This is a genomic window from Streptomyces sp. NPDC052109, from assembly GCF_040680195.1.
Lineage (GTDB): Bacteria > Actinomycetota > Actinomycetes > Streptomycetales > Streptomycetaceae > Streptomyces.
Map to the genome: position 1 here is coordinate 1 of NZ_JBFAWF010000004.1, position 56,574 is coordinate 56,574.

At 72.3% G+C, this 56,574-nt stretch carries 50 protein-coding genes and 6 pseudogenes (1 of these 56 only partly in view); 22 read left to right on the plus strand and 34 right to left on the minus strand.

The genetic code is table 11. From position 1 onward, the window contains the following. Positions 1-95 (plus strand): annotated as a pseudogene (locus AB0L59_RS10940) (SAM-dependent methyltransferase); the annotation flags it as partial. A gap of 41 nt (positions 96-136) precedes the next feature. On the opposite strand, the gene AB0L59_RS10945 reads toward AB0L59_RS10940, so the two are convergent. The 8 genes from AB0L59_RS10945 to AB0L59_RS10980 all read right to left on the minus strand — a co-directional run bounded on the left by AB0L59_RS10945 (position 137) and on the right by AB0L59_RS10980 (position 11,186). Continuing rightward, positions 137-2,638 (minus strand): SWIM zinc finger family protein, encoded by a 2,502-nt coding sequence (locus AB0L59_RS10945; protein WP_365581642.1) that lies wholly within the window; start codon positions 2,636-2,638, stop codon positions 137-139. Beyond that, the gene (locus tag AB0L59_RS10950) at positions 2,635-5,484 is read right to left on the minus strand and encodes an SNF2-related protein (RefSeq protein WP_365581644.1); all 2,850 of its coding nucleotides are present in this window, start codon (positions 5,482-5,484) and stop codon (positions 2,635-2,637) included. Before AB0L59_RS10950 ends, AB0L59_RS10945 begins: the two co-directional genes overlap by 4 nt. A gap of 98 nt (positions 5,485-5,582) precedes the next feature. After that, on the minus strand, positions 5,583-6,164 hold the full coding sequence (locus AB0L59_RS10955; RefSeq protein ID WP_365581646.1) for a sugar kinase: 582 nt from the start codon (positions 6,162-6,164) through the stop codon (positions 5,583-5,585). Continuing rightward, entirely contained in the window at positions 6,161-7,306 is a 1,146-nt protein-coding gene (locus tag AB0L59_RS10960; RefSeq protein WP_365581647.1) for an ROK family glucokinase, read from the minus strand. Before AB0L59_RS10960 ends, AB0L59_RS10955 begins: the two co-directional genes overlap by 4 nt. 119 nt (positions 7,307-7,425) lie before the next feature. Then, positions 7,426-8,217 (minus strand): ATP-binding cassette domain-containing protein, encoded by a 792-nt coding sequence (locus tag AB0L59_RS10965; RefSeq protein ID WP_365581649.1) that lies wholly within the window; start codon positions 8,215-8,217, stop codon positions 7,426-7,428. Continuing rightward, positions 8,214-9,284, minus strand: coding sequence for an ABC transporter permease (locus tag AB0L59_RS10970; RefSeq protein ID WP_365581650.1), 1,071 nt, complete (start codon positions 9,282-9,284; stop codon positions 8,214-8,216). Before AB0L59_RS10970 ends, AB0L59_RS10965 begins: the two co-directional genes overlap by 4 nt. Then, complete coding sequence (locus tag AB0L59_RS10975) at positions 9,281-10,285, minus strand: sugar ABC transporter substrate-binding protein (protein ID WP_365581651.1); 1,005 nt, start codon at positions 10,283-10,285, stop codon at positions 9,281-9,283. The genes AB0L59_RS10970 and AB0L59_RS10975 overlap by 4 nt, the downstream gene beginning before the upstream one ends. 163 nt (positions 10,286-10,448) lie before the next feature. Further along, complete coding sequence (locus tag AB0L59_RS10980) at positions 10,449-11,186, minus strand: GntR family transcriptional regulator (RefSeq protein WP_365582183.1); 738 nt, start codon at positions 11,184-11,186, stop codon at positions 10,449-10,451. Between the two features lie 130 nt (positions 11,187-11,316). Between AB0L59_RS10980 and AB0L59_RS10985 the strand changes: the two genes are divergently transcribed. Continuing rightward, a complete protein-coding gene (locus AB0L59_RS10985) occupies positions 11,317-12,333 on the plus strand; it encodes a Gfo/Idh/MocA family oxidoreductase (protein ID WP_365581653.1) in 1,017 nt (338 codons plus the stop codon). Between the two features lie 92 nt (positions 12,334-12,425). On the opposite strand, the pseudogene AB0L59_RS10990 reads toward AB0L59_RS10985, so the two are convergent. Then, a pseudogene (locus AB0L59_RS10990) lies at positions 12,426-12,837 on the minus strand (transposase); the annotation flags it as partial. A 469-nt stretch (positions 12,838-13,306) separates the two neighbouring features. On the opposite strand from AB0L59_RS10990, the gene AB0L59_RS10995 reads away from it, so the two are divergent. Beyond that, positions 13,307-13,459, plus strand: coding sequence for a hypothetical protein (locus AB0L59_RS10995; protein WP_365581654.1), 153 nt, complete (start codon positions 13,307-13,309; stop codon positions 13,457-13,459). Between the two features lie 140 nt (positions 13,460-13,599). Here AB0L59_RS10995 and AB0L59_RS11000 read toward each other — a convergent pair whose 3' ends face one another. From AB0L59_RS11000 to allB, 6 genes and pseudogenes are all read right to left on the minus strand, one after another. Next, positions 13,600-13,995 carry a ribonuclease domain-containing protein gene (locus AB0L59_RS11000; RefSeq protein ID WP_365581656.1) on the minus strand — a complete coding sequence of 132 codons (396 nt, stop codon included), beginning with the start codon at positions 13,993-13,995 and terminating at the stop codon, positions 13,600-13,602. A gap of 85 nt (positions 13,996-14,080) precedes the next feature. Beyond that, positions 14,081-14,992 (minus strand): DMT family transporter, encoded by a 912-nt coding sequence (locus tag AB0L59_RS11005; RefSeq protein WP_365581657.1) that lies wholly within the window; start codon positions 14,990-14,992, stop codon positions 14,081-14,083. A 126-nt stretch (positions 14,993-15,118) separates the two neighbouring features. Then, positions 15,119-15,744, minus strand: a pseudogene (locus AB0L59_RS11010) (dihydrofolate reductase family protein). A gap of 102 nt (positions 15,745-15,846) precedes the next feature. After that, complete coding sequence (locus AB0L59_RS11015; protein ID WP_365581658.1) at positions 15,847-16,662, minus strand: AIM24 family protein; 816 nt, start codon at positions 16,660-16,662, stop codon at positions 15,847-15,849. 122 nt (positions 16,663-16,784) lie between these two features. Next, on the minus strand, positions 16,785-17,915 hold the full coding sequence (gene alc / locus AB0L59_RS11020) for an allantoicase (protein ID WP_365581660.1): 1,131 nt from the start codon (positions 17,913-17,915) through the stop codon (positions 16,785-16,787). A 52-nt stretch (positions 17,916-17,967) separates the two neighbouring features. Further along, positions 17,968-19,305, minus strand: coding sequence for an allantoinase AllB (gene allB, locus AB0L59_RS11025; protein WP_365581661.1), 1,338 nt, complete (start codon positions 19,303-19,305; stop codon positions 17,968-17,970). A 273-nt stretch (positions 19,306-19,578) separates the two neighbouring features. Here allB and AB0L59_RS11030 point away from each other — a divergent pair, with 273 nt between their 5' ends. Beyond that, entirely contained in the window at positions 19,579-20,373 is a 795-nt protein-coding gene (locus AB0L59_RS11030) for an IclR family transcriptional regulator (RefSeq protein ID WP_365581663.1), read from the plus strand. Between the two features lie 105 nt (positions 20,374-20,478). Here the strand turns inward: AB0L59_RS11030 and AB0L59_RS11035 are convergent, their stop codons facing one another. Further along, positions 20,479-20,796: a DUF5955 family protein gene (locus tag AB0L59_RS11035; RefSeq protein ID WP_365581665.1), complete on the minus strand. Its 318-nt coding sequence runs from the start codon at positions 20,794-20,796 to the stop codon at positions 20,479-20,481. A gap of 129 nt (positions 20,797-20,925) precedes the next feature. On the opposite strand from AB0L59_RS11035, the gene AB0L59_RS11040 reads away from it, so the two are divergent. Both AB0L59_RS11040 and aceB read left to right on the plus strand, forming a co-directional pair. Continuing rightward, entirely contained in the window at positions 20,926-21,528 is a 603-nt protein-coding gene (locus AB0L59_RS11040) for a nucleotidyltransferase family protein (protein ID WP_365581666.1), read from the plus strand. Positions 21,529-21,712: 184 nt separating this feature from the next. After that, entirely contained in the window at positions 21,713-23,338 is a 1,626-nt protein-coding gene (gene aceB, locus AB0L59_RS11045; RefSeq protein WP_365581667.1) for a malate synthase A, read from the plus strand. 6 nt (positions 23,339-23,344) lie between these two features. Here aceB and AB0L59_RS11050 read toward each other — a convergent pair whose 3' ends face one another. After that, positions 23,345-23,620: an Rdx family protein gene (locus AB0L59_RS11050; protein ID WP_365581669.1), complete on the minus strand. Its 276-nt coding sequence runs from the start codon at positions 23,618-23,620 to the stop codon at positions 23,345-23,347. Then, positions 23,617-24,531, minus strand: coding sequence for a HipA family kinase (locus AB0L59_RS11055; protein ID WP_365581671.1), 915 nt, complete (start codon positions 24,529-24,531; stop codon positions 23,617-23,619). Before AB0L59_RS11055 ends, AB0L59_RS11050 begins: the two co-directional genes overlap by 4 nt. Positions 24,532-24,912: 381 nt before the next feature. Here AB0L59_RS11055 and AB0L59_RS11060 point away from each other — a divergent pair, with 381 nt between their 5' ends. Further along, positions 24,913-25,653, plus strand: a complete 741-nt coding sequence (locus tag AB0L59_RS11060; RefSeq protein WP_365581672.1) for a CAP domain-containing protein — start codon at positions 24,913-24,915, stop codon at positions 25,651-25,653. A gap of 32 nt (positions 25,654-25,685) precedes the next feature. On the opposite strand, the gene AB0L59_RS11065 is transcribed toward AB0L59_RS11060, so the two are convergent. Beyond that, a complete protein-coding gene (locus AB0L59_RS11065) occupies positions 25,686-27,200 on the minus strand; it encodes an IucA/IucC family protein (protein WP_365581674.1) in 1,515 nt (504 codons plus the stop codon). A gap of 85 nt (positions 27,201-27,285) precedes the next feature. Between AB0L59_RS11065 and AB0L59_RS11070 the strand changes: the two genes are divergently transcribed. The 3 genes from AB0L59_RS11070 to AB0L59_RS11080 are packed head-to-tail and all read left to right on the plus strand — an operon-like array spanning position 27,286 to position 30,899. After that, the gene (locus AB0L59_RS11070) at positions 27,286-28,827 is read left to right on the plus strand and encodes an IucA/IucC family protein (RefSeq protein WP_365581675.1); all 1,542 of its coding nucleotides are present in this window, start codon (positions 27,286-27,288) and stop codon (positions 28,825-28,827) included. A gap of 9 nt (positions 28,828-28,836) precedes the next feature. Continuing rightward, the gene (locus AB0L59_RS11075) at positions 28,837-30,099 is read left to right on the plus strand and encodes a VWA domain-containing protein (RefSeq protein ID WP_365581677.1); all 1,263 of its coding nucleotides are present in this window, start codon (positions 28,837-28,839) and stop codon (positions 30,097-30,099) included. Beyond that, positions 30,099-30,899, plus strand: a complete 801-nt coding sequence (locus AB0L59_RS11080) for a hypothetical protein (RefSeq protein ID WP_365581678.1) — start codon at positions 30,099-30,101, stop codon at positions 30,897-30,899. Before AB0L59_RS11075 ends, AB0L59_RS11080 begins: the two co-directional genes overlap by 1 nt. 167 nt (positions 30,900-31,066) lie before the next feature. Here AB0L59_RS11080 and AB0L59_RS11085 read toward each other — a convergent pair whose 3' ends face one another. Beyond that, complete coding sequence (locus tag AB0L59_RS11085) at positions 31,067-31,693, minus strand: winged helix-turn-helix transcriptional regulator (RefSeq protein WP_365581679.1); 627 nt, start codon at positions 31,691-31,693, stop codon at positions 31,067-31,069. A gap of 81 nt (positions 31,694-31,774) precedes the next feature. On the opposite strand from AB0L59_RS11085, the gene AB0L59_RS11090 reads away from it, so the two are divergent. From AB0L59_RS11090 to AB0L59_RS11110, 5 genes are all read left to right on the plus strand, one after another. Next, positions 31,775-32,983: a pyridoxal phosphate-dependent aminotransferase gene (locus AB0L59_RS11090; RefSeq protein WP_365581681.1), complete on the plus strand. Its 1,209-nt coding sequence runs from the start codon at positions 31,775-31,777 to the stop codon at positions 32,981-32,983. Positions 32,984-33,181: 198 nt separating this feature from the next. Then, positions 33,182-34,957 carry a trypsin-like serine protease gene (locus AB0L59_RS11095; protein WP_365581682.1) on the plus strand — a complete coding sequence of 592 codons (1,776 nt, stop codon included), beginning with the start codon at positions 33,182-33,184 and terminating at the stop codon, positions 34,955-34,957. A 125-nt stretch (positions 34,958-35,082) separates the two neighbouring features. After that, the gene (locus AB0L59_RS11100) at positions 35,083-35,682 is read left to right on the plus strand and encodes a histidine phosphatase family protein (RefSeq protein WP_365581684.1); all 600 of its coding nucleotides are present in this window, start codon (positions 35,083-35,085) and stop codon (positions 35,680-35,682) included. Positions 35,683-35,815: 133 nt separating this feature from the next. Then, positions 35,816-36,451: a hypothetical protein gene (locus AB0L59_RS11105; protein ID WP_365581685.1), complete on the plus strand. Its 636-nt coding sequence runs from the start codon at positions 35,816-35,818 to the stop codon at positions 36,449-36,451. A 52-nt stretch (positions 36,452-36,503) separates the two neighbouring features. Then, positions 36,504-36,926 carry an acyl-CoA thioesterase gene (locus tag AB0L59_RS11110; RefSeq protein ID WP_365581687.1) on the plus strand — a complete coding sequence of 141 codons (423 nt, stop codon included), beginning with the start codon at positions 36,504-36,506 and terminating at the stop codon, positions 36,924-36,926. A gap of 12 nt (positions 36,927-36,938) precedes the next feature. On the opposite strand, the pseudogene AB0L59_RS11115 reads toward AB0L59_RS11110, so the two are convergent. Further along, positions 36,939-37,340: pseudogene (locus AB0L59_RS11115) on the minus strand (helix-turn-helix domain-containing protein). A gap of 101 nt (positions 37,341-37,441) precedes the next feature. Between AB0L59_RS11115 and AB0L59_RS11120 the strand changes: the two are divergent. Continuing rightward, positions 37,442-37,594 (plus strand): annotated as a pseudogene (locus AB0L59_RS11120) (MFS transporter); the annotation flags it as partial. Positions 37,595-37,673: 79 nt separating this feature from the next. On the opposite strand, the gene AB0L59_RS11125 reads toward AB0L59_RS11120, so the two are convergent. Next, positions 37,674-38,528, minus strand: a complete 855-nt coding sequence (locus tag AB0L59_RS11125; protein ID WP_365581689.1) for an NAD(P)H-binding protein — start codon at positions 38,526-38,528, stop codon at positions 37,674-37,676. Positions 38,529-38,624: 96 nt separating this feature from the next. On the opposite strand from AB0L59_RS11125, the gene AB0L59_RS11130 reads away from it, so the two are divergent. Beyond that, entirely contained in the window at positions 38,625-39,422 is a 798-nt protein-coding gene (locus tag AB0L59_RS11130) for a helix-turn-helix domain-containing protein (protein ID WP_365581691.1), read from the plus strand. Between the two features lie 190 nt (positions 39,423-39,612). Here AB0L59_RS11130 and AB0L59_RS11135 read toward each other — a convergent pair whose 3' ends face one another. The 9 genes and pseudogenes from AB0L59_RS11135 to AB0L59_RS11175 form a co-directional block, all read right to left on the minus strand. Continuing rightward, positions 39,613-40,239, minus strand: a complete 627-nt coding sequence (locus tag AB0L59_RS11135; protein ID WP_365581692.1) for a TMEM175 family protein — start codon at positions 40,237-40,239, stop codon at positions 39,613-39,615. A gap of 64 nt (positions 40,240-40,303) precedes the next feature. Then, positions 40,304-41,671 (minus strand): nucleobase:cation symporter-2 family protein, encoded by a 1,368-nt coding sequence (locus AB0L59_RS11140; protein WP_365581694.1) that lies wholly within the window; start codon positions 41,669-41,671, stop codon positions 40,304-40,306. A gap of 553 nt (positions 41,672-42,224) precedes the next feature. After that, the gene (locus tag AB0L59_RS11145; RefSeq protein WP_365581696.1) at positions 42,225-43,610 is read right to left on the minus strand and encodes an 8-oxoguanine deaminase; all 1,386 of its coding nucleotides are present in this window, start codon (positions 43,608-43,610) and stop codon (positions 42,225-42,227) included. Positions 43,611-43,679: 69 nt separating this feature from the next. After that, positions 43,680-44,102, minus strand: a pseudogene (locus tag AB0L59_RS11150) (solute carrier family 23 protein); the annotation flags it as partial. Between the two features lie 166 nt (positions 44,103-44,268). Then, entirely contained in the window at positions 44,269-45,192 is a 924-nt protein-coding gene (pucL, locus tag AB0L59_RS11155; RefSeq protein WP_365581697.1) for a factor-independent urate hydroxylase, read from the minus strand. A 3-nt stretch (positions 45,193-45,195) separates the two neighbouring features. Then, on the minus strand, positions 45,196-45,591 hold the full coding sequence (uraH, locus tag AB0L59_RS11160) for a hydroxyisourate hydrolase (protein ID WP_365581698.1): 396 nt from the start codon (positions 45,589-45,591) through the stop codon (positions 45,196-45,198). Positions 45,592-45,595: 4 nt separating this feature from the next. Beyond that, complete coding sequence (gene uraD, locus AB0L59_RS11165) at positions 45,596-46,108, minus strand: 2-oxo-4-hydroxy-4-carboxy-5-ureidoimidazoline decarboxylase (RefSeq protein ID WP_365581700.1); 513 nt, start codon at positions 46,106-46,108, stop codon at positions 45,596-45,598. A 238-nt stretch (positions 46,109-46,346) separates the two neighbouring features. After that, complete coding sequence (locus tag AB0L59_RS11170) at positions 46,347-46,709, minus strand: helix-turn-helix domain-containing protein (protein WP_365581702.1); 363 nt, start codon at positions 46,707-46,709, stop codon at positions 46,347-46,349. After that, complete coding sequence (locus tag AB0L59_RS11175; protein ID WP_365581703.1) at positions 46,706-46,969, minus strand: hypothetical protein; 264 nt, start codon at positions 46,967-46,969, stop codon at positions 46,706-46,708. The genes AB0L59_RS11170 and AB0L59_RS11175 overlap by 4 nt, the downstream gene beginning before the upstream one ends. A 171-nt stretch (positions 46,970-47,140) precedes the next feature. Between AB0L59_RS11175 and AB0L59_RS11180 the strand changes: the two genes are divergently transcribed. The 3 genes from AB0L59_RS11180 (at position 47,141) to AB0L59_RS11190 (ending at position 50,582) form a co-directional block, all read left to right on the plus strand. After that, entirely contained in the window at positions 47,141-47,980 is an 840-nt protein-coding gene (locus AB0L59_RS11180; protein ID WP_365581704.1) for a TIM barrel protein, read from the plus strand. A 44-nt stretch (positions 47,981-48,024) separates the two neighbouring features. Beyond that, the gene (locus AB0L59_RS11185) at positions 48,025-48,915 is read left to right on the plus strand and encodes a 2-hydroxy-3-oxopropionate reductase (protein ID WP_365581706.1); all 891 of its coding nucleotides are present in this window, start codon (positions 48,025-48,027) and stop codon (positions 48,913-48,915) included. 203 nt (positions 48,916-49,118) lie between these two features. After that, positions 49,119-50,582: a catalase gene (locus tag AB0L59_RS11190; RefSeq protein WP_365581707.1), complete on the plus strand. Its 1,464-nt coding sequence runs from the start codon at positions 49,119-49,121 to the stop codon at positions 50,580-50,582. A 322-nt stretch (positions 50,583-50,904) separates the two neighbouring features. Here the strand turns inward: AB0L59_RS11190 and AB0L59_RS11195 are convergent, their stop codons facing one another. After that, entirely contained in the window at positions 50,905-52,122 is a 1,218-nt protein-coding gene (locus AB0L59_RS11195; RefSeq protein WP_365581708.1) for a Shedu anti-phage system protein SduA domain-containing protein, read from the minus strand. A gap of 73 nt (positions 52,123-52,195) precedes the next feature. On the opposite strand from AB0L59_RS11195, the gene AB0L59_RS11200 reads away from it, so the two are divergent. Continuing rightward, complete coding sequence (locus AB0L59_RS11200; RefSeq protein WP_153543919.1) at positions 52,196-52,429, plus strand: hypothetical protein; 234 nt, start codon at positions 52,196-52,198, stop codon at positions 52,427-52,429. 229 nt (positions 52,430-52,658) lie between these two features. Here AB0L59_RS11200 and gcl read toward each other — a convergent pair whose 3' ends face one another. Beyond that, entirely contained in the window at positions 52,659-54,437 is a 1,779-nt protein-coding gene (gcl, locus tag AB0L59_RS11205; RefSeq protein WP_365582185.1) for a glyoxylate carboligase, read from the minus strand. 273 nt (positions 54,438-54,710) lie between these two features. Here gcl and AB0L59_RS11210 point away from each other — a divergent pair, with 273 nt between their 5' ends. Continuing rightward, on the plus strand, positions 54,711-55,469 hold the full coding sequence (locus tag AB0L59_RS11210) for a hypothetical protein (protein WP_365581709.1): 759 nt from the start codon (positions 54,711-54,713) through the stop codon (positions 55,467-55,469). A gap of 247 nt (positions 55,470-55,716) precedes the next feature. Here AB0L59_RS11210 and AB0L59_RS11215 read toward each other — a convergent pair whose 3' ends face one another. Continuing rightward, positions 55,717-56,574 carry the 3' portion of an AMP-binding protein gene (locus AB0L59_RS11215; protein ID WP_365581711.1) on the minus strand. It continues 756 nt past the right edge of the window, so the window shows 858 of its 1,614 coding nt (coding positions 757-1,614); the start codon falls outside the window, past its right edge; it ends in the stop codon at positions 55,717-55,719.

A 56,574-nucleotide genomic window follows, 5' to 3' on the forward strand; every position in this document is an offset into this window, starting at 1 on the left:
GGGTGGCCCGCGAGTACGCGGCGCGCAACATGCCGATGCGGCTGCGCACCGGCGACGAGGCCCACGAGTTCTTCGAGGACCTTCAGCTGGTGGAGGACAACCGCTGCCGGCACCGGCCTTCTCGCGTCGCGGACGGTCAGGCGTCGTCCAAGGTGCCCAGGCCGGTGAGCGCGCCCACCGGGTCCAGGTCGGGTGTGCCGCGGGGCCACCAGTCGTCCCGCTCCGGCTCCGACTCGTACGCGTACCACAGGCCGTCGCGGCCGAGGCGGAGCTGGACATGGCCGCGGGGGTGGGTCAGACGGTTGCGCCAGGGGCGGAACGCCGGGAGGTCGGCGGCGAGCAACGACGGACGGGCCCGGTCGAAGCGTCCGGCCGGCGGGTCCCACGCCTCCTCCAGAACGGCCAGCCCCGCGAGCCCGCCCTGGCGCCAGGCCGCGACGGCACGCGCGAGGTCTGCCGGGGTACGGCCGGTGGCCGCGGCGAGCGTGGCGTACAGGGTGCGGGTGGTGGCCGTGAGGCCGGAACCGGGGCGGGCGGCGGCGAGACGTACCGCGTCCTGCCACAGGGTCAACTCGCCCACCGGGTCGCGCGCGGTGCCGAGCAGCGCGTGGGCGCGAGCGGCGGCGTCGGTCGCCAGCTGGTCCAGTGCGAAGGGGTCCGGGCCGCCGGGCGCCGCCGGATACACCGGGGGCTGCTCGGGATGCGGCGGCACCGGCAACGGCGGGGGCAGCGGCGGGAGTCCGCGGGGGGCGAGGGCGTCGGCGGCGCGCACCCCGGGCAGCGACCCGGGCCCGCGGTCCTGGGCGGCGCGGGCCGCGCGGGCGGCGCTGCGCCGCGAGAGGGCGTCCAGCAGGTCCTTCTCGCCCCGGCCGCGCAGCAGGAGCAGCACGAACGGATCGGCGTCCAGCAGCCGTGCCGTCTGGTAGCAGAGCGCGGCCGCGTGCTTGCAGGGATGCCCGGAGTCGGGGCAGCTGCAGCGCGGCACCAGGTCGCCGGGGCCGGGCAGCAGGGGCACACCGCAGTCGGCGAGGGACTGGGGCAGTTCCTTGTCCAGCAGCGCGGCGATGTGTCCCGGCCGGTCGGCGGCGGCGTCCAGGAAGCGAGCCCAGTCCGCGTCCTCCAGCGTGCGGACCCGCACCTGCACGCGGTACGGGCGGGGGCGGCTCCCGCGCACGTACGCCAGCACGAGCCCCGGGGTCACCGTGATCGCGTCGACATGGCCCTGGTCGGCGTAGCCGCGGCCGCGCGCCAGCCGCTTGGGGTCCAGGGCACCCTGCTCCAGCGCACCGGTCCAGGCGTTGCCCCACCAGGTCGCCGCGAACGCCACGTCCCCGGCCTCCCGCGGCGGGAACGCCGGGAAGGTGCGGCGCAGTTCGGTGTCGCGGTGCGGGGTGGCCATGGTGGGCGGCACATGCGGGGACGCGGGGGCGGCGCTGCGCGGGCCGTCGCGGTGCGTGGTGCCGGGGCGCCGGGCGGGGGCGGGGGCGCCTGGATCAGGGGGCGTGTGCGGGGAAGCCGAACCTGCGGCGGGGATCGCTCCGCTCTCGGTGGGGGTGCCGGGGACGCAGGGGGCGGCGGGGCTGATGCGGGTGGCGGGCGGCCTGCGCGAGGACACCGGCTCCGCGGAGGTGCGGGCCGGGTCGACGGAGCCGGCGGTGTGCGGCCCTCGCGGGGACACCGGCTCGGTGGAGGCCTGATTCGGCCCGGCCGAAGTGGTGGCGGGCGGCCTGCGCAGGGACGCTGACCCCTCGGATGCGTGGTCCGGTCCGGCAGCGCTGGTGGCCTGCGGTGTGCGTGGGGACGCGACGGCAGGGCGTGGCCCGGCGCTGCCGTCGGTGTCGGCGCCGTCCGGGTTCGTCTCCTCCTCCGGGGCGTCCGACCATTCCGGCATCCGGAAGGCGGTGGCCAGGTAGCGCCGCATGTCCTGGGCCGCCTCGCTGCGGGCGGCCCGGGAGTCCGCGGGCGCGGTGCGCGGCGCTGTGGAGGCGGAGCCTCGGGGCCCGGACCGGGGGCGGGGCTGCGCGGCGCCGCGCGCCGCGGCCTCCTCCGCCTCGGCCTCGGCACGCAGCGCCTCGCGGCGGGCGGACCGGAGTGCCTCCCTGGCCACGTCGGCGGGGCGCCCCGCCGACCGTTCGGCACGGGAGGACTCGGAGGCTTCCGGGCCGTCCGCGCGGGCGGACCGCGGCACGCCCCGTCCACCCACACCGTCGGGCCGACGAGGCACGCCCCACTCATCCGCACGGGCGGGCCCGGGTACGTCCCGGCCGTCCGCCGCGCCGTCGGGCGGTGCCGTCGCGGCGGGCCCCGCTTCGGCGTCGGACGGCGACGAAGCGGCCGGAGTGTCGCCGGCGCCGGCACCGGCGGAGTCGCCGGTGCCGGCCGACGTGCCGTCGGCGTCCGGCCCGTCGGGCGCGGCCGACATGGCCGACCGGAGGGCGGCCCGCGCGGCGTCGGCAGGCCTCGGCCGGTCGGCGCCGGCCCGCTCGACCGCGTCCTCGGACGCCGCCGTCTCCCGCCAGGTCTCGTCCCACCCCGCTTCCGTCCGTTCGGCCCCGGCCCGTCCGGCCTCCGCCCGCTGCCGTGCCTCTCGCAGCGCCCGCCGGGCGGCGTCGCCGGGGCGCTGTTTCCCGCTCGTCACGACGGCCTCCGCAGCGAGACGAGGTCGGACAGCTCGCGGTCGGTCAGTTCGGTGAGCGCCGCCTCGCCGGAGCCGAGGATGGCGTCGGCCAGGGCGCGCTTGGCGGCGAGCATCTCGGCGATGCGGTCCTCGACCGTGCCCTCGGTGACCAGACGATGGACCTGGACGGGCTGGGTCTGGCCGATGCGGTACGCGCGGTCGGTGGCCTGTTCCTCCACCGCCGGGTTCCACCAGCGGTCGAAGTGGACGACATGGCCCGCGCGGGTGAGGTTCAGGCCGGTGCCGGCGGCCTTCAGGGAGAGCACCAGGACCGGGGTCTCGCCGTTCTGGAAGCGGTCGACCATGCGCTCGCGCTCCGGAACCGGGGTGCCGCCGTGCAGCAGGTCGACCGGGATCGCGCGGGCGGAGAGGTGGGCCGTGATCAGGCGGGCCATGCCGACGTACTGGGTGAAGACGAGCGCCGAGCCGTCCTCGGCGAGGAGAGTGTCCAACAGCTCGTCCAGCAGGGCGAGTTTGCCGGAGCGGGCGGCGAGCCGGTCGGCGTGTGCCTCCTCCTTGAGATACAGCGCCGGGTGGTCGCAGATCTGCTTCAGCGCACCCAGCAGCTTCAGGACCAGGCCGCGGCGGGCGATGCCCTCGGCCGTCTCGATGGCCAGCATCGACTCGCGCACCACCGCCTCGTACAGCGCGGCCTGCTCACGGGTGAGCGGCACCGGGTGGTCCGTCTCGGTCTTGGGCGGCAGCTCGGGGACGATGCCGGGGTCGGACTTCTTGCGACGCAGAAGGAACGGCCGAACCAGCCGGGCCAGGCGCGCCACCGCCTCCTCGTCCTCGCCGTTCTCCACCGCCCGCGCGTGCCGGGCCCGGAAGGACTTCAGGGGACCGAGGAGCCCGGGGGTGGTCCAGTCGAGCAGGGCCCACAGCTCGGAGAGGTTGTTCTCCACCGGGGTGCCGGTCAGCGCCACGCGCGCGGGGGCGGGGATGATGCGCAGCGCCTTGGCTGTGGCCGAGTAGGGGTTCTTCACATGCTGGGCCTCGTCGGCGACGACCATGCCCCAGGGTCGGTCGGCGAGCTGCGCGGCCGCCGAGCGCATCGTGCCGTACGTGGTGAGGACGAAGCCGTCCTGCAGGCCGTCCAGCGTGCGGTCCGGGCCGTGGAAGCGGCGAACGGGGACGCCGGGCGCGAAGCGGGTGATCTCCCGCTGCCAGTTGCCGAGCAGGGAGGCCGGGCAGACGACCAGGGTGGGCTCGGGGCGGGCGCGCCTGAGGTGCAGGGCGATGAGGGTGACGGTCTTGCCGAGGCCCATGTCGTCGGCGAGGCAGCCGCCGAGGCCGAGGGAGGTCATCAGGTCCAGCCAGGCGAGACCGCGCAGCTGGTAGTCGCGGAGGGTGGCGGCGAGACCCGGGGGCGGGTCCGCGGGGCGCGGGCCTGCGGTGAGGCGGTCACGGAGGGCGGCCAGCGCGCCGACAGGGACGGCCTCGACGGTCTCGCCGTCGACGTCGGCGGTGCCGGTGAGCGCCACGGACAGGGCGTCGACCGGGTCGAGCAGGCCCAGTTCGCGTTTGCGGGCCTTGCGCACCAGGGCCGGATCGACCAGCACCCAGCGGTCCCGGAGCCGTACGACCGGGCGGTGGGCCTCGGCGAGGGCGTCCATCTCGGCCTCGCTCAGCGCGTCCCCGCCGAGCGCCAACTGCCAGCGGAACTGGAGCAGTTCCTCGCTCTCGAAGAAGCCGGTGCCGTCGGTGGCCGAGCCGGGCGCCGGGCGGACCACCGCGGCGGCCGTGAGGTCGCGGGCGAGGTCCCGCGGCCAGTGCACGGCGACCCCGGCGGCGGCCAGCCGTGTGGCGCCGACGCCGAGCAGTTCCCCCAGCTCCTCCTCGGACAGGGCGAGCACATCGGGCACGTCCTGTTCGGCGAGCCGGTCCAGCGGCGGCCACACGCGGGCCGCGCGGCGCACGGCCAGGGCGGCGTCCACCCGCGCGCGGGGCCCGAACGCCGTGTCGGCCTCCCCCGCCCACAGGGCCGCCGCGTCGGCCACCAGGGTGGGGTCGGCGAGGCTGTGCACCTGCACGACGGCCGCTCCGGCCGCGCGGGCGCCGTCGCGCTCGCCGGCGTCGAAGACGTCGTAGGCGGACAGGTCCAGGCGCAGCGAGATCCGTACGCCCGCGTCCATCCCGGCGGCGACCTCGGCCGCCCACTCATGGGCCTGCCGCGGCAGCGCCACGGGCTCCCGGGCGGCGAAGGGCCGGCCGGAGGTGTACGGGGCGGCCGGGGTACGCGGCAGCGTGTCGGCGACCGCGTCCAGGAAGGAGCGGACCAGGGCCTCCGGCTCGGGCAGCCGGAGCGGGCCGGGGCCCGGCAGCGGCACGGCGTGGCCCTCCGGGGGAAGAGCGGCTGCCACCGCGCGCAGGTGGGCGATGTCGTCGGGCTCCAGCGGGCCGGCCCGCCAGGCGTCGTGACCGGCCGGGGTCAGTCCCGGCAGCAGACGGCCGCGGGCCACCAGCCGCAGCGCGTGCAGCGCGGCGGCGCCCCAGCAGGCCGTGGCGGGGTGGGCGGCCGGGTCGCGGCGGGCCCGGACGAGCAGCGGCAGCGCCTCGGCGAGCGGCAGGGTCAGCGCGGGCACCTGCCGTCGGCGCACACTCGCGCCATGCCGCCGTACGACGGTCAGCTCGCCGGTGTCGCCGGCGGCCGGCAGCGGGCCGCCGTCGGGGTCCCAGAAGGCGATGCGGCCCTCGCGCGGGAGGGGCGCCGGCAGGTACACGGACGCGAGGCGCACCGGGACCGGGGTCCCGTCCGGACCCGCATCCCCCGTGCGCTCGGCCACCGCAGCCGTGCCACCGCTCATCCGTCCTGTCACCTCCCGCCCGTGTGCCCGATCAGACGTCTTCGACTCTACGGACGGGGTCTGACAATCGGCCCCGACGGACCGGCCGGGGCCCGTGGTCACGGCACCGTGCGGGAGACGACGTAGACCATCGGGTAGTTCGGGTCGGACATGTTCACGATCACGTCCTGGGTGGGCGCCGGGTTCTTCTGCGCGTGGGTCAGTCCCCACCAGGGGCCGGGTCCGGTGAAACGCCAGCCGCTGACCTTCTGGTCGCGGGCGCTGATGGCGATGTCGTTCTTCTTCAGCTCGTCACTGCGTGCGCCCATGGTCTGCAGGAAGCTGTCCAGGCCGGCGGCGTTGGTGCGGAACTGCACGTAGAGGCGGCTCGTCTTCCAGTTGTTCGTCTCGTAGTAGGCGATGTGGTCGGCCGGGTGCGGGACGCTCACCTGGTAGAGGCGGCGCTGCACCTTCGACGGCCAGCCCGCGGTCAGGCCGGTCGCGGAGTACTTCGCCTCCTTGTCCTTGCCGCTGTTGCGGCTCTGGTTGGCGGAGATCACCAGGTAGCCGGCCGGGACGCCGATCAGCAGGACGATGATCAGCAGGGTGAGCGCGCGTCGCCTGGCCTTGTGCCGGGGGTTCTCGGCGGGGCGGGGCGGCTCGCCCGGCGAGGCGGTCTGGCGGGGCAGCGAGGCGGTCATGCGGTGTCCCGGTCGCGGCGGGCCTGGGTGTACCGCTCGTAGCGCTCGTACCGCTCCACCCGGCGGCGCTTGGCGCGGCGGAACCGGCGGGCGACCAGCCGGGCCAGGTCGGCGGCGCCGACCATGCCGGCCTCGGGGCCGAGCTGAGCGCGGGTGATGCGGGCCTCGGGGCGGTAGCCGCGGCCGGTGAGATGGCGTTTGAAGGCGTCCCGGGCGGGCCCGATGAGCAGGTCGTCGGCGGCCGAGACGCCCCCGCCGATGACGAAGCAGGACGGGTCGAGGGCGGCGGCGAGGTTGGCGATGCCGACGCCGAGCCACTGACCGATGTCCTGGAGCAGCTCCACGCACATCGCGTCGCCCTCGCGGGCCAGCTCGGTGATCATCGGGCCGGTGATCTCGTTGATGTTGCCCTTGACGTGCTCGATGATGCCGTAGGCGACCGGCGAGTCGGCGGCGGCCAGCTCCTTGGCCTCGCGGACGAGCGCGTTGCCGGAGCTGTACTGCTCCCAGCAGCCGCGGTTGCCGCACGGGCAGCGGTGGCCGCCGGGGACGACCTGCATATGGCCGAACTCGCCGGCGACGCCGTACTTGCCCCGCTTGACCTGGCCGTCCTCCAGGATGGCACCGCCGATGCCGGTGCCGAGGGTGATCATGACGAGGTGGTCCTCGCCGCGGCCGGCGCCGAAGCGCCACTCCGCCCAGGCGGCGGTGTTGGCGTCGTTGTCCACGAGGACCGGCACGGAGAGGCGGCCGCTGAGGCGGTCGCGCAGCGGTTCGTTGCGCCAGGACAGGTGGGGGGCGAACAGGACGCGGTTGCGGTCGGCGTCGACCCAGCCGGCCGCGCCGATGCCGACCGCGTGCACGTCGTGCCGGTCGGAGAGGTCCAGGACCAGTTCGACGATGGTGTCCTCGACGACCTTGGGGCTCTTGGACTTGTCCGGGGTCTCCGTGCGGAGCTTCTCCAGGATGTTGCCGTCGGCGTCCACGACGCCCGCCATGACCTTGGTGCCGCCGATGTCGATGCCGACGGTGGGGACACGGGGGGCCGTCAGATGTGACCGGCGTTCCCGGGTGCCCACGGTGCGCAGGACGGGTGCTCGGCGGGAGCCGATGGGGGCGGTGAGGTCGCGGTAGGTGCTCATCGTTCGTCGATTCTGCCTCACCACGGGTAGGGGTCGCGTACGGGACAGAGGAGGGAAGTGCGCGCGCCTTGCCGGGTGCTGTCGGCGCCGTGGCCTGTCGCGCGCTTCCCCGCGTCCCCTCAGGTGCGCCGCAGTTCGTGGACCAGAGCGTCCAGGTCGGAGCCGCCGGCCATCTGCTTGGTCAGCTCCTCCAGCGAGATCCCGGCCCGTGTGTGATTGCCCACCATCGTGCCGCGCCTCAACAGTACGAACCTGTCCCCCACCAGGTACGCGTGATGCGGGTTGTGGGTGATCAAGACAACGCCCAGGCCCGCGTCGCGTGCCGCAGCCACATATTTCAGGACGACACCGGACTGCTTCACGCCCAGTGCCGCCGTCGGCTCGTCCAGGACCAGGACCTTCGCGCCGAAGTGGACCGCGCGGGCGATCGCCACGCACTGGCGTTCGCCGCCGGAGAGGGTGCCGATGGGCTGGTCGACGTCCCGTAGGTCGATGCCCATGCGGAGCAGAGCCTCGCGGGTGGTGCGGCGCATCAGGTCGGTGTCCAGCCGCTTGAAGGGGCCGGCGCCCCTGCGGGGCTCGGAGCCCAGGAAGAAGTTGCGCCAGACCGGCATCAGCGGGACGACGGCCAGATCCTGGTAGACCGTGGCGATGCCCCGGTCCAGGGCCTCGCGCGGGGAGGCGAGGCGGGTCTCCTCGCCCTCGATGCGCAGGGTGCCGGCGTCGTGGCGGTGCAGGCCGGAGATCATCTTGATCAGGGTCGACTTGCCCGCGCCGTTGTCGCCGAGGACGCAGGTGATCTCGCCCGGGTGGACCTCCAGTGAGACGCCTTCCAGGGCGCGGACGTTGCCGTAGTGCTTGGCCACCTCGGTCAGTTCGACCAGCGGGGTGCGCTCGGTGCTGTCGGTCATGTCGTCGCCTCCGCGCGCTTCTTGACCCAGGTGTTGAGCAGGGTCGCGAGGAGCAGCATCGCTCCGAGGAAGAACTTGAACCAGTCGGGGTTCCACTCGGCGAAGACGATGCCCTTGCTGGTCATGCCGAAGAGGAGGGCGCCCACGGCGGAGCCGATCGCGCTGCCGTAGCCGCCGGTGATCAGGCAGCCGCCGATGACGGCCGCGATGATGTAGATCAGCTCGTTGCCGACGCCCTCGCCGGACTGGACGGCGTCGAAGGAGAAGAGCAGGTGCTGGCCGGAGATCCAGGCGCCGAAGGCCACGCCCATGTAGAGGCCGATCTTGGTCCTGGTGACCGGGACCCCGACCGCGCGGGCCGCTTCCTGGTTGCCGCCGACGGCGAAGATCCAGTTGCCGGCTCGGGTGCGCAGCAGGATCCAGGAGGCCAGGGCCACGAGGCCGAGCCACCACAGGATCGTGACCTTGAAACCGACCCCGCCGATCGTGAGCGTCGACGCGAACAGGGCGTGGGCGGAGGGAAAGCCCTCCATGTCCCCGACGGTCTTCGTCGACACCGTGCCGTCGATCAGCTTGGTGAAGCCCAGGTTCATGCCGGTCAGCATCAGGAAGGTGCCCAGTGTGACGATGAAGCTGGGCAGCCCGGTGCGGGTGAGCATGAAGCCGTTGAAGGCGCCGACGGCCAGGGTGACCAGGAGCGAGACCCCCACGCCGACCCAGGTGTTCGCGGTCATCTGGTAGCTGAACATCGAGGAGATCAGCGCGGAGGAGGTCACGAGGACGCCCGCCGAGAGGTCGAACTCGCCGCCGATCATCAGCAGGGCCACGGGTACGGCCATGATCCCGATGGTGGAGGAGGCGTACAGGACCGTGCTGAGGCTGGATGCGCGCAGGAACCCGTCGGCGGTGACGGCGAAGAAGACGAGGACGGCGAGCGCGCCGACCAGCGAGCCCAGCTCCGGCCGGGAGAGGAGCCTCTTCAGCGGAGAGGTCTGCAGAATCCTTTCATCAGCCACTGCGCCCGTCTCCCCCGCGGCTGTGCTCGTCCCGTCGGTGGCCGCGCTCATCGGGGGCCCCGCTCGGTGTACTCGGCCAGCGCGGAGGCCTGGTCCCTGGTGATGATCTGCGGGCCGGTCAGGACCGGCTTGCCGCCGCCGAGGACGTCGCCGTTGTACTTGTAGGCCCACAGCAGGTCGACCGCCTCGTAGCCCTGGAGGTACGGCTGCTGGTCCACGGCGAAGCCGAGGGTGCCGTTCTTCAGCTCGGCGGCGACCTGGGCGTTGAGGTCGAAGGTGTCGATCTCGGCCTTGCTGCCGGCGTCCGCCCTGGCCTTCACGGCGGTGTCGGCGTAGGGCGCGCCGAGGGTGACGACGGAATCGATGGAGCCGTCGGCCTGCAGCTTGGCCTCGATGGCGGACTGGACGTCCGGCATGTCGGTGCCGTTGACGTAGAGCTTCTGCAGGGTGCCGTGGAAGGTCTTGGCGACGCCGTCGCAGCGCTGCTCGTGGCCGACGTTGCCCTGCTCGTGCAGCACGCACAGGGCCTTCTTCCTCCCGCGCTTGTTCAGCGCGTCGCCCACGGCCTCGCCGGCGATGGTCTCGTCCTGGCCGATGTGGGTGAGGGCGCCGAAGGCCTTGGACTCCTCGGAGCCGGAGTTCACCGTGATCACCGGGATGCCGGCCTTCTCGGCCCGGGCCACGGCGGCCTTCATGGCGTCCGGCTTGGCGAGGGTGACGATGATGCCGTCGACCTTCTTGTCGACCGCCGCGTCCACCAGCTGCGCCTGCTGCTGGGCCTCGTCGTCGTGCGAGTACAGGAAGTTGATGTTGTCCTTGACGGCGGCCTGCTTGGCGCCGCTCTGCACGATGTCCCAGAAGGTGTCGCCGTCCCCCGAGTGGGTGATCATCGCAAAGGTCCAGCGGGGGGTGTTCACCGCCGCCCTCCCCTGAGCCGCGGCGGCCTTGCGGGCGTCCTCGGCCCGCTTGCCTCCGGTGCTGCTGCACGCCCCCAGGGACAGCGAAAGTGCCCCTGTCAGCGCGACGACTGCCCAGGTCCGAAACCGTGCCACGAGGCGGTGCCCCTTCTTGCTGTGTCCGTACGTACCGAAGGGGCCGGTGATCAGCTCAGCGGCCCCAAATGCTCCAGTATCGAACACGGGTCACACTCATGACACAGCCGGGGGCGCCCACGCGTCCGATTGTCCGGACATTGTGACGAACCCGGGTCGCCGGTCAGGGCCGGACGAGCAGCTGGAACTCGAAGGAGTAGCGCGTCGGACGGTAGGTGTGGTCGCCGAACTCGACCGCGCGGCCCGTGTCGTCGAAGGTGGTGCGCTGCATGGTGAGCAGCGGGGCACCCTCGGCCTCGGTGAGCCGCTCGGCCTCCGCGGCCGTTGCGCCGCGGGCGCCGATGGACTGGCGGGCGCTGTGCAGGGTGATCCCGGCGGAGCGCATCAGCCGGTACAGGCCGGTGGCCTCCAGCTGGTCGGTGTCCAGGTCGAGCAGGCCCGTCGGGAGATGGTTGATCAGGTACGCCATCGGCTCGCCGTGGGCGAGGCGCAGCCGCTCGATGCGGTGCACGTCGCCGCCCTCGGGGACGCCGAGCGCGGCGGCGACGGCGGCGGAGGCCGGGAGGACGGTGTTGACCAGGACCTTGGTCGCGGGGCGCTGGCCGGCCGCCTCCAGGTCGTCGTAGAGGCTGCTCAACTCCAGGGGGCGCTTGACCTGGCTGTGCACCACCTGCGTGCCGACACCGCGACGGCGCACGAGAAGCCCTTTGTCGACGAGCGACTGGATGGCCTGCCGGACCGTCGGGCGGGACAGCCCGAGGCGCGCGGCCAGCTCGATCTCGTTGCCCAGCAGACTGCCCGGGGTGAGGGTGCCGTGCTCGATGGCGGCCTCCAGCTGCTGGGAGAGCTGGAAGTACAACGGGACCGGGGAACTACGGTCCACGCGCAGGTCGAGCGACACGGTCGGGTCCACATCTGGTTTCGGCACGGGCTCGAGAGTAGCCCTGTGATCGGTTGACGGGAAGTTGTGTAGTCCGGTTGTCCGGACATGCGCATTGACAGCACACGGGCTTCGCCCTCACTTTGTTTCCATGCGCATCGGGGTCATCGGTACGGGCCGCATCGGCACCCTTCACGCGAGAACACTCAGCCGCCACCGCGAGGTCGGATCGCTGATCCTGACGGACGCGGATCCGGCGCGGGCGCAGGGCCTGGCACAGCGGCTGGGCGAGACGGCGGCGCCGGGGGTGGACGAGATCTTCAAGTGGGGCGTGGACGCGGTGGTGATCACCACGGCGACGCCGGCCCACGCCGAACTGATCGGGCGGGCGGCCCGCTCGGGACTGCCCGTCTTCTGCGAGAAGCCGATCGCCCTGGACCTGCCGGGCACCCTGCAGGCGCTCGCCGAGGTGGAGACGGCCGGAACGATCCTGCAGATGGGGTTCCAGCGGCGCTTCGACGCGGGGTACGCCGGCGCCCGGGAGGCCGTCCGCTCGGGGCGGCTCGGCCGGCTGCACACCGTCCGCGCGTTGACCTGCGACCAGTCCCCTCCCCCGGCCGAGTGGCTGCCGCTGTCCGGCGGGCTGTTCCGGGACGCGCTGATCCACGACTTCGACGTGCTGCGGTGGGTGACGGACCGTCAGGTCGCCGTCGTCTACGCCACCGGCTCCGACGCCGGGCCCGCGATGTTCCGCGAGGCCGGCGACGTCGGCACCGGCGCGGCGCTGCTCACGCTGGACGACGGCACGCTCGCCACGGCCACGGCCACCCGGCTGAACGGCGCCGGGTACGACGTGCGCATGGAACTGGCCGGCGAGCGGGACACGGTCGTGGTGGGGCTGGACGACCGTACGCCGCTCGCGTCCACCGAGCCGACCGGGCCACCGCCCGCGGACAAGCCGTGGCCCGGCTTCCTGGAGCGGTTCGGGCCCGCGTACGAGGCCGAGCTGAACGCCTTCGTGGACGTGGTCCGCGGTGAGCGGCCCAATCCGTGCGACGGCCACGAGGCCCTGCAGGCCCTGCGGGTGGCCGAGGCCTGCGAGGTCTCCCGGCGCGAGCGGCGCCCGGTGGCCCTCGCCGAGATCCCCGACCACACACGGACGCCGTGACCCGGACCGGAAGGGCTGCCGTACGGCGGGCCGGCACGGCCGGGGCGCGGCGGGTGGCCCGGCGCCGCCGGGGCGGGGCAGGCGGCGTGGCGGTCGACGATCAGGTGGTACGCGGAGCCGGGACGGGACCGGTCGACGGGCGGAGGGCCGACGTGGTCCCCGTTCGAGGGCCCGGACGTGCGAACCGCCCACGGCGCAGTCGTCCAGGTCCAGCAGGCCGTGCGCGGCGCAACTCGGTCAGCAGGGCGGCGTGCAGGCGGGACCGGAGGCCGGCCTCGGCCCAGTCCCGCAGCCGGCGCCCGGCCGTCCCCGCGGAGCGGCCCACGACCTCACTCGGCACGTCGCGCCAGGCCACGCCCTCGCGCAGGACGCAGACGACGCCGGCCAGGGCGACCCGGTCCGGTACCGGGAGCCGTCCGGGACGGCGGTGTCGCCCGCGCGGGCCGCCAGCAACAGCGGGGCTATCCGATCCCACAGCTCGTCGGGGACGAGGTTCGCGATCAGGAGGCTGAAGCTTGCCGGAGAACCCGGTTGAGCACTCCGAGCCGCCTCGACATACTCCGCCGATGACCAACACCAAGGCCGAAGCGGCTGAGCAGAGTTGGGACGGACCCTGGTACCGCGTCCCGGCCGGGCCCCCGTGCGCGTGACGTGTTCGCCGCGCTCACCTGAGCCGCACTCGCCGCCGGCGCACCGCACCGACGCGACCGGGCCGAACGCCCCCTCGAACTCCTCCCGGCCGGCTGCGATCCGCTGTGCGGGCGGTGAGCCGCCCGACCCCCGGATGGCTTCTCCGGTGAGCGCCGTGGTGGATGTCGATCTAGCCTCCGAATGAGCGCCGAGTGGCTCTTTCGGTGGTGCGCTCTACTCAGTCCGAGGAGGACAAATGCGCAAGATACCCAGTGCCGCCGCGGCGGTCGCCCTCATCGCCGACGCCAGTTCCACGGGCACCGGCCCCGCCACCGCCTAGGTCATGGGCGGGCACGGCGGATACGAGTCACACGACCTCGACTCCGACATTCTCGGCGAGGTCGGCCTCATCAACGGACTGGCCGCAGCCCTGGCGAACGGCGAGGGCAGTCCAGGTGGGCAGCACACCGACACCGGTTCCGACTGCGGCCGCTAGCCGCGTCACGCAGCCCACCGAACGGGATCCAGGCGCCGGGCCGTAGGCCCTGCGTCCGCCGGCTCCCGGTCACCGCATGTGTGTGTCTCTGAGTGGATGTCAAAGGCCCCGGGCCGTACACCGGTCCGGGGCCTTTGACGTCAGCAGCCGAAGTCGATCAGGTCGAACGTGGCGTAGTGGTCGGAGGTGTAGTAGTCCTCCTGGTCCGCCTCACCGGTGACGATGCGCCGGGCACCACGCGTGGAGGAGCCCGGGGTGATCACCGTGTACTCGTGGTAGTAGCCGGAGGACTCGCGGGGCAGGACGCCTTCGCGGTTGGAGAAGACGGTGCCGTCCTGCGAGTACGGGTAAGGACCGCCCTGGGCGATCAGGTCCAGGGTGTCGTAGGCCTGCGACGGCAGGTCGCCGTAGCAGATGCTGCCGACCGACGAGGCCGCGGCGTCCGCCGTGGTGGCGGAGACGGTGCCACCCACGAGGAGGGCGGACAGGAGCGCCGCTGCGGCGCCGATGCGAGATGCGCGTGGGGGGAATCTCATGCAGTCATGATGACGCGCGTAGACGTTGGCATGTCAACGACAAGATTGAAGATTTTCCCATCAAGTCCGATGAGTTCTCGAGGAGTTAACCTGCCGCCCTGCGCCCCCACGCGGTCCCCACAAGCACCAGGGCACCGCCCGCGAGACCGAGCGCGCCGAGCCGGTCACCGCCGAGGGCGATACCGGCCGCGGCGGCCCACAGCGGCTCGGTGCCGAGCAGCAGACCGACCCGGGACGGGGAGGTACGGCGGACCGCCCACATCTGCACGAAGAAGGCGAACACCGTGCACAGGGCCGACAGGAACAGCAGCCCCGCCCAGTCCCGCACGCCGAAGCCCGCCGCGACCGCCCAGGGCGCGGGCCCGCCGGAGAGGCCCGACAGGAGGGCGAAGACGGCGACGGACGCGCCCAGCTGAACCGTGGTCAGCGGGAGCGCGCCGGCGCCCCCCACGGCCCTGATCCGCGACATGGCGAGCACGTGCGCGGTACGGGCGAGGGCGGCCAGCAGCATCAGCAGGTCACCGGTGCCCGGCCGGGTGAAGCCGCCGCCCTGGGTGAGCAGGACGACGCCGAGCACCGACAACAGCGCCGCGCCGAGGAAGGCCGCAGTGGGCCGGGTGCGGGTGACGGCGGCCTCGGCGAGCGGGGTGAAGACCATGGTGAGGCTGATGATCAGGCCCGCGTTGGTCGCCGAGGTGTGCACCACCCCGTACGTCTCCAGCAGGAAGATCCCGCTGAGGATCAGCCCCAGCAGGGCCGCGCCGCGCCACTGGGCACCGCTGAGCGCGCGCAGCGCACGACGGCCGGTGACGGCCAGGACGGGCACGGCGAGCGCGAACCGCAGCACGAGCACGGCGAGCACCGTACGAGCGGTGGTGATGTCCTTCGCCGCCAGGTAGCTGGCGCCCCAGCAGACGGCGACGAGCAGCACGGGCAGGTCGGTGTGCCAGGCGCGGCGGGACAGGGCGGCAGCGCCCGGTACGGCGATCGACGACATGGTGGCGGCTCTCGGTCTCCGAAGGGGTGCGCAGACGGCGGCCGGCTCGCACGGGGCGCGATCACCGTACCGGCGACGACGATCTTCGACCACTGGATTCCGGGCGCGGATCGGGCCGGGTGCGGATCAGGCGTCGTCGGTGAGTTCGTACGACCCGTACTCCGGGCTGCCCGCCAGGTCGTAGGACTGGACGGAGACTCCCGTGCCCGTGACGCGGCCTCCGGTGTGCCGGAAGGGGGTGGGGCGCGTGCCGTCGGTGAGCAGGCGGCGGCCGGCGCCGCGGACGACCGGGAAGGTCAGCAGATGCAGGGTGTCGAGGAGCCGGAGATCGATCAGGGAGCGGACCAGGACGCCGCTGCCGTGGACCTGGAGTTCGCCGTCCGTGCGCTCCTTCAGGGCCGCACCTCCTTGGCGAGGTCGCCGCCGATCACGGTGGTGCCGGACCACTCGGGCGAACGGAGCGTGGCGGAGACGACGTGTTTCGGCAGTGCGTTGAACTTGGCGGCGACGGGGTCGGCGGGGTCGGTCACCTTCGGCCAGTGGGAAGCGAAGATCTCGTACGTACGGCGGCCGAACAGGAAGGCGCCGGCCCGGTCGAGGACCTCGGTGACGAAGCGCCCGAAGTCGTCGTCGCCGTACGGGAAGCTCCAGCCGCCGTGGGTGAAGCCGGCGCCGGGGTCCTCCCAGGGGCCGCCGGGCGCCTGGTACACGCCGTCGAGGGTGACGAAGAGGGTGGAGACGAGCTTGCCCATGGGGGTGCCTTCCTACGGGTGCGGGGTCCGTGTCACCAGCTCGGGCCCCGCACGCACCCGCAACTCATCGGTGCGCGCCGCCTGCCCCGGAGAAACCCCGACTCAGCCGGCGTGGGTCGAGAACAGTCCGCCGGTCGGGCCCTGCTTGTCGCCGCCCTGGGCCTTCTTCAGGGCGTTGGCGAGGCTCTCGATGGTGAGGGACTGCAGGATCACCCGGCCGTTGCCCTCCAGGGTGGCCAGGGACAGGCCCTCGCCGCCGAACACGGCGTTCATGATCCCCTGGCGGTTGAGGCCGCCGACGCGCTGCACGCCGTACTGGATGCCCTCCTCGAAGGCGACCACACAGCCGGTGTCCACCTCGATGCGCCCGCCGAAGTCCGCGGGGTTGAGGTCGATGAAGTTGCCCGCGCCGGCGATGATCACCGTGCCGTACCCGGTGAACTTCTCCAGGATGAAGCCCTCGCCGCCGCTCATGCCCGTGCGGCCGCCGGCGAAGGCGATGCCGAACTCGACGGTGGACTCGGCCGCCACGAAGGCGTCCTTCTCGGCGAACCACGCGCGCGTGCCGTCCAGTTCCAGGGCCCGCATCTCGCCGGGGAGGACACCGGCGAAGCCGACCGTGCCCTGGCCGCCCTGGGAGGTGAAGTACTGGAACGCCAGGGACTCGCCCGCGAGCATGCGCTGGCCCACCTGCATGGCGGTGCCCATGGCCTGGCGCAGCAGGCCGCCCATGCCGCCCCCGCCGCCCTGGCCCTGCTGTCCGCCGTTTCCGGACGGACCGGACAGGCGCGTCTCCATGGTCACGTTCGTCGTCTTGAACAGGAACTTTCCGGCTTCGCAGTACACGGTCTGCCCGGGCTGCAGGTTGACGACCGCCATCTGCATGGCGTTGCCGACGATCTCTTGCTGAAGGGTCACGCGGGAAGAACGCGGGAGACGGACCGTTAAGTTCCAGGGGGCCGGAAACGGGTCCTCGCGGGTGACGCGTGGGGCGCCCCGGTGCTGTCCGGGCCGGGGCGCCCCACGCGGGCACGGGTGGGTCAGCCGCCCAGTTCCTGGTGCCGGGCGGCGAGACCCGCCGCGCCCTGCTCGGTCAGGGAGCCGTGCAGGCGCAGGCGGGAGATGCCGCCGTCGGGGAAGATGTCGATCCGAGCGTGGGTGCCGACGACCGGGGTGTCGAGCACGAAGCGGTGGTCGGTGTCGGGCTGCAGGCGGGTGCGCGGCAGGATCTCGGTCCACTCGCCGCTCTCGCCGTCCTTGACGGAGACCGAGGCCCAGCCGGCGCTGTTGCCCTTCAGGTAGGCGGTGTCGATCTCGACCGCCCGGATCCGGGACTGCGCCACCAGCCGGTAGCGGATCCAGTCGTTGCCCTGGTCACGGCGGCGGCGGGTCTCCCAGCCGTCGTCCATCTTGCGGGAGCGGCCCGGCTGGATGGTGTTGGTGGCCGGTGAGTAGAAGAGGTTGGAGGCGTCCTCGACCCGGCCGCCGTTCTCCAGGGCGACCACGTCGAAGGTGCCGAGCACCGCGAGCCACTCGGGGTCGGGGACGACCTCGCCGTGGACGCGCAGCCGGGCGATGCCGCCGTCGGGGTGCTGGTTGACGCGCAGATGGGTGAAGCGCTGCTCGGCGGTGACCTCGAAGCCGTTCGCGGCGTGGCCGCCGACGGCGGTGCGCGGGACGATCGTCGTCCACTTCACGTGGTCGCCCAGCAACTCCTCCGGGGACGGCGAGCCGGGTACGGACGTGCCCTCGACGGACACCGCCTGCGGGTAGTTGCCGCGGAAGTGGGCGGTGTCGACGACGATTCCGCGGATCACCCCGGGCGCCCCGAGCCGGACCAGCGCCCAGTCGTGGTCCTCGGCGGTCGGCCAGGGGTGCTCGGCGGACACTCCGCGTCGGCGGCGGGTCTCCCAGCCGTCCATGATCTTGCCCTTGTGCCCGAAGTGCTCGGGGTCGAACTCGGCCGGCTCGGGCACCAGCAGGTTCTCGCGCTGGGCGAAGAACTCGTCGTTGGCCGCGATGACACCGGCGCCGAGCCGGCGGTCGGCGAGGTTGGCGTACTGGGTGAAGGGGAAGTCGGCGGTGCGGTAGTCCGCGTACGGGTCGCCGCCTCCGTAGGGGTTCGCGTCGCCGGTGAAGCTGGCCAAACTCGATTGATGCAGCGCCGTCACGGTGATCAGAGGGTCCTTTCCGGAGTCGGCCGGTTGCGGGTGCGGGGGTGGCTCACTGGGGGCGGGCGAGCAGCGTGCCCTTCGGCTCGGTGAACTCGCCGTCGCGGACGATGGGTTCGCCGCGCAGCCAGGTGGACTTCACGACGCCGTACAGGGTCTTGCCGGCGTACGCGGTGACCCGGTTGCGGTGCTGGAGGCCGGCCGGGTCGACGGTGAAGGTCTCGTCGGGGGCGAGCACGGCGAAGTCGGCGTCCCGGCCGGCCTCGATGGCGCCCTTCCGGTCCAGTCCCACGAGGGCGGCGGTCCGCGCGGACATCCAGCGCACGACGTCCTCCAGGCGGTGGCCACGCGCGCGTGCCTCGGTCCATACGGCGGACAGGCTGAGCTGGAGGCCGGAGATGCCGCCCCAGGCGGTGGCGAAGTCGGCGGTCTTGAGGTCGGCGGTCGAGGGCGAGTGGTCGGTGACGACGCAGTCGATGGTGCCGTCGGCCAGCGCCTCCCACAGCAGGTCCTGGTTGGCGGCCTCACGGATGGGCGGACAGCACTTGAACTCGCTGGCTCCGTCCGGGACTTCCTCCGCGATGAGCGTCAGGTAGTGCGGGCAGGTCTCCACGGTGATCCGCACGCCCTCGGCGCGGGCCGCGCGGATCAGCGGCAGCGCGTCGCTGGAGGACAGGTGCAGCACGTGCACGCGCGCGTTCAGCCGCCTGGCGTGCGCGATCAGGTTCGCGATGGCGGTGTCCTCGGCGTCGCGCGGGCGTGAGGCGAGGAAGTCGGCGTACCTGGGGCCGCCCTGCTGCGGGGCGGCGGCGAGGTGGTGCGGGTCCTCGGCGTGCACGATCAGCAGGCCGCCGAAGCCGGAGATCTCCGCCAGGGACTGGGCGAGCTGCTCCTGGTCGAGATGCGGGAACTCGTCCACGCCGGACGGCGACAGGAACGCCTTGAAACCGAAGACGCCGGCGTCATGCAGCGGGCGGAGGTCCTTGACGTTGGCCGGCAGGGCGCCGCCCCAGAAGCCGACGTCGATGTGCGCCTTGTCGGCGGCCACCGCCCGCTTCACCCGCAGGTTCTCGACGGTCGTGGTCGGCGGCAGGGAGTTGAGCGGCATGTCGATCAGCGTGGTGATGCCGCCGGCCGCCGCCGCGCGGGTGGCGGTCCAGAACCCCTCCCACTCGGTGCGGCCCGGGTCGTTGACGTGCACGTGGGTGTCGACCAGGCCGGGCAGCAGGACGTGGTCGCCGAGGTCCTCGAGCCGCGCGCCGGCCGGGATCCCGGCGTCGTACGGCAGCACGGCCGTGATCGTCCCGGCGGACACGGTGACCGTGGCGGCCCGCGTCCCCTCCGGAGTGATGACGCGCGTCGAGCGCAGGACCAGTTCAGCGTCGGACACCCGAACCCCTCTCTGTACCGCCGTTTTACGCCGCGGAAACGGGATTTACACCCACGTAACGGATTTCAACGTTCTGTTGAAGGAGTCTTCACGCCCACTTCCCCGCCGTCAAGAGGCACACTTCTGGGCGGGACACTCCGCGCATACACTCTGGACGTTTCCACAGAGCGGAATTAGAATTCCAGCCAGCAGAACGTAGCTACGTACAAGCAGGGAGTCAACCGGCTGCCGGGTAGGCTTCTGCCCTCCTGCCAGCCCCGAAAGGAACGCGCCGTGCCGACGTCCAGCGCCAGCACCACCGACGCCGCCAAGTCCTCCAACGGAGGTGGCGTCCAGTCCCTGGAGCGCGCCTTCGACCTGCTCGAGCGGATGGCGGACGCGGGCGGCGAGGTCGGCCTGAGCGAGCTCTCCGCGACCAGCGGGCTGCCGCTGCCGACCATCCACCGGCTGATGCGCACCCTCGTCGCCTGCGGGTACGTCCGCCAGCAGCCGAACCGGCGGTACGCGCTCGGTCCCCGGCTGATCCGGCTCGGCGAGTCGGCGTCCCGGCTGCTCGGCACGTGGGCGCGGCCGTATCTCGCGCGCCTGGTCGAGGAGACCGGCGAGACCGCGAACATGGCGCTGCTGGACGGCGACGAGATCGTGTACGTGGCCCAGGTGCCGTCGAAGCACTCGATGCGGATGTTCACCGAGGTGGGCCGACGGGTGCTGCCGCACTCGACCGGAGTGGGCAAGGCGCTGCTGGCGGGCGTTCCCGACGACGAGGTCCGTGCGCTGCTGGCCCGGACGGGCATGCCGGCCGCGACGGAGAAGACCATCACCACGCCGGAGGGGTTCCTCGCAGCGCTGGCGGACGTGCGGCAGCTGGGATACGCCGTGGACGACAACGAGCAGGAGATAGGAGTGCGGTGCCTGGCGGTGTCCGTGCCGGAGTCTCCGACGGCCGCGGCGATCTCCATCTCCGGGCCCGCCGGGCGGGTGACGGAAGCGGCCACCGAGAAGATCGTGCCGGTGCTGCAGCAGATCGCCCTTGAGCTGTCTCAGGCGCTGGCCAGTTCCGGCGCCTGACGGGGCTCCTTCGGCGCGTGGGCGACCGCCGGAGCTTCGCGGTCGCTCGCGCCCACCCGGCGAAGCGGCATGCCGGCACAGCCCCGCACGCCCGGGTGGGCACACTCACCCCCGCTGCATCGGATCCCCGAAGAGGTCAACCGCCTCCCGGACCTCCCGCAAACCCCCGGCCAGGGCACTCACCGAGCCGATCGCGCCCGCGATCAGCAACAGGGAGCTACGCAGGCGCGGGATCTCCGGCGCGCCGCCCACGGCCATCGCCGCCAGCGTCGCCAGTTCGTCCTCGGCTATGGCGCGGTCGGGGAAGTCGGACGGGAGAGCGGCGAGTTCGCGGCGCAGCCGGGACACCGCGGTCCGCAGTTCCGCCACTCTCGGGTCCTCGTCGCTGCCGGTCACTGGCCTCTGCCCCAAGCTCCGCAACACAGCCCTCCCCCTCACACGCCGTCGTGCGCGGGCCAGTAAACGCCACGGCGTCCGGGAGCGCCACAGCGCGGGCCGAAATTCAGCCCAAGGAAACCGGCCGCCTCCGTCCCCATCAGGTATGCAGGACGCATGACGGACAACCATCGCGCGGAGGTCGCCGGACTGCTGCTCGCCGCCGGCGGGGGCAGGAGGCTCGGCGGGCGCCCCAAGGCGCTGCTGGAGCACCGGGGGCGCCTCCTGGTCGAGCACGCGGTCGGGGTGCTGCGCGCGGCGGGGTGCGCGCGGATCCACGTCGTGCTGGGCGCCGGCGCCGAGGACGTGCGGGCGCGCGCCGACCTGAGCGGCTGTGTGCTCGTGGACAACCCCGGCTGGGCCGAGGGCATGGGCTCCTCGCTGCGGGCCGGACTGGACTCGCTGGCCGGCACGGGGGCGCGGGCGGCCCTGGTGAGCCTCGTCGACCAGCCGGGGATCGGACCGGCGGCCGCGGCGCGGGTGCTCGGCGCCTACGAGGACGAGAAATCGCTGGTCTCGGCCGCCTACGACGGCACGCGCGGCCATCCGGTGCTCTTCGGCGCGGCCCACTGGCCGGGGATCGCGGCCACGGCCACCGGGGACCGCGGGGCCCGCGCCTATCTGAAGGAGCACGCGGCGGGCGTGCGGCTCGTGGAGTGCGCGGACGTGGCCGAGCCGTACGACATCGACACCGAGGCCGACCTGCGCCACCTTGAGTGAAGGAGGTGGCACTGGGAGCCACCTTGCCTCGACCCGGAGAATCTCGACATCAACAAACCATTGAAGTTCCACGATGAGGAAACTACTATCCACTGTTCAGAAGCGCCTGCCCGCACAGTCGGCGCTGTTCGCCCTATTCGTGCCACTAGGCACCCGGTGCCACCGCTGAAGGAAGTGACAGCTCATGTCCGCACCAGCGCCGTCTCCGCTGGCCATCGTCGACGCCGAGCCTCTGCCCCGGCAGGAAGAGGTCCTCACGGACGCGGCGCTCGCCTTCCTGGCGGAGCTGCACCGGCGGTTCACCCCGCGCCGTGACGAACTCCTCGTCCGCCGGGCCGAGCGCCGCGCCGAGATCGCCCGCACCTCCACGCTCGACTTCCTCCCCGGGACGGCCGCGATCCGCGCGGACGACTCCTGGAAGGTCGCCCCGCCCCCGGCCGCGCTGAACGACCGGCGCGTCGAGATCACCGGCCCCACCGACCGCAAGATGACCGTCAACGCGCTCAACTCGGGCGCGAAGGTCTGGCTCGCCGACTTCGAGGACGCCTCCGCGCCCACCTGGGAGAACGTCGTCCTCGGCCAGGTCAACCTGATCGACGCCTACACGCGGAACATCGACTTCACCGACCCGAAGTCGGGCAAGTCGTACGTCCTGCGTCCGGACGAGGAGCTGGCGACGGTCGTCATGCGCCCGCGCGGCTGGCACCTGAACGAGCGTCACCTCGTCGACGCCGACGGCCGCGCCGTGCCGGGCGCCTTCGTCGACTTCGGCCTGTACTTCTTCCACAACGCCCAGCGGCTGCTGGACCTCGGCAAGGGCCCTTACTTCTACCTGCCGAAGACCGAGTCGCACCTCGAAGCGCGGCTGTGGAACGACGTGTTCGTCTTCGTGCAGGACTACGTCGGCATCCCGCAGGGCACCGTCCGCGCCACCGTCCTGATCGAGACCATCACGGCCGCGTACGAGATGGAGGAGATCCTCTACGAACTGCGCGACCACGCCGCCGGGCTGAACGCCGGCCGCTGGGACTACCTGTTCTCCATCGTCAAGAACTTCCGTGACGGGGGCGCGAAGTTCGTCCTCCCGGACCGCAACGCGGTGACGATGACGGCCCCGTTCATGCGGGCGTACACCGAACTCCTCGTCCGCACCTGCCACAAGCGCGGCGCGCACGCGATCGGCGGCATGGCGGCCTTCATCCCGTCCCGCCGTGACGCCGAGGTCAACAGGGTGGCCTTCGAGAAGGTCCGCGCCGACAAGGACCGCGAGGCGAACGACGGCTTCGACGGCTCCTGGGTCGCCCACCCCGACCTCGTGCCGATCGCCATGGAGTCCTTCGACAGGGTCCTCGGCGACAAGCCGAACCAGAAGGACCGGCTGCGCGAGGACGTCCGCGTCGAGGCGGCCGACCTGATCGCGATCGACTCCCTGGACGCGAAGCCGACGTACAGCGGTCTCGTCAACGCCGTCCAGGTCGGCATCCGGTACATCGAGGCCTGGCTGCGCGGGCTCGGCGCGGTCGCCATCTTCAACCTGATGGAGGACGCGGCCACCGCGGAGATCTCCCGCTCCCAGATCTGGCAGTGGATCAACGCGGGCGTCGAGTTCGAGAACGGCGACACGGCCACGCCGGAGCTGGCCCGCAAGGTCGCCGCCGAGGAGCTGTCCGGCATCCGCCAGGCGATCGGTGAGGAGGCCTTTGCCGCCGGCCACTGGCAGGAGGCCCACGACCTGCTGCTGAAGGTCTCCCTGGACGAGAACTACGCCGACTTCCTCACCCTGCCGGCGTACGAGCAGCTCGAGGGCTGAGTCCCCTCAGGAAGCCGGCCCGTCCGAGTGGCCCAGGGACTTTCCCGGGGCCACTCGGTCGCGTACGGCCCGTTTGACGGCCGTGGGCTCCGGGAAGCCCTGTTCGCCGCGGTCCCAGACCGTCTCGCCGTCGACCCTGACGACGAAAACCCCGCCCGTGCCGGGCTTCAGCGCCAGCTCGGTCAGTTCCGCCTCGAAGGTCGTGAGCAGTTCCTGCGCCAGCCAGGCGGCACGCGGCAGCCAGCGGCACCGGGTGCAGTACTCGATCTCGACACGGCTCATCCCAGGTGCACCGACCAGTCCTGTTCGGCCGCGGGCTTGCCGTGCAGGTCGGGGACCTGTTTGAGCCACGTGGGACGTCCCTGCCGGCTCTGCGCAGCGCGCAGCGCCTCCTCGGCGGCGAGCTCCTCCCGGCTGGGGAAGTCCAGGGGCAGCCAGGCCTCGGACGCCTGCACGCGCGCGTGGAGGTAGTCCACATAGGCCGCGCGGATGTCGTCCGGCGTCGCGAACCCCTCCTCTCCGGCCAGCCAGGCGTCCGGCACCTCGGCGGCGATGTCCCGCAGCAGTTCCCGCGTCACCTTCGGCGCCAGCTCCGCGTCGGCCGCGCGGACGTCGGGGCCGTAGTGGCCGAGGGCGTGGTGGCGGAAGTCGTAGGCCTTGGCCGGGTCGGAGCTGTCCCAGCGGTGGTGGAAGACAAGGGCGGCGCCGTGGTCGATCAGCCACAGGCGCGGGGGCACGGTGCCGAAGGTCGGCCAGATCATCAGGTTGGAGCTGTGGACCGTGCGGTCGACGTTCACGGTCAGGGCGTCGAGCCAGACGATGCGGCCCGCTTCCAGGGCGTCCACGGGGAAGACCTTCGCGACCTCCGGGGTGAAGTCGCGCGCGCCCGGCAGGTAGTCCATGCCGAGGTTGAGGCCGCGGCTGGCGGCGTGGAGGTCGCGCACCTCCTGATGCGGCTCGCTGTCCGCGATCACCGGGTCGAAGTGGACGAGGACCAGCTCGGGGAAGCGCAGACCGAGCGCGCGGGCGAGCTCGCCGACGATCACCTCGGCGACCAGTGCCTTGTGCCCCTGCGCCGAGCCGGTGAACTTCACGACGTACGTCCCCTCGTCGTCGGCCTCGACGACCCCGGGCACGGAGCCGCCGGACCGCAACGGGGTCACGTATCGAACAGCAGTCACGTCGCGCAGCACACGGCCACCCTAAATCAGGTGAGCCGACCACCGAGGTCTCGAGAGTGACATCCCTCACAGCCCGCTCGGCAACTAGGCAGGCCGCGTAGTAGACGCGGCTCCGCTGACATATGGGATTTGTCCGGCTTGCCGTGAGGGCGGGCCGCCCGTCGAGTGACGCCGGGCCGGCCCCCCGGCGTCGTCCCGTATCCCTCGGCCACAGGCGTTTTCTGACGGGCCGCCAGCATCCAGCAAACGTCACTGCCGCGAACCCGGCATCTCCTCGCCCGCCTGGCAAGACGCGCGTCCGTCTACTAGCCGAGGTCGTAGCAGCGGCCCTTTGCGCTCCTTGTGAGCCCTCCTGAGAATGAGCCCTCGGCGATCACCGAGTGAGGTTCACGCATGGCCAAGCACCGCAAGAAGCAGCAGTTCCGGCGGATAGTCATCAGCACCGTCGCCATCGGCGCGGTGGGCATACCGTCCGTCGCCCTGGCCTGTTCCGACTGGCCGCACGACACGACGGACCGGGCCGACGTCGTCGCGACGAGCACGCCACAGCAGCGCGAGCACCACGGCCATCCGCATCACCATCGCAACGGCCACCACCACGCCGGCACGCCGCGGCCCACCGCGTCCCCCACGCACCGGCCCACCGCTCACCCGAGCCCCCACACGACGACGACGGCGCCCAGCACTCCCAGGGCCACTGCCACCCCGTCCAAGGCTCCCTCCACGCCGAGCACCCCGAAGCCCACCGCCACGGCGTCCGGGGTCACCGCGCGCATCCTGCAGCTCGTCAACGCCGAGCGCGGCAAGGTGGGTTGCCGGCCCCTGGCCCTGAACGCGGCGCTGATGAAGGCCGCGCAGGCCCACAGCGCGGACATGGCGGCCCACCGGAACATGTCGCACACCGGGTCCGACGGGTCGTCCCCGGGCGACCGCATCACGCGGGCCGGCTACGAGTGGAGCGCCTACGGCGAGAACGTCGCCTACGGCTATGCCACCGCGGACCAGGTCATGACGGGCTGGATGAACAGCCCCGGGCACCGGGCCAACATCCTCAACTGCTCGTTCAAGGAGATCGGCGTCGGCCTCGCGCAGCCGGGCAGCTACTGGACCCAGGACTTCGGCACCGCCCGGTAGGACACGGTAAGGCCCGCTCACTCCACCGCAGGTCAGCCGGTCGCCAGCGGGTTCGGCAGCGGGAGGTAGCGGGCGTCCGCGCCGTCCGCACCGGTCCAGCGCAGCAGCAGGTTGGTCTTGCCGGGCAGGGTGGGCGAGCCGAGCAGAGCGGGGATCTCGGGCAGGGCGTGCCGGGCGAGTTCGCGGCGGGCGGCTGGCCAGGGGTCGAGGCCGTGGTGGTGTTCGGCGAGGGCGGCGGCGATCTCGACGAGGTGGTTGACGACCAGGCAGTACACCAGCCGCTCCCAGCCCGCGGCCCGGCTCACGTCCGGCAGCAGCTTGGCGCCCTCGGCGTCCCGGAACAGCGCCTGGACGGGCAGGCCCGCCGCGTCCACGGCGACGAGCGTGTTCTGCAGATGGGCCTCCAGGACGACCCCGTGGTCGTCGAACGCGGTGAGGGCGGGCGGCACCACCTGCCGCAGATACGCCTCCCACCAGGCCGCCGGGTCCGCCGTCGCCGCCAGCGGGCTGCCGTCGAAGCCCTCGGCGAGCCCGGCGGCGAGCAGGGGGGTGGCACCCGGCAGCAGATGCCCGCGCAGGCCGTCCCGGACGAGGACGGCCAGCTCCTCGAAGGCGAAGGCGGCCGTGCGGTAGCCGCGGTCGCTCAGCCAGGCCGCGGGCGGGCCCACCGCCGCGAAGGCGTGCCGGGCGGCCGTGTCCGTACGGCGCAGCCGGCGCAGGTCGTGGCGCCACAGACGGCGGATGTCGTTGGTGATGCGGACGTCCAGGCTGAACTTGAGGAACAGGTCGCGCCGGGGCTCGTACACCGTGCGGATCGCCGCCGTCGGCCAGGTGTCGAAGGCGGTCGTGCCGAGGCGGAGCAGGCGCCCGTCGGCGAAGGCGTCCGCCAGCTCCCGGCCGACCAGGTCCAGCTGCCAGGGGTGGGCGGGCAGCAGCCGGTAGCCGGGGGGAGCCGTGCCGAGCGCGTCCAGGACGCCGGTGTCGCCCTCCTCGGCCACCTGGTCCGCGCGGACGGCGAGCAGCACCAGCGGGAAGCGGGCGTGCGCCTCGGGGGCGTACGGCAGCCACGACGCGACCGGGCCCCCGCCGCGCGCCTTGGGGGCGGGGTGGTAGGGGTGGCCGGTGATCAGGGACTGCTCGGACCGCAGATAGGGATCCGTGGGCGCCGTCGCCCGGGCACGGGCCGTGAGCAGCGCGGCGACCGCCTCCCGGCTGTCGACCATCTCGGCGGGCAGGTCGCCGCCCGGCAGCCCGGTGTGCCGGCGCAGTTCCTCGGCGACCAGTTTCACCAGCTCGGTGTGGCCGACGCGGTGCCAGGTCCCGGCGACGCACACCTCGGGGTCGACGGGACGCCGGCCGCCCCGCACGCGCAGCAGCCGCCCGCTGGGCAGCCGGTGGACCCGCGGGCCAGCGGGGCCCTCGAGCGGCTCGGCCACCTCGCGCAGCAGGCAGTTCAGCAGCGGCGCGGCCGCGTAGGCGTCGGCGCGGCGGCCGACGGCTCCGGTGGCGGGGGCTCCGGCGGAGGGGAAGGCGTCCACGCGATCCATTCGTTTCGTCCGGGCTGGTCACGATCAGTATGTCTGTCGTCCTGGACAATCGTCCTGCGCACCGCGTGTACCCGAGGAGCCGACCGTGCACCGTCCCCCCACCGCCGAGGCCGAGGTCGTCGAGGAGCTGACCACCCTCCGGCCCGCGCTGCTGCCCCGGTACACGGCGGAGCTGCCGGGCGCCCGCGCCGCCGTGCTGACCCGGCTGTGGCGGGCGCTGGCCCATGAACCGTTGCCGTGGGTCACCGGCCGGGTGCGCGGCGCCCACAGCCTGGCCCTGCGGCTCGCCGACGGCCGGACGCTGTACGGGCCGCACGCGGACCCGTACGCCACGAGCGCGTACGTCACCGGTGTCCGCCTGGACCGGGAGCGCCATGTGGACCCGGCCGGGCTGATGACCGCGCTCGGGGTGCCGCACGCCGCCGGCTTCGCCGCCGAACTGGCCGGGAGCGTCGCCTCGTTGGCGCTGTCTCGGGCCGACGCGGATCACCCTAAGGAGTGGCCCGTGGGGGTCCCCCCGGCCGAAGGCCGGAGGAGGGACTGGGAGTGGGAGCAACGGGTGACCGACGGGCATCCGTACCACCCCAACTGCCGTTCCCGGCCCGGTTTCTCGGTGGCGGACGAGCTGGCGTACGGCCCCGAGCACCGGCCGGTGGTGAAGCTGGGGACGGTTCCGGTGCCGGCGGACGGGTGCCTGGTGACCGGCGACTGGCCCGAGGAGCTGCGCGACGGGGAGCGGCTGCTGGTGCCCGTGCACCCCTGGCAGGCCGACCACGTCCTGAAGCGGTCGTACGCCCCCTGGCGCGCGGCCCGTCCCCTGCTGTCCCTGCGCACCCTGGCCCTCCCGGACGGCCCGCATGTGAAGACCGCGCTGAGCGCCCGGCTGACGTCCTCCGTGCGGGACATCTCCCCGTACTCGGTGCAGGCCGCCGCACCCCTGTCCGACCTCGCCGAGGAGCTGGCGGCGCGCAGCGACGGCCTGCTGCACGTCACCCGCACGCTGGGCGCGGTCTCGGCCCACTCCCCCGACCTGGCGGCGCTGCTGCGGGAGCCGCCCGAGACGTACGCGGCTGCGGGCGAGTGGGTCCTTCCGGTGGCCGCGCTCGCCACCACCGGCCTGCCGGACTCGACTGCCTGGACGGCCGCGTTCGCGCGGCTGGCGCTGACCGTGGGCCTGCGGCTGCTCGACCTCGGTGTCGCCCTGGAGGCGCACGGCCAGAACCTGCTGGTGGTCCTCGCGGCCGACGGCACTCCGCTGCGGCTGGTCTACCGCGATCTGGCCGACGTCCGGATCAGCCCGGCCCGCCTGACCCGGCACGGCATCACCCCGCCGCCGCTCGCCGGCCGGCTGGTCACCGATGACGAAACGGCCCTGCGCCGCAAGCTGTTCGGCTCCCTGGTGGCGGGCGCCCTGGCCGGTACGGCGGGTTCGGGCCCGGCACTGGGTGCGGCCCTGTCGGCCGCGGTACCCGATCTGCCCGACACATCCGACCTGCGCGCGCTGCGCGAAGGCCCGCTGCCGGCCAAGGCGTTGACCCTGATGCGGCTGTCGCCGCAGACCCCGGGCGACCAGTGGACCTCCCTGCCCAACCCGCTCGTTTTGGAGCCCGCACCGTCTGATCAATAAGATCCGGCGATGATCACAAGACAACGGCTGGCGGCGGGCGTCTGTGCTCTGCTCGCCGCCCTGGCGGCCGGGGTCGCGTTCCCCGGCGGAGCCGTCGCCGACGAGACGCGGGCGGCCGCTCCGAAGGTCGAACTCGTGCTGGACGTCAGCGGTTCGATGCGGACGCGGGACATCGACGGCGGCACCCGGATGGCCGCGGCGAAGCAGGCGTTCGACGAGGTGCTTGACGCGACGCCGCAGGAGGTCCGGCTCGGCATCCGCACCCTGGGCGCCAACTACCGCGGCAACGACCGCAAGGAGGGCTGCAAGGACACCGCACAGCTCTACCCGGTCGGCCCGCTCGACCGGACCGACGCGAAGACGGCGGTGGCCACGCTGCAGCCGACCGGCTGGACGCCGATCGGACCCGCGCTGCTGAAGGCGGCGGACGACCTCGCGGGTGGCGAGGGAAGCCGCCGTATCGTCCTGATCAGCGACGGTGAGGACACCTGCCAGCCGCTCGACCCGTGCGAGGTGGCCCGCGAGATAGCGGCCAAGGGCATCGGCCTGACCATCGACACCCTCGGCCTGGTGCCGGACGCCAAGACCCGCGACCAGCTCAGCTGCATCGCGGACGCCACCGGCGGCACCTACACCGACGTACGGCACAAGGAGGAACTGTCGGACCGGGTCGGTCAGTTGGTCGACCGGGCGGCCGATCCGGTGGTGACCCCGGTGGCCACCGAGGGCGCCGCGCAGTGCGAGACGGCACCGACGCTGAAGTCCGGGCTGTACACGGACCGCGAGGAGTTCGGGCAGCAGCGCTGGTACAAGGTCGACGTCGATCCCGGCAAGGAGCTGCGCGCCTCGGTGAGCGTGGCCGACGACCGTGCCGTGAACCCGGACTACGGGGTGCTGCTGCGCGCGGTGACCGTGCACGGGCGGGAGATCGTACGCGGCGAGGCCGCCGGCACGGGCCGTACGGATGTGATCTCGACGGGCCTGCGCTACCCGAAGCCGGACAGTGACGACGACAACGCGCCCGCGGAGACGGTGTGCCTGCAGGTCACCAACTCCTTCTCGGCCGTGCCGGGCGTCAAGACCGCGCCCGGCCTGCCACTGGAGCTGACGGTGGACGTCGTCGACGGGCCGTCCGGGCACCACGACGTGGCCTCCTTCGGCCTCGGTCGCGGCTGGTGGCTGCTGGGCGCACTGGTGCTGACCGGCTTCCTGGCGGGTCTGCTGTGGGGCTGGCTGTCGCGGTGGCGGGTCGCGGTCTGGAGGACGAACTGATGCGGATCACACGTGTGCTGAGCGCCGCGCTGCTGGCGCTCGGGCTCGCGGCCGGGCCGGCCGCGGCCGACTCCTCGCCGTCTCCGAGCGCCTCCGCCGACGGCGCGGCGCCCACCCGGGCGGGCACCTCCTTCCGTACGGCGACGGAGGTCCGGCAGGGGCAGCAGGCCACCGCGTCCGGCTCCACCGGTGACTACCTGTACTGGTCGTTCCCGGCGGACACCGGGCAGCGCCCCACCGTCAGGGCGACGGTGAGGCTTCCCGCCACGCACGGGGCGCAGACCTGGCAGATCGACGTGTACGACGGACTGCGGCGCCGGCAGGCCTGCCAGTACGGCGCCGCGAGCCGTACGGCCGGGCAGGGGGCGTCGTCCGTCGACCTGGCGTGTGTGCTGCGCACCGTGCGCGGCTGGTCGGAGCCCTGGGCCGACGACCCGCTGCCGGGCACGTACTACGTCCGGCTCACGGTCGTGGACCTCGGCTCCGCCGACCTCGGCAAGCCGGTGAGCGTCGAGGTCCGGGCCGACTCCAAGGACATCGGCGGCGCGGCGGCGGTCGACGGTTCGCTGGCCAAGCCGCTGGTGCCCGGGATCGCCGCCAAGTCGCAGGAGAGCGGGGACGGTTCGAGGACGGCGGTGCTGTCCAGCTTCGGCTCGGACGACGGCTGGTCGTCGGGCTGGTGGTCCGACCGGTGGGTGTGGACCGCGACCGGGGGCGTGCTCGCGGCTCTCGCCGGGATCGGCGGGTATGCGTTGACGCGGGGGTCGGGAAGACCTTCCCGGGTGCCGCCGAACGTGTGAGCCGACGTGGCTGAAGGCCCGCCTGCCGGCGGGCCTTCAGCCTTCTCCCTCTCCCGCCCACCGACTCGGCCGGACAGACGGACGGCGACCAGCGGCCGGCCCGGCGCGGGAGAGCCGGGAGGCGGCGGGGCTCGGCCGGTCGGGGGGGTGGGGGCCGGGGCGGCGGGTCACGCCTCCCGCAGGGCCTTGGCCGGTGTGCCGTCGCCCGTCACCGTCACCCGGCCGGCCCGTACCGCGTCCCGCAGGCCCAACTCGCCCCGGGCGACGGCCTCGCAGGTCGCCGCGTCCATGGTGAGGCGGGCGTCGGCCTCGCCCGGCGCCGGACCGTCGCCGTACACCGGGCCGGCCTCCGCGCCGAGCCGCAGATGGAAGACCCCCTCCGCCAGCCGGACTTCGACCAGCCCCTCGCCTTCCAGGACCCGCAGGAGCGGCAGCGCGAACCAGTGCGCGCGCACCGCGTCCGTCGGGCGCCGCTCCCCCAGCCCGCCCTCGCCCCACCGCCCGAGCGCCTGCAGCACGGGCAGCAACCGCTGTCCCCGGCCGGTCAGTTCGTACACGTAGGCCGCACCGGGCGGAGGCAGCTTCCGCCGGGTCGTGAGGCCGTCGCGCTCCATGTCCTTCAGCCGGGAGGCGAGTACGTCCGTGCTCACACCGGGCAGGTCCGCGTGCAGGTCCGTGTAGCGGCGGGGGCCGGCCAGCAACTCCCGGACGATCAGCAGGGTCCAGCGGTCGCCGACGAGATCGAGGGCGCGGGCTGCGGAGCAGTACTGGTCGTAGCTTCGGCGTGGTGACATGCGACGCAGTCTAGACAAGGTGTTGGACTTTCCAAGCGCCTACTTGGTAAAACCAAGCAACACCAGTTTCCGGAGGGGCGCATGGAGTTCCGGCAGTCGAACAAGCTCAGCGAGGTCTGTTACGAGATCCGCGGCCCGGTGATCGAGCACGCCAACGCCCTGGAGGAGGCGGGGCACAGCGTGCTGCGCCTGAACACCGGCAATCCCGCGGCCTTCGGCTTCGAGGCACCGGAGGAGATCCTCCAGGACATGATCCGGATGCTGCCGCAGGCGCACGGCTACACCGACTCCCGCGGCATCCTCTCCGCCCGCCGCGCGGTCGCCCAGCGCTACCAGAACCTGGGCGTGGAGGTCGGCGTCGACGACGTGTTCCTCGGCAACGGCGTCTCGGAGCTGGTCTCCATGGCCGTGACGGCCCTGGTCGAGGACGGCGACGAAATCCTGATCCCCGCCCCGGACTTCCCGCTCTGGACGGCCGTGACCACCCTGGCCGGCGGCAAGGCGGTGCACTACCTCTGCGACGAACAGGCCGACTGGAACCCGGATCTGGCCGACATGGCCGCGAAGATCACGGACCGGACGAAGGCCGTGGTCATCATCAACCCCAACAACCCGACGGGCGCGGTGTATCCGAAGGAGGTCGTCGAGGGCATCCTGGACCTGGCCCGCCGGCACGGCCTGATGGTCTTCGCCGACGAGATCTACGACCAGATCCTGTACGACGACGCCGTGCACCACTCGGCCGCCGCTCTCGCCCCCGACCTGGTCGTCCTCACCTTCTGCGGCCTGTCGAAGACGTACCGGGTGGCGGGCTTCCGCTCCGGCTGGCTGGTCGTGACCGGCCCCAGGCAGCACGCGAAGGACTATCTGGAGGGGCTGACCATGCTGGCCTCCATGCGGCTGTGCGCCAACGCCCCGGCCCAGTACGCCATCCAGGCCGCGCTCGGCGGCCGCCAGTCCATCCGCGAACTGACGCTGCCGGGCGGCCGGTTGCACGAGCAGCGGAACGTGGCCTGGGAGAAACTCAACGAGATCCCGGGCGTGTCCTGTGTGAAGCCGAAGGGCGCGCTGTACGCGTTCCCGCGCATCGACCCCGGGGTGCACAAGATCCACGACGACGAGAGGTTCGTCCTCGACCTGCTGCTGCGCGAGAAGATCCAGGTGGTCCAGGGCACCGGCTTCAACTGGCCCTCCCCCGACCACTTCCGCATCCTCACCCTGCCGCACGCGGAGGACCTCGAGGCGGCGATCGGCCGCATCGGGCGGTTCCTCGGCGGGTACCGGCAGTAGCCCGTTTCGTGCCGTCGCGCACGTGTGCGAAGATCACCCCGCACGGCCGGGGGACCTCCACGCAGGGCAGGGCACCGCGGGCTCTCGGTGCGCGCCCGACCAGCGCCGCATCGCGGCTCCCCCCGGTCCGGTTCGATCAGACCAGGGGGAGCACCGTTGTTCTCGTACAGAAGACCGTCCTCGTCACGCATACGCCGGGTGACCGTCGCCGCGGTGTGCGGCGCCGCCCTGGGCGGCGGGATGCCCGCCGCCCAGGCCGGGACGGCCGGATCGCCGGCGCCCTCCGCCGGGCAGGAGGCCCGGCAGGCCGCGCGGTTCTGGACCGCGCAGCGCATGGCGGACGCCAGGCCGCTGGACGGGGAGCGGGCGGCACCGGGCGGGGGCGGGCCGGGGGCCGCGGCGGCGGGACGGCCGCAGGGCACCCTGTTCACGGGGACCCGGCTCGTGGGGACGTTCTTCGGGTCCGACGGGCCGGGCGGCACCACCTGGCACTGCACCGGCAGCGTCATCGACACCACCGTACGGAACGTCGTCCTCACCGCGGCCCACTGCGCGCTGAGCATGAAGGGCGACTACATCTTCGTCCCGCAGTTCGCGCAGGGCGCCGGCCCCGACCAGCAGCCGTACGGCATCTTCCACATCCAGCACCTCTACATCGACCCCCGGTACGCGCCCGACAAGGGCTCGTCGACGACCAAGGGGCCCTCGTCCGACCTGGACACGGCGTTCGCCCGGGTCTCGCCCAACCAGAACGGGCAGAGCCTCCAGGACGCGGTGGGCGGCGGGCTGACCTTCAGCCGGGCCGACGGCTACGCACACCAGAACGTCACCGTCGTCGGTTACCCCTCGTACCAGCACAACCGCACGGGCCAGGCCGTCAAGTGCACCGTGCCGACGACGCAGCTCCCCGGCTACCGGCAGCTGGCCATGACCTGCGGAGGCTACTACGGCGGCACGTCCGGCAGTCCCTGGATCACCGACTACCAGGACGACGCACGCACCGGGCACGTCATCGGCAACCTCGGCGGCTACAACGGCGGCGGCAACGACGCGAACGTCGACTACATCAGCTACGCCCCCGCGTTCGGAGCCGACGCCGCGAACCTCCTCGCCGACGCGGTGGCCGGCCAGGACCCGCCCTCCGGCCTGCCGCCGTACCAGGGTCTGCAGTTGCCCGGTGGCGCGGCCCGCTGGCAGAAGGCCGCGCTGATGGCCTCCGCCGACTACACCGGCGACCGGCTCGGCGATCTCCTCGTCGTCTGGTCCGACGGCGGGGTCACGCTGTACCCCGGGGACGGCCAGGGCGGGTTCGGGTCCGAGAAGCGGTTGCTGAAGGCCAACTCCACCTGGACGCATGCCCGGAGCGTCACCGGCGGCACCTTCGGCGGCGGCCGGCCCGGCCTGCTGGTGCGCTGGTCCGACGGCGAGGTCACCCTCTACCCGGCCCTCGGCACCTCCGGGGTGGGCCGCGAGGTACAGATGGCGAAGTCCGGCTCCGACTGGAAGAACGTCGTACAGCTCACCGCCGGGCAGTTCCACGGGGCCAAGGGCGCGACCGACCTGCTGGCGCGCCGGTCCGACGGCAGCCTGATGCTGTACACGGGGATCCGCTCCGGCTCCTTCGGCACCGGCAAGCGGCTCGTGGGGGCCAACAGCACCTGGACCGAAGCCGCGCTGCTCAGCGGCGGCGCCTTCAAGGGCACTAGCGGCGCCGACCTGCTCGTGCGCTGGTCCGACGGCTCGCTCGACAGCTACACCGGCGTCTCCTCCGCCGGGCTCGGCACCCGGTCCCGGCTGCGCGGCCCGAACGGCACCTGGCAGCACGCCCAGGTCATGACCACGGGCGACCTCACCGCCGACCACACCGGCAACGACCTGGTCGTGCGCTGGTCCGACGGCGAGACCTCGCTGTACGCCGACACCGGCGCCAAGGCCCTCGGCACCGAGAACACCCTGGTCCCCCCGGGCACCTGACCGACGCCCACTGGTACAGCACCGCGATCGGTGCCCGGGGAGAACGGCCGTCTGGCGCAGTCCGTCCTGCGGGCGGCGCCCTCCCTGTGACACCGTGCTGGCAGGCGAGCGGGAAGGGCGCGGACGTGAGTGACCTCTTTCTCGTCCGGCACGGTGAGACCGAGTGGTCGCGCTCCGGACGGCACACGGGCTGGACCGACGTACCCCTCACCGAGCACGGGCGGGAGGAGGCGCGCCGGCTGGTGCCGCTGATCCGCTCGCACCGGATCGGGGCCGCGTTCGTCAGCCCCCTGCAGCGGGCCCGGGAGACCGCCGCGCTCATCGGGATCCATGACGCTCGGGTCGACGCCGACCTGCGCGAATGGGACTACGGCGGGTACGAGGGCGTGACCACCGTGGAGATCCAGCGCAGCCGGCCCGGCTGGTTCCTGTTCACCGACGGGGTCGCGCCGGGACCGCCGGAGCACCCGGGCGAGAGCCCGGAGCAGGTCGGCGAGCGCGCCGACCGGATGCTGGCCAAGGCCGACGCCGCCCTCGCCAACACGGAGGGCGTCGTGGTCCTGGTCGCCCACGGCCACTTCCTGCGCGTTCTCACCGCCCGCCGCCTCGGTCTCCCGCCCCAGCACGGAGCCCTGTTCCAGCTCTCGACGGGGGCACTGGGCCGCCTGGGCACGGAGCACGGGCGGCCGGTGGTGGCGGGGTGGAACATCCGGCCGCGGGAGTAGGAGCGGGCCGGGCACCGGGGCGGCCAGCGCCCCTCCCGCACGCTACGGGCGTTGTCGTACCCGGGTCGTACGCTGCGCATGGGCCGTCTGACCGGCGGCCACCGGACAGGGGCGGCATCGGAAGGAGCGCGCCATGACACGACCGCCTACCGCAGCGCAGCGGGGTGTGATCGAGGCCGCCGATCCGGTGACCGGGCGGCTGCGGGGCACGGAGGCACAGCTGGCGGCGCTGGTGAAGCGGGGACTGGCCTTCCGGCACCCGCGGCCGCCGCACGAGCACTTCCTGACCCCGGCGGGGCATCGCATACGGGAGGCGGTGCCCGACTCTGCGGCCGCGGCGGTGACCGAGGCGCCCGTGGCGGACACGGGGGTGTTCGCGGCGCGGGTCGGCGGGGAGGAGGAACCGCCGGCGGACGGTGCGGCGCGGCTGCGTGAGGTGCACAGCGCCTGGCAGGGGCTGCTGGAGCTGCGCCGGATGACCAGCACCGACGGCGCGGTGGACCGGCCGTGCGGCTGGGAGCGCGCACATCTGGTGCGGGCGGCGGCGCTGGCCCTGGAGGCGGCGGGGCACCGTCCGGCGGGCGGGGACGCGGACGGTTACCGGGTGCGTGCCACGCCGCAGCCGGAGGCGGTCGCCGTGTACGCGCCGGACGCGCAGACCCTGGCGGCCTGCGCGGCCACGCTTCAGCGCACGGGCTGGCAGGCGGGCGAGTACACCGAGCCGAGGACGCGGGTGCGCTATCTGCTGGCCTCGCCGCGGCGGGCGTGAGCGGCGTGCCAAGATCGATCGACCGGAGATCCGAACGCGAGAAGGGCAGACAGTGGCCGAACCGTTTTCCGTCCGTGTGACCGTCCGAGGCTACGAGACCGACACGCAGGGACACCTCAACCAGGCCGTGTACCTCAACTACGCGGAGCACGCCCGCTGGTCGCTGCTGCAGGCGGCGGGGATCAGCCAGGCACGGCTCGTGGGCAGGGGGGTCGGCCCGGTCGCACTGGAGACGACGATCCGCTTCCGGCGCGAACTGCTCGCCGGGGACGAGGTCGACGTGACCGCCGCCTTCGAGTGGGGCGGCGGCAAGACGTTCCGGATCGTGCAGGAGATACGCAAGGCCGACGGGACACTGGCGGCCGAGGTCAGCGCGGTGGGCGGCCTGATGGACCTCAAGGAGCGCAAGCTGGTCGCCGACCCGCGGGAGGTGTTCAAGGAGCTCACGACGGACGTCGCGCTGTTCGGGCTGTAGGCGCCCGAGGGCCTACGCGTCGAGCAGCTCCGGCCGGTGCTCGGCGTCGTAGGCCGCGCGCGCCTCGGCGACGTACATCCGGTTGCGCTCGGCCCAGTCGGTCAGCCCGCAGCAGGGTGTCGATCAACTCATGGGCGACGGGCGTGAGTCCGTACTCCGCCTTCGGAGGCACGGTCGGATGCACCGTGCGGGTCACCAGGCCGTCGCGCTCCAGGCTGCGCAGGGTCAGGGTGAGCATCCGGCGGCTGATGCCCTAGATGCCGCGCTCCAGTTCGGTGAACCGGATGGGGCCGTGCGAGGCGGCGCCGAGGATCTGCACGCCCCTTTGCCGGCCACCCTGTCAAGAACCTCGCGGACGGGGCAGGCCCGCGCGTTCACTGCCTGGGCGGCAACACCGGTGTTCCGCTGGGACATCGGACCGCCTCCTTACGCCGGTCCCCATGGCCACTCACGCTGGTCCCCGTTACAAGACGTGCACCAAGGTGAAGACGAAGAACGGGGCAGCCATGTCGGCCCTGGTGGGCGGTTCGCTGGGTCTGGCGGTCCTGGGCACGCTGGCGGCGAAGCGCACCGGCGGTCTGCTCGACCGGGGCGCGGAGCTGATCCCGGCCACCGCGGAAGGCTACCGGCTGGCGTTCCGGGTGGCGACGGGGATCGCCGTGGCGGCGCGGGTGCCGGCGGGGGCGGTGCTGCCGGCCGCGGCGCCGGTGAGGTGGCCCCACCGGCTCCCGCGACCGTCCCCTCGCCTCAACGTGCCCCGAAGTGGCTCTTGTTGTCCTCGGCCCACTCCAGGAACGACCGGGCGGCCCGGCCCAGCACCTCGGGGACGTCGGCGGTGACCGTCGCGTTGTGTCCGTCGCGGACGTAGGTGAGGCCGGTCAGCACGTCCTGCGCCCGCGTCTCGTCGAAGCCCCAGGCGGTACGGAGGAAGTCGCGGGTCTCGTCGGGCGACAGGGTGCGTACGGTGAGCGGGCGGCCGAGGACCGCGGACAGCACGGCGGTCTGGTCCGGGACGCTGATGGCCTCCGGTCCGGTCAGGGTGTACGTCCGTCCCGCGTGTGCCGTATCGAGCAGGGCCCGCACCGCCACCTCGGCGATGTCCCGCGGGTCGATCACGCCGGAGGGACCGTCGCCGGTCATGTTCGGCACCGGCTCGCCGCGCCGGACCGCCTCGGCCCAGGCCAGCGCGTTGGAGGCGAACGACGACGGCCGCAGGAGGGTCCACTGCGCCCCGCTCTCCCGTACCGCCCGCTCGCCCTCCGCGTGCCACCTTCCGGACGGGCCGGTCGCCGCGTCGTCGACGCCGATGGCCGAGAGTTTCACCAACCGGCCCACCCCCGCCGCCCGGGCCGCCGCCACCAGTGCCCTGTCGTGGTCGGCGCCGGGCCCGGGCGGGCCCACGAGGTACGCGGCCGTCACCCCGGTCATCGCCGCCTCAAGGGAGTCCGGGTCTGCGTAGTCCCCGCGGACCGTCTCCACCCGGGGGGTGATCCGGGCCCGACGCGGGTCACGGGTCAGGGCACGCACCTTCTCGCCGCGCGCCGTGAGCTGTCGTACGACTTCACTGCCGGTGGTGCCCGTGGCACCCGTCACCAGAATCATGGGGTAGACGGTGGCCCGGCCGAGGGGGTCGGCTCTTGGAAATTCCGGCACGGTCGGGCCGGCCGCACGGCGGTGCCCGGCCCGTACGGTGGAGGGGTGCCGACGACCACCGCCGAACACGTGCCGGTCACGCCGGGAGTCCTGCGTCCCTGGATCGCGGGGGTGCGCACCCTGGTCTTCGCCGAGCCGCCGGAGGAGACGTTCGTCCATCTGCCGGACGCGGTGACCAAGGTGGTGCTGCGGGTGACGGGGGACGGGCGGCGCGACGTCCTCGCGGTCGGGCCGCGGGTGCGCGCCTCGTACCATGAGGGGAAGGGCGACATCTCGTGTGTCGAACTGCGCCTCGCGCCGGGCACGGTGCGGCCCCTGCTGGGGGTGCCGGCCGCACACCTGGTCGGCCGGACCGTGTCGTTGGACGGGCTGCCTGCCCGGGCGGCGCGCCGGCTCGCCCGGGAGCTGCGCTGGCTGGACCCGCAGGAGGCACTGCCGCGGATCGCCGAGGTGCTGCCCGGGCTGCTGTCCGAGGCGGTCGATCCGGCCCGTGCGGCGCTGCTGCGGGCGGGCGTGGCGTCGTTGTCGGTGCGGATGGACCGGGCGCCCGCGCAGGTCCGCGACGTCGCCCGGGAACTCTCCGTCAGCGAAAGGCAGTTGCGGAACCTGTTCGCCGACGGCGTGGGCGTCTCACCGAAGCACTTCGCCCGGATCGAGCGCATTCGCACGGTCGTCACGCGGGCGGGAAGCGCCCCCTGGGCCGACCTGGCCGCCGCCACCGGCTACTTCGACCAGGCCCATATGACGTCCGACTTCCGTGCCCTGATGGGGGTGCCGCCGAAGTCCTACGTCACCGGGCGGCTGCCGGCGGTGATGCCCTGCCAGGTGGGCCGCCAGGCCTGAATCCGGATGCGCGGCCGTGCCCGGGACCGCCGTGCTGCCGAGCCCTGTCCGCACGACACGTCAGGCCCAGCCGCCGCTGAACCTCCGTCGGCATCGAGGCCGGCGGCTTCAGCCCGGCGGACCCGGAAGACCACACCTTCCACGATGAACTGCGGCCCGTCTCCGGCGACTTCGTCCCCGCCGGCGAAGCTCATGGCGTGGCCTGGTCCCGGTGGAGCGGCACCGCTACCTGGTTGAAGCCGTAGTAGAGGGCGAGCAGGCCGTGCGCGGCCAGGGTGAGCGGGGCGGAGGCGAAGGCGAGGCCCACCGTCAGAGGGTAGCCGAGGGAGCCCAGCGCGAAGCGTGCCCGGGTCGCACGGGCCGCCGCGGTGTCCACGCGCGCGTCGAAGAGGTGGCCGGTGCGGGTGAGATGCCACCACAGGGCCTGGAAGGCGAGCGCCATGGCGACCATGACCAGGCTGTAGACCGCGGCCGCCGCGTGCGAGGCGGCGTCCTCGCGCAGATACTCGGCGAGCATGGCGGTCGGCCAGGGCACGGCGGCCACGACCATCAGCACCAGCAGGTTCAGGAACATCAGCGGCCGGTCGACCCGGGCGACATAGCTGAACAGCTGGTGGTGGTTGACCCACATGATCCCGATGACCAGGAAGCTCACCGCATAGGCGGCGTACGACGGCCACTGCGCGCCGATCGCGTGCCACAGGCCGCCGTTCCCGCCCGCCCTGGGCACCTTGATGTCCAGGACGAGGAGCGTGATGGCGATGGCGAACACGCCGTCGCTGAAGGCCTCGACCCGGCCTGACTCGTTCATGGACATGCGCCCAAGACTGCCGCACTCCGCGGTGCGGGGTACCGCGAACAGCCGTACCCCGCACCGGTTCTCAGTGTGTGGGCGTCAGTTCCTGCCCGGCTTCCATGGGGTGGGTGACGTCCTCGGCGTCACGGTTCCTGCCGATGTGGTTGAAGACGAGGTTGAGCAGCACGGCGGTGACGCAGCCGGTGGAGATGCCGGAGTCCAGGACGATCTTCGCGGTGTCGGGGAAGGCGTGGTAGAAGCCCGGCGCGGTGATCGGCACGATGCCGACCGCGAGGGAGACGGCCACGATCAGGACGTTGTTGTCCTTCTCCAGCCCGGCGCGGACCAGGGTCTGGATGCCGCTGGCCGCGACCGAGCCGAACAGGACGACGCCGGCGCCACCGAGGACCGGGCGGGGGACGACCGCGATGAGCGAGGCTGCCATCGGGCACAGACCCATCAGGACCAGGAAGCCGCCGCCCACGGCGACGACGAAGCGGCTGCGGATCCTCGTCATGGCGACGAGGCCGATGTTCTGCGCGAAGGCGCTGCACATGAAGCCGTTGAACAGGGGGCTGAGGGCGGAGCCCAGGGTGTCGGCGCGCAGGCCGGCGGCGATGGTCTTCTCGTCGCTGGGGCGCTCGACGATCTCGCCGAGCGCCAGCATGTCGGCGGTGGACTCCGTCATGGAGACGACCATCACCACGCACATCGACAGGATCGCCGCGAGGTGGAAGGTGGGGGCGCCGAAGTGGAACGGGGTCGGGAAGCCGACCACGGCGGCGTGGGCGACGGGGCTGAAGTCCGTGACGCCGAAGGGTATCGCGATGAGCGTGCCGATGATCAGGCCGAGCAGGACCGCTATCTGCTTGACGAAGCCACGGGTGAAACGGCGCATCAGCAGCACGATCAGGAGCGTGATGCCGGCCAGGGTGAGGTTGGTCGTCGAGCCGTAGTCGCTCGCCTCGGGGTCGGGGCCCTGGGCCCAGCCGAAGGCGACGGGGAGCAGGGAGACGCCGATCAGGGTGATGACCGAGCCGGTGACGACGGGTGGGAAGAAACGTATCGCCTTGCAGAAGACCGGGGCGGCGACGAAGCCGAGGATGCCGGCGACGATGACCGCGCCGAAGATCATCGGCAGGGCGTCGGACTTGTCCTTGGTGGAGGCGACGATCGCCGTCATCGGGGCGACACCGGCGAAGGTGACGCCGTTGACGAAGGGCAGCCGGGCGCCGATCTTCCAGAAGCCGAGGGTCTGCAGGAAGGTGGCGAGCCCGGCGGTGAACAGACAGGCTCCGGTGAGGAAGGTGAGGTCTTTGCCGGACAGGCCTACGGCCGCGCCGACGATCAGGGGCGGGGCGACGACTCCCGCGTACATGGCGGCCACGTGCTGCAGGCCGCTGGTCGCCATTTTGAGGGCGGGGAGTTTCTCGTCAACAGGATGGACGGCCACGGCGGCTCCTCCGGGCGGTTAACACGTCGTCGACGTGGGTTTCATGGAGGTGGTGCGGGTGGTCGTGCGGGACCGGGACGGGGTGGCGCTTGAGCGGGCCGAGCGGTGCCGTCCGGGGCGTGTGCGTGCACACGCCCCGGAACGGCTGCCGTGGACCCCGCTCGGGTCCACGGACCCCGGCCGGGAGCCGTCCCTCCCGACCGGAGCGTTCCGGCGGGCCGCCCGCAGGGGCCGACCGCCGCGTCCTTCCGGCACGCGCCCGTGCGGGGCCACCTGCCGAGTCCTCCGGCGAGCCGCCTGTGGGGGGCGGTCGCCACGTGTGCGGGCGGGCCACCCATGAAGGGTGACCGCCGCGTTGTACGGCGGGCCGGCCGCAGGGGCCGGTCTGCCGGGTCCTACGGCGCCCCCTTTACGGGGCGACCGCCAGGTTTGCCGACGGGGCACCCGTACGGGGTGACCGCCGGCCTTCGGCGCACCCCGCTCGGGGCGGCGTCCGCCGAAGTCGTACGGCGGGCCGGCCGTAGGGGGAGCCGGCCGCCGACGGGCGTGGGGATCAGACCCGGGCCATGATCCGGGCGAGGCGCTGGGCCTCCTCGCGGGTGGAGCGGGCGATGGCGTCCTCGTCGACGGTGGTCAGGCGGCCGTCCGTGACGATCTGCCGGCCGTTGACGAAGGAGGCCGTGACCGGCGCCGCCGCACCGAAGACCAGCGCGGTCACCGGGTCCGCGATGGAGGCGTGGGCGAGGGTGTCCATCTTCCACAGCACCACGTCGGCCAGCTTGCCGGGCTCCAGCGAGCCGATCTGGTCGGCGCGGCCGAGCACCTGGGCGCCGCCGTAGGTGCCGAGCCTGAGCGCCTGACGGGCGTTCAGCGCGGCCTCGCGGTGCGCGCCGAGGCGGTTGATCAGCAGGGCGTTGCGCAGCTCGGTGTGGAGTTCGCCGGACTCGTTGGAGGCGGTGCCGTCCACGCCGAGGCCGACCGGGACGCCCGCCTTCAGCATGTCGGGGACGCGCGCGATGCCGGCGGCGAGGCGGGCGTTGGAGGACGGACAGTGGGCGACACCGGTCTTCGTACGGGCGAAGGCGGCGATGTCGGAGTCGTTCATGTGGACGCAGTGCGCCATCCACACATCCTCGCCGAGCCAGCCGGTGGACTCGAAGTAGTCGGTCGGACCCATGCCGAACAGCTCGTGGCAGAACTTCTCCTCCTCCACCGTCTCCGAGCCGTGGGTGTGCAGCCGCACGCCGAGCCGGCGCGCCAACTCGGCTCCCTGCCTGAGGAGTTCGGTGGAGACGGAGAACGGCGAGCAGGGGGCGACCGCCACCTGGGTCATGGCGTCGAAGGAGGCGTCGTGGTGCTGCTTGACGGTCTCCTCGGTCGCCGCGAGCGCGCCCTCCAGCGTCTCTACGGCGAAGTCCGGCGGCAGACCGCCGTCCTTCTCACTGCGGTCCATCGAGCCGCGGGCCAGGGTGAAGCGGACACCCGTCTCCGCGGCGGCCCGGATGATCGAGCCGGACAGGTCGCCGGAGCCGTGCGGGTAGACGTAGTGGTGGTCCATGGCGGTGGTGACACCGCCGCGGGCCATCACGGCGAGGGACCCCTGCGCGGCCGCGTACGTCATCGGCTCGTCGATGCGCGCCCAGACGGGGTAGAGCGCCACGAGCCAGTTGAACAGGTTGTGGTCGGTGGCCAGGCCCCGGGTGATCCACTGGTAGAAGTGGTGGTGGGTGTTGATCAGACCGGGCGTGGCCAGATGGCCGCTCGCGTCGATCCGGCGCACCACGTTCTCCAGGCCTTCGGGGGCCTGCCCGGCGCCGACCGACTCGATGCGGTTGCCGGCGAGGACGAGGTGCCCGGAGGCGTACTCGGTGTCGCCCGCGTCCACGGTCGCGATCGCGCAGTTCTCGATGACGGTGCGCTGGTCTGCCGATGGTGCCATGGTGCTTCCTTGTCTTTCAGTGGCGGCCCGTGGGCGGGGAGGTGTCCACGGGGAGGGCACGGCAGGACCCTAGGAGGATTTGAGTGCCGCAGCGGGAGCGCCGCTCCGGGTGCCGAGATGGTGGAAGAAGAGGTTGAGCAGGACCGCGACGAGCGCGCCCGCGCTGATGCCGGAACCGAGCACGGTCCGCGCCCAGGCCGGGAAGCCGGCGTAGAACGTCGGCGCGGCCAGCGGGATGATGCCGGCTCCGAGCGCCACGGCGACCAGGATGATGTTGGAGCTGTCGTCCAGGCCCGCCTCGGACAGGGTACGGATCCCGCTGACGGCGATGGAGCCGAAGAGCACGATGCCCGCGCCGCCGAGGACCGGCATGGGGACCAGTGAGACGACCGCGCCGAGGACCGGGAAGGCGCCGAGCACCAGCAGGGCGCCACCGGCGACGGCGACGACATAGCGGCTGCTCACCCGGGTGAGGGAGACGACGCCGACGTTCGGCTTCTCGTCCACCGGGTGCACGGACGTCACGTAGTCCTCGGTGTGCACCGGCGGGGTGGAACAGGGGGCTTCGGCCGGCCCCTTCGCAGGCTGTGCCATGGTGTTCCCTCCGGTGTGGCGTGTCCCCGGCGCAGGTGGCGGACCCGGGGACACGCGTCCCGCGTCAGAGGTTGGTCATGTCGACCGGGATCTTCGGCTCACAGCCGTCCCGGAGGATGGTCGCCTCGATCAGGCCGTAGGGCCGGTCGGCGGCGTAGTACACCTCGTTGTCGTTCTTCAGCCCGAAGGGCTCCAGGTCGACGAGGAAGTGGTGCTTGTTCGGCAGCGAGAAGCGGACCTCGTCGATCTCGCTGCGATGGTTGATGATGCGCGCACCCATCTGGTACAGCGTCTGCTGCAGGGAGAGGGAGTAGGTCTCGGCGAAGGCCTGGAGCATGTGCTTCTTGACCTGCTCGTAGGACTTCTCCCAGTTGGGCATCTTCTGCTCGTCGTCGGTCCAGTTGAACCGCCAGCGGCCGGAGACCTGGGTGGCCAGGATGCGGTCGTACGCCTCCGGCAGGGTCGTGTACTTGTCCTTGACGTAACCCCAGAACTCCGAGTTCGTCGAGTTCATCACGACCAGGTCCTTCAGGCCGGAGACGACCTCCCACCGCTCACCGTCGTAGGTGACCTGGGTGACGCGGGTCTCCTGGCCCTTCCTGACGAAGGAGTGCTTGACCTCGTCGGCGCCGATGAACTTGGAGTTGGCGTCGGATGTCTCGATCCGCTCCCAGGCGTACTCCTCGATCCGGATCCGGGCGCGGTGGATCGGCTCCTGCGAGGTGACGAAGTGGCGGGCGAGGTGGATGCCGAACTGCTCGGCGGACTCGATGCCGTACTCCTTGGCGAACGCGAACACCGTGTTCTTGGTGGTGTCGGTCGGCAGGACGTTGGCGTTGGAGCCGGAGTAGTGGACCTCGTCCATGTCGCCGCTCAGCGCGACGGAGACGTTGAGGTCCTTGATGTGGTGGGTGGCGCCGTCCCGCGTGATCCTTACGACTCGGTTCTCGGCCTTGCCGTACTGGTTCTGTCCCAGGATGGTCGGCATTAGCTAGCTCCCTCGGTAAACGGAGTAGCCGAACGGGTTGAGCAGCAGCGGCACGTGGTAGTGCTCGCCCGGTACGACGGCGAACGTGATCGCCACCTCCGGGAAGAACACGCCAGGTCCGCTGTCCCGATTCGCGGGGGCGTCCTGCTGCGCATCGGCTTGCTTCTTCTCGAAATACGGCTCCACCGCGAAGTCGAGCCGCACGTGTGTGGTCCCTTCCGGCAGGGCCGGCAGGTCCTTGCACCGGCCGTCGGCGTCGGTCGCGGAGCCGCCGAGCGCCCGCCAGTCCGCCGCGCGCCCGGCGCGGGCGGCGAGCTGGACGGCGACGCCCTCGGCGGGGCGGCCGACCGAGGTGTCCAGAATGTGGGTGGACACGGAGGCGGTGGTGCTGGTGCTCATGGTGTCAGGCGTCCTCTTCGACGAGTCGGGCCAGTCGGATGCGGTTGATCTTGCCCAGCTCGGTGCGGACGATCTCGCGCTCCTGCTCCGGCGTGTTGCCGATCCGCTCCTTGACGGCGTCGCGCATCTGCTCACCGGTACGGCCGGTGGCGCAGATCAGGAAGACATGGCCGAACTTCTCCTGGTAGGCCAGGTTGAGTTCGAGCATCTCGGCCTTGAGTTCCGCGGATGCGCCGGCCATGCCGCGCTGTTCGCGGGCGGAGGTCGGGTCCCCGGGCTCGGGGCGCCCGATCGGCGGGTGCCCGGCCATCGCCTCCTCGAGGTCCGCGGTGCCCAGCTCGGCCATGGCGGCGTCGCCGGCGGCGTACAGCGCGTCGGGGGTGGCGTAGGGGCGGGCGGCGAGCAGTCGCCGGGCCCACTCGGTGGAGGCGCACGCCTCATGGAGGACGGCGAGCGCCGCGCGTTCCTCCAGGTCGTTGAACCGGGCCAGGCCCGGGGGCGTGGAAGTCGAAGTCACGGGAGCCTCCGTGGCCGGTTTCGGCCTTCGTGCTGAAGCGGGCTGCCGATAGCTAACGCCCCCGGAAACGCCACGTCAACACTTTGTTGAAAAATCCGCGTAACAAGCGAGTCCGCCCTGCGGGCCGCCGGGCACCCCAGGGGGACGAGCCGCCGTCGCTTGCCTGGCTGCGCCGCCTCGGCCGGTCGCGCCCACGCGGCGGAGCCGCAGATCAACACGGCCGCGCCCCTCCCGGGCGCTATGCGCCCTTGTCGCGGTTCAGGTAGTTGTAGACGGTGAAGCGGCTGACGCCGAGCGCACCGGCCACGGTCTCCACGCCGTGCCGTACGGCGAAGGCGCCCCGCGCCTCCAGCGTACGCACGATCTCCTGCTTCGCCCTGCGGTCCAGATCGGCCAGCGGCCGGCCACGCCGGCGCTCCATGGCGGCCAGGATGTGGTCGAGGGAGTCGGCGAGCTGGGGCAGCCGCACGGCGACGACGTCGACGCCCTCCCAGGCGAGGACGACATCCTCGGGGCCGGCCTCGTCCGGCGGGAGCATCTCCGCGCCCATGGCGTCGACCAGCGGCTTCACGGCCGTGATGAAGGGCTCGTCCCCGCTCATCTACCGCCCTCCCGGATCCCGTCGTCGAGCACGTTGACCTGGAGCGAGATCCGGGTGGCGCCGGCCTCCAGGCTCTTGCGCAGCAGCGCGTCCACGGCGGTGAGGACGCTGTCCGCGCCACCCTCGGCCGTGTTGCCGAACGGGCCGACGTCGACGGCGTCCAGCTCGGCGGTCTCGATGACCTCGCGTGCCACCAGGGCGTGCGCGGGCGCCTCGTCCAGGTCGAAGGGCTCGGTCGTGAACTCCACTCTCAATCGCACGCTGCTCAACCTAGCGCGCGACGCCGGTTTTCGGGCGGCCGCTCCGGGACCGGGTGCGCACGGCCGGCCGGACCCCCTTGACAAGCCACGACACCCGACGGCAATCTTCCATTAAGCAGAAACGAACTTCCGCAATACGGAATCTCGACCACGGAAGGGAGCGCGGCCCGAATGGGATTCGCAGACCAGCGCTTCAACGTCAACCTGTCGATCCTCTTCACGGAACTCCCGCTCCTGGAGCGTCCCGCGGCCGCCGCCGCGGCGGGCTTCACGGCGGTCGAGCTGTGGTGGCCCTGGGTCGACTCCCCCACCCCCGAGCAGTCCGAGCTCGACGCCCTGAAGAAGGCGATCGAGGACGCGGGCGTGCGGCTCACCGGCCTGAACTTCTACGCCGGACAGCTGCCGGGCCCGGACCGCGGCGCCCTGTCGATCCCCGGTGCGGAGTCGGACAGGTTCCGCGCCAACATCGACGTGGCCATCGCCTTCGCCCGATCCCTGGGCTGCACGACGTTCAACGCCCTGTACGGCAACCGCGTCGACGGGGTGGACCCGGCCGAACAGGACACCCTCGCCCTGGAGAACCTGGTCCTCGCGGCCCGGGCCGTCGGCCGGGTCGGCGGGACCGTGCTGATCGAGGCCCTCAACCGGCCCGAGTCGCCGAAGTGCCCGATCGTGAGCGCGCCCAGGGCGATCGAGATCGTGGACAAGGTCAACGAGGCGACTGGCCTCGGGAACGCCAAGTTCCTGATGGACCTGTACCACCTGTCCATGAACGGCGAGGACCTGCCCTCGGTGATCGAGCGGTACGCGGCGAAGACCGGCCACGTCCAGATCGCCGACAACCCCGGCCGCGGCGCCCCCGGCACGGGTGCGCTCCCGCTGGAGGAGCTGCTCGACCAGCTGAAGAAGGCCGGTTACGACGGCTGGGTGGGCCTGGAGTACAAGCCGGGCGACCGCCCGAGCGCCGAGGCCTTCGACTGGCTCCCGCGCGAAGCGCGCGCCGCGCGCTGAACCCCCCCGACTTTGCAAGGCTGTTGAGAGAGGCACCCCTGATCATGAGCAACCTCCCCAAGATCGCCTGGATCGGCCTCGGCATCATGGGCTCGCCCATGTCCGAGAACCTGATCAAGGCGGGTTACCACGTCGCCGGCTTCACGCTGGAGCAGGAGAAGCTGGACCGCCTGGCCGCCGCCGGCGGTACGGCCGCCCCCTCGATCGCCGAGGCCGTGCGTGACGCCGACGTGGTCATCACGATGGTCCCCGCGTCCCCGCAGGTCGAGGCCATCGCCTACGGCCCGGACGGCATCCTGGAGAACGCGCGGCAGGGCACCCTGCTGATCGACATGTCCTCGATCACCCCGCAGACCTCCGTCGACCTGGCCGCCGCCGCCAAGGGCAAGGGGATCCGGGTGCTGGACGCACCGGTGTCCGGCGGTGAGGCAGGTGCCGTCGAGGCCGTACTGTCGATCATGGTCGGCGGCGAGCGGGCCGACTTCGACCAGGCGAGGCCGATCTTCGAGGCGCTCGGCAAGACCATCGTGCTGTGCGGCCCGCACGGATCCGGCCAGACCGTGAAGGCGGCCAACCAGCTGATCGTCGCCGTGAACATCCAGGCGTGCGCCGAGGCCGTGGTCTTCCTGGAGAAGTCGGGCGTCGACCTCGCGGCCGCGCTGGACGTCCTCAACGGCGGCCTGGCCGGCTCCACCGTGCTGACGCGGAAGAAGGGCAACTTCCTGAACCGCGACTTCAAGCCGGGCTTCCGCATCGACCTGCACCACAAGGACATGGGCATCGTCACGGACGCCGCCCGCAACGTCGGTGCCGCCCTGCCGGTCGGCGCCGTGGTCGCCCAGCTGGTCGCCTCGCTGCGCACCCAGGGCGACGGCGGCCTGGACCACTCGGCCCTGCTGCGGGCCGTGGAGCGCCTCTCCGGCGCCCAGGTCTGAGCCGGGCCCCACAGACTTCCGGGCGGCGCCGTCGCCGACACCTGTCCTGTCGCGCCCAGGCGCCGGCGCCGTCCGGAATCCCCCCGAGATCGGCTTCAACAAACTGTTGACGTTCGGATCGCCCCACTTCTAGGCTCCACGAAGACTTCTAGGCTCCACAAAGCGGAAGACGTTTTCCGCTGCCACCGCACGGAAGGTCCACGATGTCGAAGCGCGTGCTCACGACAGAGTCCGGCGCCCCGGTCGCCGACAACCAGAACTCCGCCTCCGCCGGCGTCGGCGGCCCGCTCCTGATCCAGGACCAGCACCTCCTGGAGAAGCTCGCGCGCTTCAACCGCGAGCGGATCCCGGAGCGCGTGGTGCACGCCCGTGGCTCCGGCGCGTACGGCCACTTCGAGGTGACGGACGACGTCACCGGGTACACCCACGCCGACTTCCTGAGCGAGATCGGCAAGCGCACCGAGGTGTTCCTGCGCTTCTCCACCGTCGCCGACTCCCTCGGCGGTGCGGACGCCGTGCGTGACCCGCGCGGCTTCGCGGTGAAGTTCTACACCGAGGAGGGCAACTACGACCTCGTCGGCAACAACACCCCCGTGTTCTTCATCAAGGACCCGATCAAGTTCCCGGACTTCATCCACTCGCAGAAGCGCGACCCGTTCACGGGCCGTCAGGAGCCGGACAACGTCTGGGACTTCTGGGCGCACGCACCCGAGGCCACGCACCAGGTGACCTGGCTGATGGGCGACCGCGGCATCCCGGCGTCGTACCGACACATGAACGGCTACGGTTCGCACACCTACCAGTGGACCAACGCGGAGGGCGAGGCCTTCTTCGTCAAGTACCACTTCAAGACCAACCAGGGCATCCGCTCCCTGAGCAGCGAGCAGGCCGCGGAGCTCGCCGGCAAGGACCCCAACTCCCACCAGACAGACCTGCTGCAGGCGATCGAGCGGGGCGTCCACCCGTCCTGGACCCTCCACGTCCAGATCATGCCGGCGGCCGAGGCGGCGGACTACCGCTTCAACCCCTTCGACCTGACCAAGGTGTGGCCGCACAAGGACTACCCGCTGCGGCGCGTGGGCCGGCTGGTCCTCGACCGCAACCCGGACAACGTCTTCGCCGAGGTCGAACAGGCGGCGTTCTCCCCGAACAACTTCGTGCCGGGCATCGGCCCCTCCCCCGACAAGATGCTCCAGGGCCGGCTGTTCGCCTACGCGGACGCGCACCGCTACCGCCTGGGCGTCAACCACACCCTGCTCGCCGTGAACGCCCCCAAGGCGGTTCCGGGCGGCGCCCAGAACTACGGCCGCGACGGCTACATGGCGGTCAACGGCCAGGGCCGCGGCGCCAAGAACTACGAGCCGAACTCCTACGACGGCGCGGTGGAGACCGGCCGCCCGCTGTCGGCCCCGCTGGCGGTGTCGGGGTACACGGGCACCCACGAGGCCCCGCTGCACACCAAGGACGACCACTTCTTCCAGGCGGGCGAGCTGTACCGCCTGATGTCCCAGGAGGAGAAGTCCCGCCTCGCCGCGAACATCGCCGGCGGCCTCTCGCAGGTCTCCCGCGACGACGTGATCGAGAAGAACCTGGCCCACTTCCACGCCGCCGACCCGGAGTACGGCAGGCGCGTGGAGGAGGCGGTCCGCGCTCTGCGCGAGGACTGATACCGACAATCCACGAGCGGCGTACGGGATCTGACGGGAGGTCATGATCTCTGTACGCGGCCCGCGCGGCACGCCGTACGGCCCGGATGAGGGGTGGCCGTACGGCGGTGGGCGCGGGCAGGGCGAGGACCGCGGCGGCGGCGAGCCAGTGCGGTGGTGAAGGACCGAGTCCCCTTCTCGACCAGAGGGAAGGGTCCCGGCTCCGTCGCATCCGCCGCGGTCCCACCCAGCCCCCTCCGGGGCCACCCGCTCCGTCCGGCGGCGCGAACGACCTGTCGCGCCCAGCCTCGTGCCGTCGGACGGCCAGCACGCCGAACGCTCCCTACGCCGACTCGATCCCTCCGGCGAGGGAGCGTTCGGCGTTGTCGAGCAGTTCCTTGTAGGTGAGGACCTCGACGCGGGTGACGTGGGAATTGAACGTCCGCAGGACCTCGTTGACGTCGTCCTCCGGTATGCCGGGGTGCAGGGCGGGGTGCCCGACGAGCACGAGTGCGCCGGCGCGCCGGGTCTCCACACCGAACTCCTCCCGGATGCGGGCGCGGTGCTCGTCCAGCCCGACGAGGTAGTTGACGGCCTGGCCGACGGCCTCATGGACCGCTCTGGCCGGCACCCAGGCGTTGCGGTGCCGCTTGATCAGGGGATCCTTCAAGCCCATCGACCTCTTCAGCTCGACGATGTGGAGAGCGCCGTCACCCCGGATCAGCGGGAGGTCGACCTCGTCGCCGGGCACGAGCCGGCGCCGGGCCGCCTCGCCGACGAACCTCCCGCCGAAGATCCAGTGGTTTCCTTCGAGAGCACGCTGGAGATCCGCCTCGGTCGCCGTACGGTCCTCCACGACGGCCCGCAGGGCTCGGACACCGGCCGCGCGGCGCCGCAGCTCGGCGGCCTGCAGGATCAGCCGCCCCTCACGGTCCGCCGCCAGCAGGGCCAGCGCCTGGGGCGAGGCCACGATCCGACGCGCTTCCTCCGCGGGGTCCTCGACGTCGATCCGCCCGTCCCGCAGGACGCGCTCCAGCCAGAGCGCCGTCTCGGCCCGGCCGCGGGGGATCCGGTAGCGTCCGGGCCGGTCCTCGGGCGCCTCCATGAACCACGCGTCCTCGCCCTGTGACCGGAAGTGTTCCAGGAACTCCTCGATACCGGCGTCAGGACGAGAGCCGAGGAACTCACGCCCGGCCTCGACCATCCAACGATGCGTCGCCCACATCGTGCGGCCGAGGTACTCACGCTGGACCTCGTCCCTGGGGCCGTCCTGGAAGAGCCGGTAGCGCTCCTCGAAGTCGGGGCGGAGGATGTGCCCTTGCGCATAGTCCAGCGCGTCCTGCACCAGCCGCACGACCTGCCACTCGCCCGCGGCCGCCGCCCTGCCCCGGGTCTCTTCCAGCAGGCGCACCAGTTCCCTTCCGCCCCGGCGCTTGCGGCCGCGTCCGCCGTGCATGTGCGCGAAGACCGCGTTCAGAGCCTGTTCGACGGTGTCGTCGTCAGCCGCCTCGAGCACCCCGCGCAGCTGCCACTCGAGTGCCATGTCGCTTCTCACGTCCATGCGGAGAAGTGTGCGGGCCACCACTGACAGTCACCGGCGTGCGCGTCGGCGTCCCACGTCGCACGCTGAATCCATGGGCAATCCGACGCACTACCCGCACATCGTGGTCCACTCCCCCGCGCTGGACGGCTCCCGGCGGGTCACCGAGGGGGAGGTGACCCTGGGGATCGCCTCGCATCTGGACGATGTCGTGGAGATCCTGCGGCTGGCCGACCTGGACCGGATCGAGGTGGAGGAGAGCGATCTCATCGAATGGCAGGGCGGTGGGCCCGACGACTGGCCGGGACTGTCGGAGCACGAGCTGTAGCGGCTGGGTGTACGGCAGCGGTCGTAGGCCGGCTACGCCATCCTCAAATCAACCTCTGAACACCGCGGCAGGGGGTGTCAACCGCCGCCGCGACCGGGCAGATTACGGGCACCGGGGCCCGCCGGCACGGGGGCGGCGGGCCCCACGACGGGGGAACGCACGGGGGACACGGGGGACGCGAAAGGGCGGCCCGTCCGCGGGGACGGGCCGCCCTTGGTGTGTGGCGGGGTCAGACCTTCAGGGTCTTGATCGAGGTCGGCGCGTGGCCGGGTTCGGTGGCCAGGTCCTCGAACTCGGAGATGTCGCTGATGTCCATGGTGCGGCTCATCGAGATGTTGGTGATCCGCTCCAGGATCGCCTCGACGACGACCGGCACCCGGTACTCGGCGGCCAGCTTCTTCGCCTGCTCGAAGGCCGCGCCCAGCTGGTCCGGCTCGGTGACCCGGATCGCCTTGCAGCCCAGGCCCTCGGCGACCTTGACGTGGTCCACGCCGTAGACGCCGATCTCGGGCGTGTTGATGTTCTCGAACTCCAGGTTGACCTGGAAGTTGATGTCCAGGCCGAGCTGCGCCTGGCGGATCAGGCCCAGGTAGGCGTTGTTCACCAGCACATGGACGTACGGGATCTTGTGCTGGGCGGCGACGGCCAGCTCCTCGATCAGGAACTGGAAGTCGTAGTCACCGGACAGGGCGACGACCGGCGACTCCGGGTCGGCCTTGGCGACGCCGATCGCGGCCGGGATGGTCCAGCCGAGCGGGCCGGCCTGGCCGCAGTTGATCCAGTGCCGCGGCTTGTAGACGTGCAGCATCTGCGCGCCGGCGATCTGGGAGAGGCCGATGGTGGTGACGTACCGCGTCTCCGGGCCGAAGGCCTTGTTCATCTCCTCGTAGACGCGCTGCGGCTTCATGGGGACGTTGTCGAAGTGCGTACGGCGCAGCAGAGTCGCCTTGCGCTCCTGCGTCGAGGCGATCCAGTCGGCGCGGTCGGGGAGCTTGCCCTCGGCCTTCAGCTCCTTCGCGACCTCGACGAACAGCTCGAGGGCGGCCTTGGCGTCGGAGACGACGCCGTAGTCCGGCGGGAAGATCTTGCCGATCTGGGTGGGCTCGATGTCGACGTGGACGAACGTGCGGTCGCCGCGGTAGACGTCGAGCTGGTAGCCGGTGTGGCGGTTGGCCCAGCGGTTGCCGATGCCGAGGACGAAGTCCGACTCCAGGAAGTTGGCGTTGCCGTACCGGTGCGAGGTCTGGACACCGACCATGCCGGCGTTCAGCTCGTGGTCGTCGGGCAGCGCGCCCCAGCCCATCAGGGTCGGGATGACGGGGGTGTCGGTCAGCTCGGCGAACTCCACCAGCAGGTCGGAGGCGTCGGCGCCGATGATGCCGCCGCCGGCCACGATGACCGGGCGCTCGGATGCCAGCAGGAAGGAGATCGCCTTCTCGATCTGGGCGCGGGTCGCGGCCGGCTTGTAGACGGGCAGCGGCTCGTACGTCTCCGGGTCGAACTCGATCTCGGTGAGCTGGACGTCGATCGGCAGGTCGATCAGGACCGGACCGGGACGGCCGGAGCGCATCAGGTGGAAGGCCTGCTGGAAGACGCCGGGGACCTGCGCGGCCTCCAGGACGGTGACCGCCATTTTGGTGACCGGCTTGGCGATCGAGGCGATGTCGACGGCCTGGAAGTCCTCCTTGTGGATCACGCTGGTGGGCGCCTGGCCCGTGATGCACAGGATCGGGATGGAGTCACCGATGGCCGAGTACAGGCCGGTGATCATGTCGGTGCCGGCCGGGCCGGAGGTGCCGATGCAGACGCCGATGTTGCCGGGCCGGGTGCGCGTGTACCCCTCGGCCATGTGCGAGGCACCCTCGACGTGGCGGGCGAGGGTGTGGTGGATGCCGCCACCCTCCTTGAGGGCCTTGTAGAAGGGATTGATCGCCGCGCCCGGCACACCGAAGGCGTCGGTGACGCCCTCGCGCTTGAGGATCTCAACTGCCGCGCGGGCAGCGGTCATACGAGCCATCGAGTACTCCTGCTTCGGCTTCTCGGATGCGTACTCCCGTCGCGCCCCGCGGTGAGCACAGTCTCCAGGTGGTCAGAATTCCGCAGACTTTTCCGTATAGCGGAATTCAACTTCTACTATCTGGAAGCAATGTAGAAGCGCACGGCGAGGATCGTCAAGAGAGCCAGAGACGCGGCAAGCGCCGGACAAGCGGGGTGCGGAAGGAGCACGATGGGAGCCGCTGTCCCGACGCGACTGTCCCGATGCGACGCCTGGGAGTGGGCCATGCCCGAGAGCGTGCCGGTGCGCTGCCCGGCCTGCCGCCGCGAGCACGTCTACACCGTGCCGGCGTATCCGTGCGTCTGCGGCGCGCCCACCGCCCCGCGGCTGGATCCGGCCGCCCATCCGGTTGTCGCCGCGCACCGGGCCTGGGACGACGAGTGGATCTCCGTGCCGTGCACCGCCTGCGGGCGCCCGGGCCAGTGGCCGCACCCGGAGCTCGGCTGCCCCTGCGGCACGGTGCTGCGCATCCCGGTGGCGCAGGCACCTCCGGCGGACCCCGGCACGCGGCCGACGGCGGCCGGGACCTCCCCGTCGGCGGCAGCGGCCGAGCCGGTGCCCGCCGCCCACCGGGCCGCGTTCCGGCCGCGCGCCATCCGCACCGCCCGGGACGCCGTCACCGTCGCCGCGCTCTATCTGCGGTGGCTCGGCTACCGGGACATCCGCCGCGCCGACCAGCGGCCCCCGAACGGCATCGGGCTCGCCGCCCACGGACTCCTCGCCCAGGTGGACCCGACCGTGCGCCCGGCGGCGGCGCGGGACGTGGAGTGCCTGTGGCTGACGGCCATGACCGAGTCCGCGGACTGTGTGTACCTCTCGCTCGCCGGCTATACCGACGAGGCCCGGGCCCGCGCGGACACCCTGGGCGTCCCGCTGTTCGTCCTGGACCTCGCGGGCGTCCCGCAGCCGCTGAACGACGCGGCCGACATCCTGAACGAGGCGGGTGCCCCGGACGGTCAGCCGTGGGCGCGGCGGCGCCCGTAGGGGTCCGCGGTGACCGCGCGGCGCGGCGGCCCCCCGGACAGGTCAGGGCCTGCGGGTAGCAGGCGTTCAACAGCCATGCCCCCACGCGGTGACGTCCATCCGCGTGTGCAGCACCGCCCCGGACGATCGGCACCCCGTGGACCGAACAGGACGGCGTTGCGAGCGGGAGCACGGCGCGGCCGGGCGCACGGTGATGTGGCCTCCGCCGTGCGGCGGAGACGGGCTCACCCTCCGTTCCCCGGCGGGCTCACGCCCCGTACGTCGCGCGCAGCTCGACCTTGCGCACCTTTCCGGACACCGTCATCGGGAAGGCCTCGAGTATCCGGAGCCTGCTGGGGATCTTGTAGTGGGCGAGCCGGCCCTGGCAGAAGGCGCGTAGTTCCTCCAGGGTGAGCGGGTCGGCGGCGTCGTGCGGGATCACGCAGGCGAGGACCTCCTCGCCGTACGTCTCGTGCGGCACCCCGACGACCTGTACGTCCCTGATCTTCGGGTGGGCGTAGAGGAACTCCTCGATCTCGCGCGGGTAGATGTTCTCGCCGCCGCGGATGATCATGTCCTTGATCCGGCCGACGATCTCGACGTAACCGTCTTCGCGCATCACCGCCAGGTCGCCGGTGTGCATCCAGCGGCCCGCGTCGACGGCCTCGGCGGTCTTCTCGGGCTCGTTCCAGTAACCCAGCATCACGCTGTAGCCGCGGGTGCACAGCTCCCCCGCGGTGCCGCGCGGCCGGGTGACCCCGGTGGCCGGGTCGACCACCTTGACCTCCAGGTGCGGCAGGACCCGGCCGACGGTGCCGGTGCGGTGCTCCAGGTCGTCGTCCCGGCGGGTCTGCAGCGACACCGGGGAGGTCTCGGTCATGCCGTAGCAGATGGAGACCTCCGCCATGTGCATCTCGGCCACGACACGCTTCATCACCTCCACCGGGCAGGGCGAGCCGGCCATGATCCCGGTGCGGAGGGTCGAGAGGTCGTACTCCTGGAAGTCGGGGAGGTTCAGCTCGGCGATGAACATCGTCGGGACGCCGTACAGGGACGTACAGCGCTCCCGCTGCACCGCCTCCAGGGTCGCCTTCGGGTCGAAGGACGGGGCCGGGACCACCATGCA

Bases quoted from the DNA above. Each gene is read 5' to 3' on its own strand.
- AB0L59_RS10970 (WP_365581650.1), bottom strand. From the start codon at position 9,284: ATGAGCGCGGCCACCGACGGGACGAGCACAGCCGCGGGGGAGACGGGC.
- AB0L59_RS11090 (WP_365581681.1), top strand. From the start codon at position 31,775: ATGGAGTTCCGGCAGTCGAACAAGCTCAGCGAGGTCTGTTACGAGATC.
- aceB (WP_365581667.1), top strand. From the start codon at position 21,713: ATGTCCGCACCAGCGCCGTCTCCGCTGGCCATCGTCGACGCCGAGCCT.
- AB0L59_RS10960 (WP_365581647.1), bottom strand. From the start codon at position 7,306: ATGAGCACCTACCGCGACCTCACCGCCCCCATCGGCTCCCGCCGAGCA.
- AB0L59_RS11060 (WP_365581672.1), top strand. From the start codon at position 24,913: ATGGCCAAGCACCGCAAGAAGCAGCAGTTCCGGCGGATAGTCATCAGC.
- gcl (WP_365582185.1), bottom strand. From the start codon at position 54,437: ATGACCGCTGCCCGCGCGGCAGTTGAGATCCTCAAGCGCGAGGGCGTC.
- AB0L59_RS11075 (WP_365581677.1), top strand. From the start codon at position 28,837: ATGATCACAAGACAACGGCTGGCGGCGGGCGTCTGTGCTCTGCTCGCC.
- AB0L59_RS10950 (WP_365581644.1), bottom strand. From the start codon at position 5,484: ATGAGCGGTGGCACGGCTGCGGTGGCCGAGCGCACGGGGGATGCGGGT.
- AB0L59_RS11105 (WP_365581685.1), top strand. From the start codon at position 35,816: ATGACACGACCGCCTACCGCAGCGCAGCGGGGTGTGATCGAGGCCGCC.
- AB0L59_RS11005 (WP_365581657.1), bottom strand. From the start codon at position 14,992: ATGTCGTCGATCGCCGTACCGGGCGCTGCCGCCCTGTCCCGCCGCGCC.
- AB0L59_RS11065 (WP_365581674.1), bottom strand. From the start codon at position 27,200: ATGGATCGCGTGGACGCCTTCCCCTCCGCCGGAGCCCCCGCCACCGGA.
- AB0L59_RS11135 (WP_365581692.1), bottom strand. From the start codon at position 40,239: ATGTCCATGAACGAGTCAGGCCGGGTCGAGGCCTTCAGCGACGGCGTG.
- AB0L59_RS11195 (WP_365581708.1), bottom strand. From the start codon at position 52,122: ATGGACGTGAGAAGCGACATGGCACTCGAGTGGCAGCTGCGCGGGGTG.
- AB0L59_RS11170 (WP_365581702.1), bottom strand. From the start codon at position 46,709: ATGAGCGGGGACGAGCCCTTCATCACGGCCGTGAAGCCGCTGGTCGAC.
- AB0L59_RS10985 (WP_365581653.1), top strand. From the start codon at position 11,317: ATGCGCATCGGGGTCATCGGTACGGGCCGCATCGGCACCCTTCACGCG.
- AB0L59_RS11200 (WP_153543919.1), top strand. From the start codon at position 52,196: ATGGGCAATCCGACGCACTACCCGCACATCGTGGTCCACTCCCCCGCG.
- AB0L59_RS11040 (WP_365581666.1), top strand. From the start codon at position 20,926: ATGACGGACAACCATCGCGCGGAGGTCGCCGGACTGCTGCTCGCCGCC.
- AB0L59_RS11080 (WP_365581678.1), top strand. From the start codon at position 30,099: ATGCGGATCACACGTGTGCTGAGCGCCGCGCTGCTGGCGCTCGGGCTC.
- AB0L59_RS11050 (WP_365581669.1), bottom strand. From the start codon at position 23,620: ATGAGCCGTGTCGAGATCGAGTACTGCACCCGGTGCCGCTGGCTGCCG.
- AB0L59_RS11185 (WP_365581706.1), top strand. From the start codon at position 48,025: ATGAGCAACCTCCCCAAGATCGCCTGGATCGGCCTCGGCATCATGGGC.
- AB0L59_RS11190 (WP_365581707.1), top strand. From the start codon at position 49,119: ATGTCGAAGCGCGTGCTCACGACAGAGTCCGGCGCCCCGGTCGCCGAC.
- AB0L59_RS11210 (WP_365581709.1), top strand. From the start codon at position 54,711: ATGCCCGAGAGCGTGCCGGTGCGCTGCCCGGCCTGCCGCCGCGAGCAC.
- uraH (WP_365581698.1), bottom strand. From the start codon at position 45,591: ATGAGCACCAGCACCACCGCCTCCGTGTCCACCCACATTCTGGACACC.
- AB0L59_RS11145 (WP_365581696.1), bottom strand. From the start codon at position 43,610: ATGGCACCATCGGCAGACCAGCGCACCGTCATCGAGAACTGCGCGATC.
- pucL (WP_365581697.1), bottom strand. From the start codon at position 45,192: ATGCCGACCATCCTGGGACAGAACCAGTACGGCAAGGCCGAGAACCGA.
- AB0L59_RS10955 (WP_365581646.1), bottom strand. From the start codon at position 6,164: ATGACCGCCTCGCTGCCCCGCCAGACCGCCTCGCCGGGCGAGCCGCCC.
- AB0L59_RS10995 (WP_365581654.1), top strand. From the start codon at position 13,307: ATGGGCGGGCACGGCGGATACGAGTCACACGACCTCGACTCCGACATT.
- AB0L59_RS11000 (WP_365581656.1), bottom strand. From the start codon at position 13,995: ATGAGATTCCCCCCACGCGCATCTCGCATCGGCGCCGCAGCGGCGCTC.
- AB0L59_RS10965 (WP_365581649.1), bottom strand. From the start codon at position 8,217: ATGACCGACAGCACCGAGCGCACCCCGCTGGTCGAACTGACCGAGGTG.
- AB0L59_RS11085 (WP_365581679.1), bottom strand. From the start codon at position 31,693: ATGTCACCACGCCGAAGCTACGACCAGTACTGCTCCGCAGCCCGCGCC.
- AB0L59_RS11180 (WP_365581704.1), top strand. From the start codon at position 47,141: ATGGGATTCGCAGACCAGCGCTTCAACGTCAACCTGTCGATCCTCTTC.
- AB0L59_RS11125 (WP_365581689.1), bottom strand. From the start codon at position 38,528: ATGATTCTGGTGACGGGTGCCACGGGCACCACCGGCAGTGAAGTCGTA.